General features: G+C 70.3%; 51 protein-coding genes and 2 tRNA genes. 19 read left to right on the top strand and 34 right to left on the bottom strand.

What is annotated here, in order from left to right:
* The first annotated feature begins 762 nt into the window (after positions 1-762).
* Positions 763-990: a hypothetical protein gene (locus tag ACFY2A_RS28505; RefSeq protein ID WP_363925443.1), complete on the top strand. Its 228-nt coding sequence runs from the start codon at positions 763-765 to the stop codon at positions 988-990.
* A gap of 5 nt (positions 991-995) precedes the next feature.
* On the opposite strand, the gene ACFY2A_RS28500 is transcribed toward ACFY2A_RS28505, so the two are convergent.
* The 6 genes from ACFY2A_RS28500 to ACFY2A_RS28475 all read right to left on the bottom strand — a co-directional run bounded on the left by ACFY2A_RS28500 (position 996) and on the right by ACFY2A_RS28475 (position 6424).
* On the bottom strand, positions 996-1793 hold the full coding sequence (locus tag ACFY2A_RS28500) for a carbon-nitrogen hydrolase family protein (RefSeq protein ID WP_387176140.1): 798 nt from the start codon (positions 1791-1793) through the stop codon (positions 996-998).
* Between the two features lie 61 nt (positions 1794-1854).
* Positions 1855-3150: an ATP-dependent Clp protease ATP-binding subunit ClpX gene (gene clpX / locus ACFY2A_RS28495; RefSeq protein WP_204015394.1), complete on the bottom strand. Its 1296-nt coding sequence runs from the start codon at positions 3148-3150 to the stop codon at positions 1855-1857.
* Between the two features lie 207 nt (positions 3151-3357).
* A complete protein-coding gene (locus tag ACFY2A_RS28490) occupies positions 3358-4020 on the bottom strand; it encodes an ATP-dependent Clp protease proteolytic subunit (protein WP_093411492.1) in 663 nt (220 codons plus the stop codon).
* A 14-nt stretch (positions 4021-4034) separates the two neighbouring features.
* Positions 4035-4676, bottom strand: coding sequence for a ClpP family protease (locus ACFY2A_RS28485; RefSeq protein WP_169600058.1), 642 nt, complete (start codon positions 4674-4676; stop codon positions 4035-4037).
* A 170-nt stretch (positions 4677-4846) separates the two neighbouring features.
* On the bottom strand, positions 4847-6193 hold the full coding sequence (gene tig, locus ACFY2A_RS28480; protein WP_387176137.1) for a trigger factor: 1347 nt from the start codon (positions 6191-6193) through the stop codon (positions 4847-4849).
* A gap of 157 nt (positions 6194-6350) precedes the next feature.
* Positions 6351-6424 (bottom strand) — tRNA-Pro (locus ACFY2A_RS28475).
* A gap of 282 nt (positions 6425-6706) precedes the next feature.
* Here ACFY2A_RS28475 and ACFY2A_RS28470 point away from each other — a divergent pair.
* The 3 genes from ACFY2A_RS28470 (at position 6707) to ACFY2A_RS28460 (ending at position 7730) form a co-directional block, all read left to right on the top strand.
* Positions 6707-6780: transfer RNA gene (locus ACFY2A_RS28470), tRNA-Gly, on the top strand.
* 64 nt (positions 6781-6844) lie between these two features.
* Positions 6845-7417 carry a hypothetical protein gene (locus tag ACFY2A_RS28465; protein ID WP_387176136.1) on the top strand — a complete coding sequence of 191 codons (573 nt, stop codon included), beginning with the start codon at positions 6845-6847 and terminating at the stop codon, positions 7415-7417.
* A gap of 31 nt (positions 7418-7448) precedes the next feature.
* Complete coding sequence (locus ACFY2A_RS28460; RefSeq protein WP_387176134.1) at positions 7449-7730, top strand: hypothetical protein; 282 nt, start codon at positions 7449-7451, stop codon at positions 7728-7730.
* A 48-nt stretch (positions 7731-7778) separates the two neighbouring features.
* On the opposite strand, the gene ACFY2A_RS28455 is transcribed toward ACFY2A_RS28460, so the two are convergent.
* On the bottom strand, positions 7779-8792 hold the full coding sequence (locus tag ACFY2A_RS28455) for a fatty acid desaturase family protein (protein ID WP_387176132.1): 1014 nt from the start codon (positions 8790-8792) through the stop codon (positions 7779-7781).
* A gap of 169 nt (positions 8793-8961) precedes the next feature.
* On the opposite strand from ACFY2A_RS28455, the gene ACFY2A_RS28450 reads away from it, so the two are divergent.
* A complete protein-coding gene (locus ACFY2A_RS28450) occupies positions 8962-10209 on the top strand; it encodes a sensor histidine kinase (RefSeq protein WP_387176130.1) in 1248 nt (415 codons plus the stop codon).
* Positions 10161-10796: a LuxR C-terminal-related transcriptional regulator gene (locus tag ACFY2A_RS28445; RefSeq protein ID WP_387176128.1), complete on the top strand. Its 636-nt coding sequence runs from the start codon at positions 10161-10163 to the stop codon at positions 10794-10796. The genes ACFY2A_RS28450 and ACFY2A_RS28445 overlap by 49 nt, the downstream gene beginning before the upstream one ends.
* A gap of 23 nt (positions 10797-10819) precedes the next feature.
* Here ACFY2A_RS28445 and ACFY2A_RS28440 read toward each other — a convergent pair whose 3' ends face one another.
* The gene (locus tag ACFY2A_RS28440) at positions 10820-11878 is read right to left on the bottom strand and encodes a hypothetical protein (protein ID WP_387176126.1); all 1059 of its coding nucleotides are present in this window, start codon (positions 11876-11878) and stop codon (positions 10820-10822) included.
* Positions 11875-12204 carry a PadR family transcriptional regulator gene (locus tag ACFY2A_RS28435; protein WP_387176146.1) on the bottom strand — a complete coding sequence of 110 codons (330 nt, stop codon included), beginning with the start codon at positions 12202-12204 and terminating at the stop codon, positions 11875-11877. The genes ACFY2A_RS28440 and ACFY2A_RS28435 overlap by 4 nt, the downstream gene beginning before the upstream one ends.
* Before the next feature lie 119 nt (positions 12205-12323).
* Here ACFY2A_RS28435 and ACFY2A_RS28430 point away from each other — a divergent pair, with 119 nt between their 5' ends.
* Positions 12324-13079: a DUF1028 domain-containing protein gene (locus ACFY2A_RS28430; protein ID WP_387176124.1), complete on the top strand. Its 756-nt coding sequence runs from the start codon at positions 12324-12326 to the stop codon at positions 13077-13079.
* A 143-nt stretch (positions 13080-13222) separates the two neighbouring features.
* On the opposite strand, the gene ACFY2A_RS28425 is transcribed toward ACFY2A_RS28430, so the two are convergent.
* Positions 13223-13762 carry a hypothetical protein gene (locus ACFY2A_RS28425; protein ID WP_387176122.1) on the bottom strand — a complete coding sequence of 180 codons (540 nt, stop codon included), beginning with the start codon at positions 13760-13762 and terminating at the stop codon, positions 13223-13225.
* A 112-nt stretch (positions 13763-13874) separates the two neighbouring features.
* On the opposite strand from ACFY2A_RS28425, the gene ACFY2A_RS28420 reads away from it, so the two are divergent.
* Positions 13875-15107: a GNAT family N-acetyltransferase gene (locus ACFY2A_RS28420; RefSeq protein WP_387176120.1), complete on the top strand. Its 1233-nt coding sequence runs from the start codon at positions 13875-13877 to the stop codon at positions 15105-15107.
* A 126-nt stretch (positions 15108-15233) separates the two neighbouring features.
* Positions 15234-15560: a hypothetical protein gene (locus tag ACFY2A_RS28415; RefSeq protein WP_387176118.1), complete on the top strand. Its 327-nt coding sequence runs from the start codon at positions 15234-15236 to the stop codon at positions 15558-15560.
* Between the two features lie 67 nt (positions 15561-15627).
* On the opposite strand, the gene ACFY2A_RS28410 is transcribed toward ACFY2A_RS28415, so the two are convergent.
* The 3 genes from ACFY2A_RS28410 to ACFY2A_RS28400 all read right to left on the bottom strand — a co-directional run bounded on the left by ACFY2A_RS28410 (position 15628) and on the right by ACFY2A_RS28400 (position 18548).
* Entirely contained in the window at positions 15628-16095 is a 468-nt protein-coding gene (locus ACFY2A_RS28410) for a ribose-5-phosphate isomerase (protein WP_204014770.1), read from the bottom strand.
* Between the two features lie 72 nt (positions 16096-16167).
* Complete coding sequence (locus ACFY2A_RS28405; protein WP_387176116.1) at positions 16168-17373, bottom strand: DUF1015 family protein; 1206 nt, start codon at positions 17371-17373, stop codon at positions 16168-16170.
* Positions 17374-17924: 551 nt separating this feature from the next.
* Entirely contained in the window at positions 17925-18548 is a 624-nt protein-coding gene (locus ACFY2A_RS28400) for a disulfide bond formation protein DsbA (protein WP_387176114.1), read from the bottom strand.
* Positions 18549-18764: 216 nt separating this feature from the next.
* Between ACFY2A_RS28400 and pepN the strand changes: the two genes are divergently transcribed.
* Positions 18765-21314, top strand: a complete 2550-nt coding sequence (gene pepN, locus ACFY2A_RS28395) for an aminopeptidase N (protein ID WP_387176112.1) — start codon at positions 18765-18767, stop codon at positions 21312-21314.
* A gap of 78 nt (positions 21315-21392) precedes the next feature.
* Positions 21393-21566, top strand: a complete 174-nt coding sequence (locus tag ACFY2A_RS28390) for a hypothetical protein (protein ID WP_387176110.1) — start codon at positions 21393-21395, stop codon at positions 21564-21566.
* Between the two features lie 126 nt (positions 21567-21692).
* Here ACFY2A_RS28390 and ACFY2A_RS28385 read toward each other — a convergent pair whose 3' ends face one another.
* The 16 genes from ACFY2A_RS28385 to ACFY2A_RS28310 all read right to left on the bottom strand — a co-directional run bounded on the left by ACFY2A_RS28385 (position 21693) and on the right by ACFY2A_RS28310 (position 35458).
* Complete coding sequence (locus tag ACFY2A_RS28385; RefSeq protein ID WP_387176108.1) at positions 21693-22106, bottom strand: DUF5130 family protein; 414 nt, start codon at positions 22104-22106, stop codon at positions 21693-21695.
* Entirely contained in the window at positions 22093-22377 is a 285-nt protein-coding gene (locus ACFY2A_RS28380; protein ID WP_363925487.1) for a hypothetical protein, read from the bottom strand. Before ACFY2A_RS28380 ends, ACFY2A_RS28385 begins: the two co-directional genes overlap by 14 nt.
* A gap of 70 nt (positions 22378-22447) precedes the next feature.
* The gene (locus ACFY2A_RS28375; protein WP_387176106.1) at positions 22448-23911 is read right to left on the bottom strand and encodes an amidase; all 1464 of its coding nucleotides are present in this window, start codon (positions 23909-23911) and stop codon (positions 22448-22450) included.
* A gap of 127 nt (positions 23912-24038) precedes the next feature.
* Positions 24039-24467 carry a PIN domain-containing protein gene (locus ACFY2A_RS28370; protein ID WP_387176104.1) on the bottom strand — a complete coding sequence of 143 codons (429 nt, stop codon included), beginning with the start codon at positions 24465-24467 and terminating at the stop codon, positions 24039-24041.
* Positions 24464-24682: a type II toxin-antitoxin system VapB family antitoxin gene (locus tag ACFY2A_RS28365; RefSeq protein ID WP_387176102.1), complete on the bottom strand. Its 219-nt coding sequence runs from the start codon at positions 24680-24682 to the stop codon at positions 24464-24466. Before ACFY2A_RS28365 ends, ACFY2A_RS28370 begins: the two co-directional genes overlap by 4 nt.
* A 28-nt stretch (positions 24683-24710) precedes the next feature.
* Positions 24711-25730: an amidohydrolase family protein gene (locus ACFY2A_RS28360; protein ID WP_387176100.1), complete on the bottom strand. Its 1020-nt coding sequence runs from the start codon at positions 25728-25730 to the stop codon at positions 24711-24713.
* Positions 25730-26254, bottom strand: coding sequence for a 3-hydroxyanthranilate 3,4-dioxygenase (locus ACFY2A_RS28355; RefSeq protein ID WP_387176098.1), 525 nt, complete (start codon positions 26252-26254; stop codon positions 25730-25732). Before ACFY2A_RS28355 ends, ACFY2A_RS28360 begins: the two co-directional genes overlap by 1 nt.
* The gene (locus ACFY2A_RS28350) at positions 26251-26715 is read right to left on the bottom strand and encodes a RidA family protein (RefSeq protein ID WP_363925488.1); all 465 of its coding nucleotides are present in this window, start codon (positions 26713-26715) and stop codon (positions 26251-26253) included. The genes ACFY2A_RS28355 and ACFY2A_RS28350 overlap by 4 nt, the downstream gene beginning before the upstream one ends.
* Positions 26716-26812: 97 nt before the next feature.
* Positions 26813-27586, bottom strand: a complete 774-nt coding sequence (locus tag ACFY2A_RS28345; protein ID WP_387176096.1) for a 2-keto-4-pentenoate hydratase — start codon at positions 27584-27586, stop codon at positions 26813-26815.
* Positions 27583-28638: a 4-hydroxy-2-oxovalerate aldolase gene (dmpG, locus tag ACFY2A_RS28340; protein ID WP_387176094.1), complete on the bottom strand. Its 1056-nt coding sequence runs from the start codon at positions 28636-28638 to the stop codon at positions 27583-27585. The genes ACFY2A_RS28345 and dmpG overlap by 4 nt, the downstream gene beginning before the upstream one ends.
* The gene (locus ACFY2A_RS28335) at positions 28635-29564 is read right to left on the bottom strand and encodes an acetaldehyde dehydrogenase (acetylating) (protein WP_387176092.1); all 930 of its coding nucleotides are present in this window, start codon (positions 29562-29564) and stop codon (positions 28635-28637) included. The genes dmpG and ACFY2A_RS28335 overlap by 4 nt, the downstream gene beginning before the upstream one ends.
* Positions 29561-30358 carry a 2-keto-4-pentenoate hydratase gene (locus tag ACFY2A_RS28330; protein ID WP_387176090.1) on the bottom strand — a complete coding sequence of 266 codons (798 nt, stop codon included), beginning with the start codon at positions 30356-30358 and terminating at the stop codon, positions 29561-29563. Before ACFY2A_RS28330 ends, ACFY2A_RS28335 begins: the two co-directional genes overlap by 4 nt.
* A 76-nt stretch (positions 30359-30434) precedes the next feature.
* Entirely contained in the window at positions 30435-31916 is a 1482-nt protein-coding gene (locus ACFY2A_RS28325) for a 2-hydroxymuconic semialdehyde dehydrogenase (protein WP_387176143.1), read from the bottom strand.
* Between the two features lie 20 nt (positions 31917-31936).
* Complete coding sequence (locus ACFY2A_RS28320; protein ID WP_387176088.1) at positions 31937-33268, bottom strand: FAD-dependent oxidoreductase; 1332 nt, start codon at positions 33266-33268, stop codon at positions 31937-31939.
* Positions 33265-34548 carry a kynureninase gene (gene kynU / locus ACFY2A_RS28315; RefSeq protein WP_387176086.1) on the bottom strand — a complete coding sequence of 428 codons (1284 nt, stop codon included), beginning with the start codon at positions 34546-34548 and terminating at the stop codon, positions 33265-33267. The genes ACFY2A_RS28320 and kynU overlap by 4 nt, the downstream gene beginning before the upstream one ends.
* A gap of 16 nt (positions 34549-34564) precedes the next feature.
* On the bottom strand, positions 34565-35458 hold the full coding sequence (locus tag ACFY2A_RS28310; RefSeq protein ID WP_387176084.1) for a tryptophan 2,3-dioxygenase: 894 nt from the start codon (positions 35456-35458) through the stop codon (positions 34565-34567).
* A gap of 148 nt (positions 35459-35606) precedes the next feature.
* Here ACFY2A_RS28310 and ACFY2A_RS28305 point away from each other — a divergent pair, with 148 nt between their 5' ends.
* From ACFY2A_RS28305 to ACFY2A_RS28295, 3 genes are all read left to right on the top strand, one after another.
* Positions 35607-36086 carry an Lrp/AsnC family transcriptional regulator gene (locus tag ACFY2A_RS28305; protein WP_363925474.1) on the top strand — a complete coding sequence of 160 codons (480 nt, stop codon included), beginning with the start codon at positions 35607-35609 and terminating at the stop codon, positions 36084-36086.
* 105 nt (positions 36087-36191) lie between these two features.
* On the top strand, positions 36192-36740 hold the full coding sequence (locus ACFY2A_RS28300; protein WP_387176082.1) for a hypothetical protein: 549 nt from the start codon (positions 36192-36194) through the stop codon (positions 36738-36740).
* Between the two features lie 12 nt (positions 36741-36752).
* A complete protein-coding gene (locus ACFY2A_RS28295) occupies positions 36753-37589 on the top strand; it encodes a class F sortase (protein WP_387176079.1) in 837 nt (278 codons plus the stop codon).
* Positions 37590-37713: 124 nt separating this feature from the next.
* Here ACFY2A_RS28295 and ACFY2A_RS28290 read toward each other — a convergent pair whose 3' ends face one another.
* Complete coding sequence (locus ACFY2A_RS28290) at positions 37714-38247, bottom strand: HNH endonuclease (protein ID WP_387176076.1); 534 nt, start codon at positions 38245-38247, stop codon at positions 37714-37716.
* 251 nt (positions 38248-38498) lie between these two features.
* On the opposite strand from ACFY2A_RS28290, the gene ACFY2A_RS28285 reads away from it, so the two are divergent.
* From ACFY2A_RS28285 to ACFY2A_RS28275, 3 genes are all read left to right on the top strand, one after another.
* Complete coding sequence (locus ACFY2A_RS28285; protein ID WP_387176073.1) at positions 38499-39551, top strand: mechanosensitive ion channel family protein; 1053 nt, start codon at positions 38499-38501, stop codon at positions 39549-39551.
* 223 nt (positions 39552-39774) lie between these two features.
* On the top strand, positions 39775-41154 hold the full coding sequence (locus ACFY2A_RS28280) for an MFS transporter (RefSeq protein ID WP_363925479.1): 1380 nt from the start codon (positions 39775-39777) through the stop codon (positions 41152-41154).
* A 63-nt stretch (positions 41155-41217) separates the two neighbouring features.
* Positions 41218-41646, top strand: coding sequence for a globin (locus ACFY2A_RS28275; RefSeq protein WP_387176071.1), 429 nt, complete (start codon positions 41218-41220; stop codon positions 41644-41646).
* 43 nt (positions 41647-41689) lie between these two features.
* On the opposite strand, the gene ACFY2A_RS28270 is transcribed toward ACFY2A_RS28275, so the two are convergent.
* From ACFY2A_RS28270 to ettA, 4 genes are all read right to left on the bottom strand, one after another.
* Positions 41690-42274, bottom strand: coding sequence for a YbjN domain-containing protein (locus ACFY2A_RS28270; protein WP_164447459.1), 585 nt, complete (start codon positions 42272-42274; stop codon positions 41690-41692).
* Between the two features lie 130 nt (positions 42275-42404).
* Positions 42405-43085 carry a hypothetical protein gene (locus tag ACFY2A_RS28265; protein ID WP_363925482.1) on the bottom strand — a complete coding sequence of 227 codons (681 nt, stop codon included), beginning with the start codon at positions 43083-43085 and terminating at the stop codon, positions 42405-42407.
* Positions 43082-43525: a thioesterase family protein gene (locus ACFY2A_RS28260; protein ID WP_363925483.1), complete on the bottom strand. Its 444-nt coding sequence runs from the start codon at positions 43523-43525 to the stop codon at positions 43082-43084. The genes ACFY2A_RS28265 and ACFY2A_RS28260 overlap by 4 nt, the downstream gene beginning before the upstream one ends.
* A gap of 14 nt (positions 43526-43539) precedes the next feature.
* Positions 43540-45216 carry an energy-dependent translational throttle protein EttA gene (gene ettA / locus ACFY2A_RS28255; RefSeq protein ID WP_363925484.1) on the bottom strand — a complete coding sequence of 559 codons (1677 nt, stop codon included), beginning with the start codon at positions 45214-45216 and terminating at the stop codon, positions 43540-43542.
* Positions 45217-45560: 344 nt separating this feature from the next.
* Between ettA and ACFY2A_RS28250 the strand changes: the two genes are divergently transcribed.
* Together ACFY2A_RS28250 and otsB are read left to right on the top strand one after the other, a co-directional pair.
* On the top strand, positions 45561-46961 hold the full coding sequence (locus ACFY2A_RS28250) for a trehalose-6-phosphate synthase (protein ID WP_119579773.1): 1401 nt from the start codon (positions 45561-45563) through the stop codon (positions 46959-46961).
* Between the two features lie 41 nt (positions 46962-47002).
* On the top strand, positions 47003-49564 hold the full coding sequence (otsB, locus tag ACFY2A_RS28245) for a trehalose-phosphatase (protein ID WP_363925490.1): 2562 nt from the start codon (positions 47003-47005) through the stop codon (positions 49562-49564).
* Positions 49565-50128: the final 564 nt, after the last annotated feature.

Here is a 50128-nt window from a genome sequence, read left to right as displayed (position 1 = left end):
CTCTCCAACAAAAACCTGAAGGAAAATCCATCCCGACAACAAAAATGTTGCCAAAGGAATCCAAACCAACCAGAAAAACTGGCCAGCCCGGGAATAAAACAATTTGGCACTGGCTTATCAAGCACCCTGTTGAGTTCTCAAAGAACAACCACACACCAAACTCGGCTTCACTTGATGAAACCGCGTCCGGGGCAACCGCTCCAAACTATCCGAACCGCGCTTCGAGGTCAACCCGAGAGATCAGGCATCTCGTAACTAGCTCGGGGCCCACGCCATCGCCCGCCTTTCGGCGCTAGCATCTGTCGTGGAGAACCGCAGACCGGCCGATCATCACTCAAGACAACCCGCCCGGCTCCTGCCGGCTCCAGAACCTTACCCGGTCGGCTTCGCGATCGCAACTCCATCTTCAAAGTTGCTCCGCACCGCCCGGCCTCAGCCTCGCGTCGACATGGCCTTCGCGTTGCTGGCGCCCGTTGTCAGCCGTTTGCTCCGGCCTCCCGCGTGCAGAGGGAAAGCTACGCGGACGCCCCGGAGAAGGCAAATCATCCATCATCGATATCCGTCCAAGGTTCGGCGAACGCTGGCCGGGCCGGCGTTCTCCTGACGCGCGAACGGCCCCGGTCCAACGGCTCGGCTGACCGGACCCGGGTCGGGTGCAGCCCGCTGCCTCGCCCCCTACTGGCCAGCGCATCGGCATGGTCGCTGCGGAGTGGTCTTCGCGCCAACGACCACGAGAGGTTCCGACGTGCCAGAGTGTCTGGCATGGATGACGTGTCCCGGCCCCTAAGCCCGGTCCTCGCCGAGGACGCGCTACTCGGCCTCCTGTTACCGATATGGCAACTGCTCATCGGGGCTTTTGTGCTCTTCGCGGTCCTGGTCTCGATCGGCCGCCTGGCCCGGCGCGGCCCGTCCCGGATGAGTACCGCCCTGCTGATCACCGCCGCTGCCATCGCCGGCTTCGCGCTGGTCGGCGTACTGCTTCAGGGGTAAGGGCGTCAGAGACGGCGGTTCGCCAGACTTGGCAGCTCGGCACGGATCCGGTCCAGACAGCTCAGGTCGATGTCGGTCACCGCGAGCCCCGGGCCGTCGGGCACCTGAGAGAGCACCGTCCCCCAAGGATCGATCACCATGCTCCGTCCGAAACAGGTCCGGCCGGGTTCGTGATCACCTGTCTGCCCGGCCGCCGCGACGAAGCACTGGTTCTCGATCGCGCGGGCCCGCAGCAGCACCTCCCAATGGTCTCTCCCGGTATGCATCATGAAGGCCGCCGGCACCACCAGCAGGTTGGCTGCGCCAACGGTGGCAAGCTCTCGGTAGAGCTCGGGGAAGCGCAGGTCATAGCAGATGGACAGGCCCACCCGTAGCCCCTCGACGTCCACCACGACCGGCCGGTCCCCGGGGGCCACTGTCGCGGACTCCCGATAGGAGACGCGGCCGGGAATCTCCACGTCGTACAGGTGGATCTTGCGGTAAGAGGCGGCGAGCGTGCCGGAACGGTCGAAGACCAGCGTGGTGTTCCAGGTGCGGTCCGGGTCGGGGCCCGCCTCGTGGAAGGAGCCGGCGATCAGCCAGACCCCGCGCCGGCGCGCGGCGGCGGCGAAGAACCGGCCCACCCGGCCGTCCACGGACTCCGGCGCCGGCATCCCGGCGCCTGGACCGAGATAGTCGACGTACTCAGGCAGGAGCACCAGGTCCGCGCCGGCCTCGGCGGCGCGATCGATCAGAGTCTCCGCAGCGGCGAGGTTCGCCTCTCGGTCGTCCCGGGAGTTCAGCTGGCAGACGGCGACGCGCATGGCTGCCAGCGTACGGGTGGACGGCGGCCGGCCGCAGCGTGCGGTCGCGGCGCGGCCGGGATCAGGCGGACTTCTCCTCGCGCTCGCGCCGGGCACGGCGACCCGTGAACTCACGCGGAACGATCGTCGGGTTCACGTTCTCCAGTACCGCCTCACGGCTGATCAGCACCCGGGCGGCATCAGGATTGCTGGGTACCTCGTACATCACGGAGAGCAGTACCTCCTCCATGATGGCGCGCAGCCCACGAGCGCCGGTGCCGCGCAGCATGGCCTGGTCGGCGATTGCTTCGAGAGCGGGCCGCTCGAACTCCAGCTCGACGCCGTCCAGCTCGAACAGGCGTTGGTACTGCCGGACCAGGGCGTTACGCGGCTCGGTGAGGATCCGTACCAGCGCGGTGCGGTCCAGGCTCCGGACACTCGTGATCACCGGCAGCCGGCCGATGAACTCGGGGATCAACCCAAACTTGAGCATGTCCTCCGGCATCACCTGGCTGAAGATGTCGTCGGTGGAGCGGTCGGAGACCGCGCGGAGCCGAGCGCCGAAGCCGGTGCCACCGTGCCCCGTACGCGCCTCGATGATCTGATCCAGACCGGCGAAGGCCCCACCGCAGATGAACAGCACGTTCGTCGTGTCGATCTGGATGAATTCCTGGTGGGGGTGCTTGCGACCGCCCTGCGGGGGCACGTTTGCGACAGTGCCCTCAAGCATCTTCAGCAACGCCTGCTGGACGCCCTCACCGGAGACGTCACGAGTGATCGAGGGGTTCTCCGACTTGCGGGCGATCTTGTCGATCTCGTCGATGTAGATGATGCCGGTCTCGGCCCGCTTGATGTCGTAGTCGGCAGCCTGGATCAGCTTCAGGAGGATGTTCTCCACGTCCTCGCCGACGTAGCCAGCCTCGGTCAGGGCGGTGGCGTCGGCGACGGCGAAGGGGACGTTGAGCATCCGGGCGAGGGTCTGCGCCAGGTGGGTCTTGCCACACCCGGTCGGACCGAGCAGCAGGATGTTCGACTTGGCCAACTCCACGCCGTCGTTACCGGCGCCCGGCGCATTGGCCGCCTCGGCCTGGATCCGCTTGTAGTGGTTGTAGACCGCGACGGCGAGCGCCTTCTTGGCCTGCTCCTGGCCCACGACGTAGTTGTCGAGGAACTGGCAGATCTCCATCGGCTTGGGAAGCTCTTCCCACTTCACCTCACCGGACTCGGCCAGCTCCTCTTCGATGATCTCGTTGCAGAGATCGATGCACTCGTCGCAGATGTAGACCCCGGGGCCCGCGATGAGCTTCTTGACCTGCTTCTGCGACTTCCCGCAGAAGGAGCACTTCAGTAGGTCGCCGCCGTCACCGATCCGTGCCACCTACGTTCTCCCTGCACTCATCGGCCGGAGCCCCGGCCACGACCTGCGGACGCTGACGCTCCGCCCGTCTTTCTCTCGCCCGCCGGTCGCCCGGCGAGGTGGTACGGACCCGACGTTACCCGCTGCCGCAGGTTTCTCCGACCCCCAAAACGGGTGTGTCAGAGGTCGGCCGGCAACGAGCCCGACCGACCTCTGACCCGGTAGCGGTCAGCTGGCCGCGTTCGCGGCCAACAGACCCTTCTTACGACTGGTGAGGATCGTGTCGACAAGCCCGTACTCGCGGGCCTCCTCCGCCGTCATGATCTTGTCACGGTCGATGTCCTTACGAACCAGGTCGACCGGGCGGTTGCAGTGCCGGGAGAGCATCTCCTCCAGCTGGGTGCGCATCCGCAGGATCTCCTTGGCCTGGATCTCGATGTCCGAGCCCTGCCCGTAGCCGCCCTCGGTGGCCGGCTGGTGGATGATGATGCGCGAGTTCGGCAGAGCCATCCGCTTGCCCGGGGTGCCCGCCGAGAGCAGCACCGCGGCGGCCGAGGCGGCCTGGCCGAGGCAGACCGTCGAGATGTCCGGCCGGACGTACTGCATCGTGTCGTAGATCGCCGTCATCGCGGTGAAGGAGCCACCCGGCGAGTTGATGTACATGATGATGTCCCGGTCGGGGTCCGTCCCCTCCAGGGTGAGCAGCTGGGCCATCACGTCGTTGGCCGACGCGTCGTCCACCTGCACGCCGAGGAAGATGATGCGGTCCTCGAAGAGCTTGTTGTACGGGTTGGACTCCTTGACCCCGTACGACGTGCGCTCGACGAACGACGGCAGAACATAGCGGTTGTGCACGGCCGCGAACTGGGGCGGCAGGCTCAGGTCGGTCATCGTCTGCTCCTCGATCAGCTCAGGGTCCCGGCGCCTTCGGGAACCTGAGCGGCCCCCGTGATCACCTTGTCGATGAAGCCGTAGTCGACGGCCTCCTGGGCGGTGAACCAGCGGTCCCGGTCCGAGTCCGCCTCGATCTGCGCCGGCTGCTGACCGGTGTGGAAGGCGACGCGCTCCTGGAACATCCGCTTGGTGTACAGCATCTGCTCGGCCTGAATCGCGATGTCGGCGGCGGTGCCGCCCATCCCGCCGGAAGGCTGGTGCATCATGATCCGGGCGTGCGGGAGGGCGTAGCGCTTGCCCTTCGTACCCGCGCAGAGCAGCAGCTGGCCCATGGACGCGGCCATGCCCATCGCCACGGTCGACACATCGTTGTCGATGAACTGCATCGTGTCGTAGATGGCCATGCCGGAGTAGACCGAGCCACCGGGCGAGTTGATCCAGAGGTTGATGTCGCGGTCCGGGTCTTCCGCGGCGAGCAGCAGCAGCTGCGCGCAGATGCGGTTGGCGACCTGGTCGGTCACCTCGCTGCCCAGGAAGACGATCCGCTCCTTGAGCAACCGGTTGTAGACCGAGTCGTCGAGGTTGCCAATGGTGTCACCGCCGCGGGCGTCGATCGCCCGAAGCGGCTTCGCTGGGATGTGCATGTCGGTCATGGCAGCCCTTCGCTCTCCGTACCGTCGTGTCCGACACTAACCGCTGGGCCGGTCGCCAGACTCCCGGTCCGGGCACTGTTCGCTCTCAGCGCAGCAGGCCGAAGGCGTACCCGGAAAAGGGATCGGGCCACCACCCACCGCGACCGGCGGACGGTGGCCCCACCCGGCGATCAGTGCTCGTGCGAGTGCTCCTGCTCGCTCGCCTCACGCAGCGCGTCCATGGTCACCACGTTGCCGGCCGAGTCCTTGATCGTGATGCGCTCCATCACCGAGGCCAGGGCCTTGCCCCGCCGGACGTCGCCGTAGACCGCACCGGCGGTGCCGGAGCGGACAAGCTGGTCGTAGTACTGCTGGGGGGCCATGCCGGCGCGCTGGGCGCGGTGGACGATCTCGTGACCGAACTCGTCGTCGGAGACCTGCACGTCCTCGGCGTCGGCGAGGGTGTCGAGCAGCAGCTGAACCTTGACGCCCTGGGTGGCGGCGTCGGTCAGCTCGGCGTCGATCTGCTCCTCGGTCTTCTCCTCGGCGGCGAGGTAGTCCTCCATCGAGGCGCCGATGCGCTCCAGCTGGTCGGCCATCGCCTCCTTGCGGCTCTCCACCTCGTCACGGATCACGCCCTCCGGCGCCGGTACGTCGGCGGCCTCGACGAGCTGCTCCAGGGCCTTGTCCCGGGCGGCGTAGATCTGCTCGACCCGCTTGCCCCGGGTGACCCGCTCGCGCAGATCCGCCCGCAGCTCCTCGATGGTGTCGAACTCGCTGGCGAGCTGGGCGAACTCGTCGTTCAGCTCCGGCAGTTCCTTCTCCTTGACCGTACGCACGGTCACCAGCACCTCGGCGTCACGACCGGCGAAGTCGCCGCCCACGAGCTGGGTGGTGAAGGTGGTGTCCTCGCCGGCGGACAGACCCACGACCGCCTCGTCCAGGCCCGGCAGGAGCTGCTTGCTGCCCACCTCGTGCGAGATGTTGCTGGCCGAGCCGCCCGGCACCTCCTCGCCGTCGACGGTCGCCCGCAGGTCGATCTGGACGTAGTCGCCCTCGACCGCGGCGCGCTCGACGGTCTTCAGGGTGGCGAAGCGCTCACGCAGGCCGTTCACCTGCTCGTCGATCTCGCTGTCGTCGATCTGCAGCTCGTCGACGGTGACCTCGATCGAGGCCAGGTCGGGCACGGTGATCTCCGGCCGGACGTCCACCTCGGCGGTGAAGTTGAGCGAGTCGCCGTCGTTGAACTCGGTGATCTCGACCTCGGGACGCCCCAGCGTCTTCAGGTCGTGCTCACGTACGGCGGAGAGGATGTTCTGCGGGATCGCCTCCTGCACCGCCTCGTTGAGCACGGTGCCCCGGCCGACCCGCTGGTCGATGATCGCCGGCGGCACCTTCCCCTTACGGAAGCCGGGGATCTGGATCTGCTGGCCGATCTCCCGGTACGCCTTCTTGAGGCTCGGCTCGAGCTCGACGAACGGCACCTCGATGGCGAGCCGCACGCGCGTCGGGCTCAGAGTCTCGACGGTGCTCTTCACAGGCGTACTCCTTGACGGATCTCGGTTGATTCTGGGCGCACTTTCGGCCCATCGAGTGTAGGCGAGCCGACACGGCGGACCAGCAGCACCCGGTACCGACGGCGGGCCTGCCCCGCGTGCCGGTCCTCCGGGTGCCGCCGTCCGGTGCTTGCGGCAGTCGGGGTGGCGGGATTTGAACCCACGGCCCCTCGCTCCCAAAGCGAGTGCGCTACCAAGCTGCGCCACACCCCGTGGCGACGAGCAGTCTATGCCGTCCCTCCGACAACCGGATGCCGGGGCGTCACCCAACGCGCCGAACGAGGACGAACCGGACACCAGCGCTCCGGGTCGGCGGGTCGGCGGGTCGGCGGGTCGGCGGGTCGGCGGGATGTTGTGGTCTCCCGGCGGCGCGAGACGACAACATCCCGCATGTTGCGAGGATCGACGCGGCGCGGGCGCGGCACGGGGATACGGCCGCGCGGCCGCCGTGGGTATTGGGTAGGCTGTCGGGCGCACCCGGTCGTTCGGGTGTACGCGGGCGTAGCTCAATGGCAGAGCTTCAGTCTTCCAAACTGACGGTGCGGGTTCGATTCCCGTCGCCCGCTCCACTTCATCACGTGACCGGAAGAATCTGGTCGCCCCGGTGCGTATGGTGCTGCCACGATTGCCACCGTGACTGGCGACTCCCCGACCGGCGACTCCGGCACCTGGCGTAGCACGCTTCTCGCTCGCGTGGTCGGTGAGATCGAAACGGAGATTCGTCAGGCGTGGGAGCGACTTGCCGTCGACCTCGATGTCGACCCCGATTCGTCCGAGGCGATCGAGTTGGCCTGGCTGGTGGTCAACGACCCGGCGGCGTACGACTGGCGGACCGTCGACGCCGCGATTGACCGGCTGTGCTGTCCGGCGTGTGGGTCACGGCTGACCCGGGGACCGGCCGCGTGCGAGACGTGCGAGTTCCATCATCGGATGCGGTTCGGTGCCCGGGAGGTGGACCGTCGGCAGGTTCCGCCGGGCAACGAACATGCTTTGCGGGTGGCGAGTGCGGTGGCGCGTACCCGTCATCGCTATTCGGCCAGGGCTCGGGTGGGTTACGAGTTGGTGCTGCCGGAACTCGTTGCCGGTGCACTGCCCACCACCCGGCAGGCTCAGGCCGGGAAGGCCCTGATCAACAAGCTGACCGATGATGAGTGTGACCGCGTCGTGAGCTTCGCCCAGGTCGAGGAGTTGGCGCGCGGTCGCTGATCCCCACCGTCCACGACCTTCTGGAGCCGCCATGTCCGGCGAACCGGAGCCGGGTGTACAGCCCGAGTGGCTGCGGCCCGGCCACGAGCAGGGTGATCCGGTGATGCTGACGGTCGACGGGCAGGACTTCCGGGTTCAGGCCCGGGCGGGCGCGGCCGGCACGTACGACTTCGACTGGCTCAGCGGGCCGCACGACTACGGTTTCGGGCTGTCCAGATCCGACGGCTCGGTGATGAGCCTGGCCGAGATGGAGGCGGCGATCCGCGAGTTCCTCGCCGGGATCCACCCCGAGACCGGCTACCTGGCGGAGTGACAGCCTCCGACGACGACACCAACGGCAATATCCAGGCGGTGCCGGGGCTCAGCGTGCCGCGTGTTCGGCGCGGGCGGGGGCGCCGACCTCGTGCAGGTGTCGTAAGGCCTGGCGGTAGGAGTCGATGAGGCCGGTCTGTTCGTAGGGCACGCCGATCTCGGCACAGTACGCCTGCACGATCGGTTGGGCCTTGCGCAGGTTGGGTGTGGGCATGCCGGGGAACAGGTGGTGTTCGATCTGGTAGTTCAGGCCGCCGAGCGCCACGTCGGTGAGCCAGTTGCCACGGACGTTGCGGGAGGTCAGCACCTGCTTGCGCAGGAAGTCCTCGTCGCCGGTCGGGTGCGGCATGCCCTTGTGGTTGGGGGCGAACGTCAGACCCAGGTAGACGCCGAACAGAGCCTGGTGCAGCAGCAGGAAGGCGACGGCCTGGAGCGGCGTGAGGACCACCAGGAGCGCCGCGAGGTAGCCGACGGCATGCAGCACCAGCAGGGCGCTCTCGACACCGCGACGCCGCACCGTGCCGTCGCGCAGGGCCTTGACGCTGGAAACCTTGAGGCTGACGGCGAGCAGCGTCAGGAGCGGGAAGAACAGTGCGGCCTGGTGCCGGGTGATGAAGCCCTTCAGTCCGCGCCGGCCGGTGGCTGCCTCGGCGGCCCAGATGAGCACCTCGGGGGCCACATCCGGGTCGAGGTCGTCGTGGTTGGGGTTGTTGTGGTGGCGGGTGTGCTTGTCCATCCACCAGCCGTAGCTCATCCCGACGCCGAGGTTCCCGGCGAGCAGTCCGGCGACTTCACTGGGTCGTTTGGTGCGGAACACCTGGCGGTGCGCCAGATCGTGCGCCACGAGTGCCACCTGGGCGAACGTGACGGCGAGGAAGACAGCCGTGATCATCTGCCACCAGGAGGAGCCGATGACGAGGAACGCTGTCCAACCGCCGAGATACATGAGCGCGACGGCGCCCAGCCGGAGGGCGTAGTAGGCGGGCCGGCGTTGCATCAGTCCAACTCCGATGATCCGGCGGGAGAGCGCGGCGAAGTCGCTGCCGGTCGTCGTGGTAGTCATGGCTTCAGCAAACCGAATAACGACCTGCGTGTCAGGAGTTCTACCCTCTCTGCGGAGGGGGTGCTGGCACCACCGACGGACGGCTGCCACGGTGGGCAGAATATGACCCGTGGACATGGCCGGAGCTTTTGCACGGATGGGCCCATGGGTCCGTCGAGGGGTGCGTTCCGTGCTGGCCGGTGTGGCCGCGATCGGTCTGGCACTCACGAACTTTCCGCTGCTCGTCCTGTCGATTGTCGCGCTGGCGCTGATACCGGTGCCCTTCCTGGGCATGGCGCTGGTGACCTGGACGACGACGTTGGTCAGAAAGCGCACCGATCTCGAGCGGAGGCTCGCCTCCCGCGCTGGTGTCCCGGTGGCACGTCCGTACCATCCGCCTCCCGAGCGGGCCCTGCCCGGCGGTTGGCGCCGCTTCCGGTGGACCGTCACCGACCCGGCCACCTGGCGCGATCTCGCCTGGCTGGTGCCGGGTGCCATCGTCGGGATCGTCCTCGGCACGATCGCGCTGGCCATACCGCTGTACGGGCTGGCCGGGCTGACGCTGACGCCGTTGTGGATCTGGCTGGGTACCGGCTGGTACGGCTACGGCACCGTCTGGTCCATCGACACGTTCGGTGAGGGCCTGCTCTGCCTGCCGCAAGGCGCCGCCATCCTGGCCGGCGGCCTATGGGTGGCGCCGTGGCTACGTCGCGTCGACGCCTCCTTCACCCGACTTCTGCTCAGACCGACCCGGGCCGCCGAACTCCGGCTGCGCGTCACCCAGCTGACCGTGACCCGCGCCGACACGGTGGACGCCCAGGCCGCCGAGTTGCGTCGCATCGAGCGCGACCTGCACGACGGCATCCAGGCGCGGCTCGTCTCGCTGGGCATGATGATCGGGCTCGCCGACGAACTGATCGACCGGAATCCGGCCGCGGCTCACGAGATGCTCGCCGAGGCACGTGAGTCGAGCGGTACGGCGCTGGTCGAGCTGCGGCACCTCGTACGCGGAATCCATCCGCCCGTACTGGCGGAACGTGGTCTGGAGGGCGCGGTGCGGGCACTGGCGCTCAGCCTTCCCGTGCCGATCATGGTCGACGCCGACCTTCCCGGCCGGCTCGACACGCCGGTCGAGTCGGCGGCGTACTTCGCCGTGGCCGAGACCCTGACCAACGTGGTCCGGCACAGTCGCGCGCACCACGGGTGGGTGTCACTGCGCCACGTCGAGGGACGGTTGACGATGGTGGTGACCGACGACGGTGCCGGCGGTGCCGACTCCGCCGCCGGCACCGGTCTGCGCGGTATCGAGCGTCGCCTCGCCGCCTTCGATGGCACGATGGCGCTGTCGAGCCCGCCCGGCGGGCCCACCGTCGTCACCATGGAGCTGCCGTGCGCGTTGTCATCGCCGAGGACCATGCACTCCTTCGTGACGGACTGACCCGCATCCTGCAAGCCTTCGACTTCGACGTCGTCGCGGCCGTCGACAACGGCCCGGCTTTGCTACCCGCCTTGGTCACCGAGAAGCCCGAGGTGGCGGTGGTCGACGTCCGCCTCCCACCGACCTTCACCGACGAGGGCCTACAGGCCGCCATCGCGGCCCGGAACCGGATACCCGGACTGCCGATCCTCGTGCTCTCCCAGCACGTCGAGCCCTTGTACGCCAGGGAGCTGCTCAGCACTCCGCAGGGTGGCGTCGGTTACCTGCTCAAGGATCGGGTCTCCAACGTCGGCGAGTTCATCGACGCCGTCCGCCGCGTCGCCGCGGGCGGCAGCGCCATGGATCCCGAGGTGATCACACAGCTCCTCGCCCGCCGGGAGCCGCTGGCCGCCCTCACCGTCCGGGAACGGGAGGTGCTCGGCGAGATGGCCGAGGGCCGCTCCAACGCCGCGATCGCCACCAAGCTCCGCATCACCGAGAAGGCGGTGAGCAAGCACATCAACAACATCCTCACCAAGCTGGACATGCCGCCCTCCGACGACCACAACCGCCGGGTGCTGGCCGTGCTGGCCTATCTGAACGCCTGAGGCGGAACGCGTACCGGCTCCGATCAGTCGGCGGCGCGGTGTGGCTCCGCGGCAGCCGACTCCGGCGGCAGGTGGCGCAGCGCCCGGAAGGCCCGTACGGCCAGGGGCACGCCGACCGCCAGGACGGCGGCGGCCTGCACCGAGGCGATCGTCAGCAGTGCCGTGCGCTGCGTCTGGCCGACGATGTCGGGCAGGGTCGCGGTGCGCAGGACAAGTGCGGTCGCGGCGAGCATGACCAGCGCCAGCGACCAGGGCAGTGTGCGAGCCGGTGGACGGAATGCACATACGCCCAGGTGGAGCACCATGGCAACGACGACCAGCGCACAGCACAGGCCCGGCCAGTCCAGCAGCCGTAGCGCCGGCGTGGTCGCCTGGGCGACGTACAGCGGTACGGGAACCGCGAGGATGCCCACCGGTAGGGCCAGGAGCCAGCGTCGGCGTGCCACCGGCGCACCGTCGCGGTGGACGGCCGACATCGCGACCAGCAGGAGAAGCTCGATGAGCAGCATCGCCCACGCCGCCACGGTCACCGGTGCGGGGCCGCTGCCCTGCTCGACGGCGATGGCGATGGCCTGCGGCACGATGGCGATCACGGCGACGGCCTGGGCTACGCGCCGGTGCCCGAGGACAAGGGCGAGGAAGGCCGGCAGCCAGGCGTACCCGGCGACGTGCAAGGTGGCCTGCCAGGTGCTGCTGGGCGGGACGGGAGCCCATTCGGACGTGGGCACGGGCAGCCAGCTCAGCGCACCGGTGAGCCACAGCGTGACGGCGAGGCCGACGGCGGCCATGGCCGCCTGGGTCAGCACTCCGGCCAGGACCGCCAGGCGGACCGCCTGCCCCCAGGCGTACGGGCGCGGTGGCGCGTCAGGCCCGCCGATCCGTAACCCGACGGCGAGGGACAGGATGCTGGTCACCTCCGCCAGGCTCGGGCGTCCGTGGTCCGCGAGGTATTCGTCGGTCTCGGCGTCGCCGGTCTGCATGGTCTCCAGGAAGGCGGCGACCATGTCGTCCTCCCACTGCCGCCGGTATCCGGCGGGCAGCAGCCGCAGCACCCGACGGTAGCGCTCCTCCAGCCGGCTCATGCGGACGTCCCTTCGATCGGGCTCTGTCGGCGCAACCGGGTCGAGACGAGCCGGGCGTTGGCGGCCAGCCGTCGAGCCTCCGCGTCGAGGGCGTGGCGTCCCCGTTCGGTCAGCCGGTAGTACCGGCGCAGCCGGCCCTGCCAGGTCTCCTCGCGGTCCAGCTCGATCAGGCCGCCACCGACGAGCCGGTCCAGCGCTCCGTACAGTGACCCGATCTTCAGCCGCACCCGGCCCTGCGACAGGTCCGTCACCTCGGCCACGATGCCGTAGCCGTGACGCGGGCCGTCGAGCAGCGCGGTGAGGACGAAGAAGGTCGGTTCGGTCATCGCCCCGGGACTCATCAGGCCAATATAGTGGCCGGCAAGATATCTTGGCCAGCATCACTTCTGGGAGCGCCCCGAGACTCGGATGCCTCGCGGCATCACACGCCGGCAGGTAGGGCGGCATGTCCGGTGCACTGCCCGGGTATGCCGCGGCGGTGACCTTCTCGATCGTCGCCCGCTGCGGGCGTACCGGACAGTTGGGTGTGGCGGCGCTGACCGCGAAGCCCGGTGTCGGCAAGCTGGTGGCTCACGTCCACCCCCACGGCGCCGTGGCGACCCAGGCACTGCCCAACCCGTTCCTCGCCTACGACGGCCTGCCGCTGCTCGACGACGAGCGCACACCCGAGGACGTGGTGACCGAGCTGCTCGACCGCGACCCGGGTCGGGACGTACGGCAGGTCGGCATGGTCGACCGGGAAGGACGCTCGTACGCCTTCACCGGTGCCCGCACCCTGGACTGGTCGGGCCATCACATCGGCATGGGCTACGCGGTGCAGGGTAACCGGCTGGTGGGCGCGGAACCTCTCGACGAGATCGTGCGGGCGTACGAAGACAGCGAAGATCTCGACCTGACCGAGCGGCTGCTGCTCGCGATCGAGCTGGGTGAGGACGCCGGCGGCGACCGGCACGGGGCACGCTCGGCGACCGTCACGGTGATCGGCGAACAGCCGTATCCGCTGTGGGATCTTCGGGTCGACGACCACGATCAGCCGGCAAAGGAGCTACGCCGGCTGTACGACGTCTTCCACGAGGAAGTGGCCACCGCCGTACGGCAGCTGCCGACCCGGGACGACCCGATGGGCGAGGCCGCCCGGCGGGCGCTCGGTCCATGCGGTGGCCCGGACGATGCTCGCGGAGAACCGCACCGGCGGGGATGAATCGCGCCGGTCTGGGTAAGCAGGCCGCCGTCCTGGTGGAGTGACGACCTCGGTCGCGGTGCCGCGGCCACCTCCCGGGCGGGCCGGCCGACGGGCTGGCCCGCCCGGCGGCCGGGAACCTCGCGCGGGCATCCCGCAGCGGCCTAGTTGGTCAGCCAGTTCCAGGCGTCCATGATCCACTGCGTCTGTTGCAGGAACGCGACACCGAGGCCGGTCAAAAACACCGCCGTGACCAGGTGCGCGCCACGGGCGGTGCGCCGGACCCGGCCCAACTGCCGTTCCAGCACCACTCGGCCGAGTAGCCGGGCCAGGGTGAACAACCCGGCCGCGACCAGCAGGCTCAGCACGAAGATCACGACCGGTCCGACGAGGTCGCCGCCCCCGGAGATCGCCCAGATCCCCCAGCAGACGAACGCGAACAGCGCCCCCGCGAAGCTCCACTCGCCGCCGCGCTTCAGGCGTGCCACATGCCAGCTCAACGGTTGACGCGGCTCCGGTTCGCCCGGCCAGCCGGTGCCGGTCGGCGCGTGCTCCACCGTCGGGAACGGCTCGGTACGCGGCGCCCGGGCACCGACCTGGGCAACACCCCGGCGGTACGGGTCGCGCTGCGGCGGCACCCCGCCATCGGGCTGCGGCGGCACCTCGACGGTCCGCTCCGCCCACGGCTGCGTCTGCTCGGCCATGTCGTTCCCTCCCCTTTCACCGGCAGCGCCCCCCGGACGCTGCTGGAGACTTCGAGGGTAGCCAGCCCGCAAATCGGTCGCCGTACCCACACCGATCGGCTAGACACGAGCGGTGACCACCTCCACCCTGGCGATCGAGATCGCCAACGCCGACGACTTCGACGAGATGAACGGCTTCCTCGGTTCCCTGTTCCACCATCCGGTCGACAGCGAAGCCCAGGATGCCGAACGTCCGATCTTCGAGCCGGAACGCGCCCTGCTGATACGCGACGGATCCGACCTGGTGGCCACCGCCGCCGCATTCACCCGCAAGCTCGGCGTACCCGGCGGGGACCTGGCCGCCGCCCACGTGAGCATGGTCGGGGTCGCGCCCACCCATCGTCGGCGGGGCCTGCTCACCGCGATGATGCACCGCCAGCTACGTCAGATCTACGACAATCGCCGGGAGCCGGTCGCGGTGCTCTGGGCCAGCGAGGGCCGGATCTATCCGCGCTTCGGCTACGGCCTCGCCTCCCAGCGGTTCCACGTCTCCGGGGAAACCGCCGAGCTGCGGCTGCCGCCACCGTTGCCGGACGAGGGCCGGCTGCGCCTGGACCGACCGGCCGACCGGCAGGCCGACCTGGCTCGGGTGTACGACCGGGTCCGCCTCGAACGTCCCGGCTGGTCGGCACGCGACGACCGGTGGTGGCGGTACGTGCTGGTCGACCCGGAGGCCCACCGTGGCGGGGCCACCGAGCGACGGGTGGTACTGCACGAGGGCTCCGACGGTGTGGACGGCTACGGACTGTTCCGCACCAAGGCCGAGTGGGACGACGCCGGCCCGAACAGCCTCACCACCGTCGACGAGGTGGTGGCGAGCACCTCGGCCGGGTACCGGGCGATCTGGCGGATGCTGCTCTCGCTCGACCTGACCCGGCGGCTGAACTGGATGCGGGCCGCGGTGGACGAGCCGCTGCTGCGGTTGCTGAACGAACCGCGCCGGCTCGACTTCCGGCTGGTCGACGCGTTGTGGGTACGGGTGGTGGACGTGCCGGCCGCGCTCGCCGCCCGGCGCTACGCCGCCGACGTCAACGTGGTCATCGAGGTGACCGACCACCTGCTGCCGGAGAACACCGGCCGGTGGCGGCTGCGGGGCGGACCGGCCGGGGCCACCTGCACACCGGCGAGCGGACCGGCCGACCTGGCCTGCGACGTACGCTGCCTCGGCGAACTCTTCCTCGGCGGGGTGACCCCGGCCGCGCTGGCCGACGCCGGCCGGCTGCGCGAGCTGCACCCCGGCGCACTCGCCGCCTCCGGCCCCGCCTTCACCTGGCACCGGGCCCCCTCCGCCATGGAGATCTTCTGACCCGTCCCGCCCGCCGATGGTGCGGAAATGGTCGTTGATTCGGGGCCTCCAGCGCCGTCTGTCACTGCCCCAACTGCACGATCGGCGAAGCGGGCAGGCGGCTGGCCGTGGGGGTACGGTCGGGGGGTGGCGGATGGCGGGGAACGGCGGCGACGACGGCATCGGCACCCCGGTGCCCAGGGTGGCGGGGTCGACGGTGGTGCCGCGGCCACCACGGCCGGGGTGCACGACGGCGGTGAAGTCCCGCGTGGGCGACGCAACGGCGCTCCCGAGGACGGTGAGCGAGGGCTGCGTGGGCTGGTCGGGTCCGGTTCTTCGCAGGTGAGCGTGACCGCCGCGATGCGGGCCCGGGACGCCGCCCGGCCCACCGACGAGGATCTCGCCGCGGCGGCGGACCGGGTCGTCATCGTCCGCCGCAACTGGACCCCCCGCGACGAACTGCCCCGCCGCTGACCCGTCCCGATCCGGGGTCGAGCGGTCTCCCCCACCCCGGATCAGGCGTGATCGTCCCCGCCTCGGATCAGGGTAGGTCGGGCAACTGCCGGGTGCGCTCGTACTCGGCGACCTGGGCGATGCGGCGAGCGTGCCGGTCACTGCCCGAGAACGAGGTGGTCAGGAACGCCTCGACGATGGCGGTGGCCTCGTCGAGGGTGTGCTGGCGGGCGCCGACGGCGACCACGTTGGCGTCGTTGTGCTGCCGGCCCAGTTGGGCGGTCTCGACGTTCCACGCCAACGCCGCCCGCACCCCCGCCACCTTGTTCGAGGCGATCTGCTCGCCGTTGCCAGAGCCGCCGATGACCACGCCCAGGCTGCCCGGGTCGGCCACCACCCGGGTGCCGGCGTGCAGACAAAAGGCCGGGTAGTCGTCCTCCGGATCGAAGGCGTGCGGGCCGATGTCGACCACCTCGTACCCCTGCTTGGCGAGGTGGTTGGCCAGGTGCACCTTCAACTCGAAACCGGCGTGATCGGATCCCAGGTAGACGCGCATACCGCGCAGTCTGTCAGGCCCGTCCCACCGGGCACCGCCGGGGCGGGTGGCAGACAGGACGGGCCGGACGGGTCAGGACCGTTCGGGCAGTTCGGCGACCACCAGACCGCCGCGCGCCTTCGGGGTGAACCAGGTGCTCTTGCGGGGCATCTTCTCCCGGGCCAGGTTCACCGCGACGAAGTCGTCGACGGTCACCGGCGCGATGAGGATGGCCAACTCGGCCCGACCGGCCTGGACCTCACCGGTGAGCCAGCTGGCCGGGTAGTCACCACCGACGTAGGTGATCCGCTTGTCACCCGGATCCAAGCCGAGGGCGTCGCGCAGCAGCAGCCGCTCGACCAGGGCGTGGTCGAGATTCTCCAGGCGACCGGCGCCGGTGTGCGGCAGCGTCACCGCGTACGCCTGGTGCGGAAGCTGGAGCACGACGCTGCCGCCGGTCGCCGGGACCTCGGCCGGGCCGTCCAACGCGGTGAGCCCCGCCCCGGCGGCGGCCAGCCGCTCCAGCAACTCCTCGGGGGTGGTGGTCAGCTCGCTGACCAGGCGGTTGTACGGCTGGATGGCCACCGAAGCCGGGGTGGTGACGACCGCCAGGAACCGCGACATCCCACCGGTCTGCGCGGCCAGGCTGCGGTGGTTGCCGTCGGCGACGACCAGCTCGCCCCCACCGGCCAGCGCGGTCAACTCGTCCTGCTGCCGGCCGGGACCGACCAGCCAGATGGCGTGGGTGCGGCCGGCCTGGTCGGTGTCGGTGGCGGCGGGCGCCCCGGCCGTGTCGGTGACGGCCGCGAGGGCGGCGTGCAACTCGTCGCCGCGCCCGGTCTGCAGCAGCAGTACGGGTGAGAGCAGATGCCCCAACGCCTCGGCCAGCGCGACCCGTTCGCGCACCTTCGCGATGAAGACGTCCTCGTTGCGGATGACCAGGCCGGGTTCGTCGGCCCGGGTGGAGATCTGATCGGTGTCGACCATGGCGAACAGCCCGTAGGCCGGCTCCTCGCCCGGGGCGCTGATCCGGTACAGCACCACCACCTGTTCGGCCGGGGTGTAGCTGCCGTCGGCCTTCGCCTCCGCGAGCCGGCTCACCGCGTCCGGCAGGGCGTCGACGAACGACTTGCCGAGGCTCTCCGGGGCCTTGTGCGGCATCTCGATGCCGAGGGCGCTGTGCGGATTCGCCTCGATGATCGCGGTGATCTCCGCGTCGTCGGCAAACTCGTCGTAGTTCTGGGCGCCGGTACCACCGGTGGTGATCCAGGCGCGGGTGATCGGGTGCACGACCGTCATGACCGTTGACGCTACCGGCGGCGCATCGGGTGCCGCCGCCGGACCCGCCCCGAGCCCACCAGATGAAAGCAGGGTCGCCTGCTCAACGTTCGGCCTCGGCCGCCCGTCGATGCCGGCCGGTGAGCGCTGGTACCACGGTGGGGCGACGCGCCATTGCCGGCCGAGGCCCCTGGTTGCGGACCTCGCGACCGGGAGGGGTCAACCGCGAGGTGGCGGGGACTGAGGCGACGCCCACCGCGCCATTGCGCCCGAACCGGCTGGCTGCGTTCGGGCTGCGATCCTGCCGGGGAGCGGACCAGCCGCCGGCCCGACCGTTCCCGGGGGTCGGCGCCGGCCGTGGCACTTCCCCGCCGGCGCCCTCCTCCCGACTCCAGCGATCGTCGACCGGGGCACGATGCTTGGCCACCAGGCACCTCCACGAGCGGTGGGCTGCGGACATCGGGACAAACGAGTCCGTAACCGCACCGGTGACGCCGGACCCGGCAGCAGCGGCGCTGCCGGGCGTCGGAGCGGCCGTGTCACAAGCGTCGCCAAGGTGCCCTTCCCGCACCTCAGTCGAAGATGGGGTCGAGGTCGCGACTGCGCTTGAGTTCGAAGAAGCCCGGGGTGCCGGCGACCAGCAGGACACCGTCCCAGAGACGACCCGCAGCCGCACCCTTCGGCGCCGGGGTGACCACCGGCCCGAAGAAGGCGACCTGCCGGCCGTCGGGGCCGGGAGCGTGGATGACCGGGGTGCCGACGTCGGTGCCGACCGGCCGCATCCCGGCCTCGTGACTGGCTCGCAGCGGCGTGTCGAGCTCGCTGTCGCCGGCCGCTTCGGCCAGTGCCGGGTCCAGTCCGGCCTCGGTCAGGGCGGCGACGTACAGCTCCGGTCCGAGCGGCTCCTTGCCGAGATGGATCCGCGTACCCAGGGCCGTGTAGAGCGCCCGCACGGCGTCGGCGCCGTACCGCTGCTGCACGGCGACGCAGACCCGCACCGGCCCCCACCCGTTGCGCATCAGCTCCCGGTAGTCGTCGGACAGTTCCCGACCCTCGTTGAGCACCGACAGGCTCATCACGTGGAAGCGGACGTCGACCGGGCGGACCCGCTCCACCTCCAGCAGCCATCTGGACGTCAGCCACGCCCACGGGCAGATCGGGTCGAACCACATGTCTACGGTGACGCGCTCGTTCACGACGGGATCCCTTCGCAATGGTCATGCCGGCTCGCCGGCGTACCTCCGATCTTTGCTCTGCCCCCTGCCACCTGCCCGGGGATCGAGCCGTGACCTCGCCCACCACCGCCTACCCGTACATGGAAGACTCAGGCCCGGACCGGCCGTCACAAGCGGTCGACGGAACGTGCGACCGTGACGACGGCGAGAGTGGGATGGAGACGAACAGTGCCGGGAGTGCGCAACCTGACACAGGTCGAGGCGACCGAGCGGGCCCGCCTGCTCGACGTGACCGGGTACGACATCAGTCTGGACCTGTCCAGTGCTGTTCACGCCGCTGACGGTCGTACCTTCCGGTCGACCACGGAGGTGCGGTTCCGCTGTGCCGAACCGGGGGCCAGCACGTTCATCGAGGTGGCGGCCGACTCGGTACGCTCGGCGACGCTCAACGGCGCCCCGGTGGACCTGGCCGACTTCACCGCCGAGAAGGGGCTCACGCTGACCGGGCTGGCCAGCGAGAACACGCTTGTCGTCGACGCGGACTTCGCGTTCTCCAACTCCGGGCAGGGGCTGCACCGCACCGTCGACCCGGTCGACGGTGAGACCTACCTCTACAGCCAGTTCGAGACGGCCGACGCGCAGCGGGTCTTCGCCTGCTTCGACCAGCCGGACCTGAAGAGCGTCTACACCTGGCACGCCACCGTTCCGGAACACTGGAAGGTGGTCTCCAACATGCCGGTGGAGCGGGAGGAGGCCTCCGGTGAGGGCCACAAGACCGTGCACTTCGCCACCTCCGCCCGGATGAGCACCTACATCACCGCGCTGTGTGCCGGGCCGTACCACGAGGTCAGGTACACCCACGACGGCATCGACCTGGGCTACTTCTGCCGGGCGAGCATGGCGCAGTACCTCGACTCCGACGACCTGAACCTGGTCACCACGCAGGGCTTCGACTTCTTCCACGAGCAGTTCGGCGTGCGGTACCCGCTGCCCAAGTACGACCAGCTCTGGGTGCCGGACTTCAACGCCGGGGCGATGGAGAACTTCGGCTGCGTGACCCACGCCGAGTCGCACTACCTGTTCCGCTCACAGGTCACCGACTTCGAGTACGAGCAGCGGGCCAACACCGTCCTGCACGAGCTGGCGCACATGTGGTTCGGCAACCTGGTCACCATGCGCTGGTGGAACGACCTGTGGCTGAACGAGTCGTTCGCCGAGTGGGCCAGCCACTGGTGCAACACGCACGCCACCCGGTTCACCGAGGCGTGGACGACCTTCCTGTCCATCCGGAAGAACTGGGGCTACCGGCAGGACCAGCTCTCCTCCACCCACCCGGTCTACTGCGAGATGCCCGACCTGGAGGCCGTCGAGGTCAACTTCGACGGCATCACGTACGCCAAGGGCGCCAGCGTGCTCAAGCAGTTGGTCGCCTACGTCGGCGAGGAGCCGTTCCTGGCCGGCCTGCGCGCCTACTTCGCCCGGCACGCCTGGGGCAACGCCACCTTCGACGACCTGCTGTCCGAGTTGGAGACCGCCTCCGGCCGCAAGTTGACCACCTTCGCCTCACAGTGGCTGGAGACCGCCCAGGTCAACACGCTGCGCCCGGAGCTGACCATCGCCGCGGACGGCACCTACCAGCGGGTGGCGGTCCGTCAGGAGGCGCCGGAGGGTCACCCGACCCTGCGTACCCACCGGATCGGGGTGGGGCTCTACGACCTCACCGACGGTCGGTTGATCCGCCGCGAGCGGTACGAGGTCGACGTCGACGGCGAACTGACCGAACTCACCCAACTCACCGGCGTGCCCGCGGCCGACGTGCTGCTGCTCAACGACGACGACCTCAGCTACACCAAGCTGCGGTTGGACGAGCGATCCATGGCGACGGTGGTGCAGCACATCGCCGGCCTCGAGTCGTCGCTGGCGCGGGCGCTGTGCTGGACCGCCGCCTGGGACATGACCCGCGACGCCGAGCTGGCCACCCGCGACTACGTCGCCCTGGTGCTGGCCGGGCTGCCGGCGGAGACGGACATCAACCTGGTCACCGCGACGCTGCGTCAGGTCAGCAGCGCGCTCACCTTCTACGCCGACCCGGCCTGGGCGCCGACCGGCTGGGCCGACCTGGCCCGTACCGCGAAGATCGCGCTCGCCGCGGCCGAGCCGGGCAGCGGCTTCCAACTGGCCTGGGCCCGGGCGTACGTCTCCGCGGCCCGGTCCGGCGAGGACCTGGCCGTGCTGCGCGGCTGGTTGGAGGGCACCCAGGTGACCCCGGGGTTGACCATCGACACCGAGCTGCGGTGGAGCGTGTTGCAGGCGCTGGTGGCCAACGGCGTGGCCAAGGCGTCGGAGATCGAGACGGAGCTGGCCCGGGACAAGACCTCCAGCGGTGAGCGGGAGGCCGCCTACGCGCACGCGCTGGTACCGACCGAGGCGAACAAGGCCGCCGTCTGGGCGCAGTTGACCGGCCCCGAGGCGCTGCCGAACTGGCGGCACCGGGCGCTGTTGCAGGGCTTCAGCCACCCCACGCAGGTGGAACTGGTGACGCCCTACCGGGACCGCTACTTCGCCACGGTCGGGCAGGTCTGGGCGACCCGGGACAGCGAGCCGGCGCAGGAGTTCGCCATGCTCATGTACCCGGCGTACCTGGTGGCGGACGACACCGTCGAGGCCACCGACGCCTGGTTGGCGCAGGAGGGCCACCCCGGGCCGTTGCGGCGGCTGGTCGCCGAGGGTCGCGACGGCGTGGTCCGCGCGCTCGCCGCGCAGGCCCGAGACGCCCGGACAGCCTGACAGCGTTCCACCGGCCCGGGAGCGTCGTGAGAACACGATGCTCCCGGGCCGTTATCGTGGCCAAGGGAGGTGGACGTGATGGCACAACCGACATACGAGTGGCGCCCACCGGAACGCGGCTGGCGGGAGCAGGACCTCGCCGACCTGCCGGACGACGGAAATCGCTACGAGATCATCGACGGAAGCCTGCACGTGACGCCACCGGCCGGCTACGGACACCACTGGCTGGCGGACGAGATCCGGTCGAGGTGACCGAGCCGTGGCCGATGCGGCTCGATCCGTCCACCTGGCCACGGTGAGAATGGGCGCATGATCCCGGTCACGCAAAAGCCCGGCCGCGTACGACGCGGGCCGGGCTTTTGTCGTAGGAGGTTGGGTTCAGCCCTTGCCGGCGTAGCGGGAGAGCTGGTCGAGGCCCTGGATGATGCCGCCGGCCAGGTCGCCGCCACCGAACGCGGCCACCATCGACAGGGCGGCGATCTTGGCGTAAGTGTCCGGGACGCGCTTGCGGGCGTACCGGCCGGTGACGATCTCCAACTGACGCTGGTTGGGTGAGATGGCGATCAGCACCGACCGGTCGGGCTCGGCGAGCTGCCGGTGCAGCCGCTCTACGTGCTCCCGGATCGGCTCGTCGAGGCCGCCGACGAAGACGGAGAAGACCAGGCCGGTCGTCCGGTCGGCCAGACGCAGCGCCTCGTCGATGCGCAGCAGCTGGCGGGTCGAGAACGGCCCGTCGAGCACGTCCGGCGGGGTTTCCGTCCCGGCCGCGTGCTGCTTCTCACCAACGGTCACTTGCGCCTCCGGTTCCACCGGTCGGCGCCTCGACGCCGGCCTGTTCCTGCGTGCGGCTGGTCAGCGCGGGCGCCTGTGCCCCCACCGACAGCGCGGTACCCGCGGAGTCGGCCAGTTCCTCAGGGCGGCCGAGGAACCACACCGGCGTGAAGTTGAACGGTCGGCCCGGCCGGTAACGCTTGGCACCGCCACCACCGCCCTGGCTACCCGCGTAGACGAGGCCGGCGATCACCAGCACGATGGCTGCCGGGATGCCGACGAAGACCAGCAACGTGTCGGTTACAGACAATCCCAACGCCCCCAGGCGGAAAGAGAGATCTTCGATCGGGTCGGGTGGCGGATCACCGCGGTGACCTCCCGACTCCGCTGTCATTCACGTTAGCGGAGCCGACGCTCCGCCAGACTGCGGGGTGCCGATCCCATCCGCCACTGGAGGCCTCCAGTTGCGCAGCGGTCGCGATCAGTCTCGCGTCGTCGCCGTAGCGGCCGGTGAGCAGCACGCCGACCGGCAGCCCTTCGGCGGTCACGCCGACCGGCAGCGAAACCGACGGTTGACCGGTGACGTTGAAGACCGCGCAGTACGGGGAGAAGCGGCGCTGCCGGTCGAAATCCTCCGCCGGGGTACGTCCCTGGGTGAACCAGCCGACCGGCGCCTGTGGGGCCGCCAGGGTGGGACAGAGCAGCAGGTCGCAGCCAGCGGTACGGCGGACACCGAGGCGTACCTGCGCCTGAATCTCACCGAGGGTCGCGGTGAGCGTGCCGGCGGAGATCCCGGCGGCCTGGGTCCGCAGGAAACGGGTCAGCGGCAGCAGCTCGGACTCCCGCTGCGGCGGCACCGGGGCGAGCGCGAGGACGTACCAGATGATCTCGAACAGCGGCCAGACCTGCGGACCGAGCGGCGCCGGCACCTCGACGACCTCGTGCCCGGCGGCGGCGAGCAACGCGGCGGCCCGGTCGACCGCGGCGACGCAGTCCGGATGGACCGGCTCGTCGGCGAGCATCGGGGCGGTGAACCGGCCGACCCGTAACGGGCCGGGCTCGGCGGCTCGGGCGGCGGCAAGATAGCCGCCCGGCGGCGGTGACGGTGGCAGGTACGGCTCGCCGGGCACCGGCTCGGCCAGCACGTCCAGCAACGCGGCCACGTCGGTGACGGTCCGGCCGAGCGGACCGCTGGTCGGCAGGCCGAAGGCACCGAAACCGAGCGGACCGCCGGAGACCAGGCCGCGACTGGGCTTGTAGCCGATCAGCCCGCACAGCGACGCGGGGATCCGCAGGGAGCCGCCGCCGTCGGAGCCCTGCGCCACCGGCACCAGGCCCGCCGCCACGGCCGCCGCCGCGCCGCCACTGGATCCGCCGGCGGTGTACGCCAACGCCCACGGATTGCGAGCCGGCGGCGCCACCAGGGTCTCGGAGTACAGCGAACAGCCCAGCTCGGAGGTGGTGGTCTTACCGAGACTGACCAGGCCCGCAGCCCGGATGAAGCGCACCACGTCGGCGTCGACGGGCGGTACGAAGTCAGCGAAGGCGGCCGAACCAAAGGTGGTGCGGACACCGGCTGTCAGGGTCAGATCCTTTATCGCGGTCGGCACCCCGTGCAGTGGCCCACGCCGGTCGGCCGGCGTCGCGTCGGCGGCGCGGGCGGCTTCACGCGCCAGTTCGGCGGTGACGGTGACGAAGGCACCTACCGTGTCGCCGAGCGCGTCGACCCGCCGCAGGTGATGTTCGACGAGGTCCAGGCTGGACAGTTCGCCACGGGCTAGCGCGGCGGCCTGTTCCAGCGCGGTCAGGTCGTGCGGCTCGGCCATGCCGCCATCCTGCCCGCTCAGGCCACTCGTTGCCGCCTCGACACGAGTGTCGCGGCCGCAGCAGGCGTTCGACGTCGCCTGTGGGACGCGACCCGCTACGGGCGAGCCACCCCAAACCCGCTCTCACTCAGGAGAGGGTTCCCGGTGGCGACACCCACTCGGACCGTGGTCCACCGACCTCCGCCAACAGGTCGAAATCCCGGTCGTAGTGGAGAACGGTGGCGCCGTACTCAGCGGCAGAGGCCGCCACCATGAGATCCACCGGGCTCGCTGCCCGATGGTGTCCCCGGGCGGTCAACGCGAGTTGCAGGTCTCGCGCTCTCGTGGCCACGGCCTGGGTGATCGGAAGGTCGATCATCAGCTCGGCGCGCCGGGCGCGTACCGTCATCGCGTTCCTGAAGTCGCGGGCGCTACGCCCGTCCTCCAGGTCCAACGGTAGGCAGGTCGCGGCCAGCCTCTCCTCGAGCAGCGCCAGGATCCGCTTTCCCACGATCGGCTGGCGGAGGCGACCCCAGGCCGAGGTGTCAATCAGGTACAGGCCGGGTGGAGGGGTCACGCTGGGTCTCGCTCGCCGCCGGGTGTCTTGTCATCCTCCAGCAAGCCGGTCCAGTCCCGATCGATGGAGAGCAACTCCCGGATCGCCTCCATCCGCTCGCTGCGCTCGGCGACCATCCGGAGCGCAGCGTGAATGGTGTCCTTCTTGCTCGTGGTGCCCAGTTCACGGCGGGCTCGTTCGAGCAGATCATCATCGAGATCAATAACCGTCTTCACCAGCCGAGTATATACGATCCACCCGTCTTTATATACCGCCACGACCGAGGAAGCGCAGGGCGTTGGTGGAGAGCAGGTTGGTGCGCTGGGCATCGGTGAGGAAGTCGGCCTGGCGGACCACCGCACCGGCCGGGCGTTCGCCCAGCGGGTACGGGTAGTCGCTGCCCACCAGCACCCGCTCCGCGCCCATGGTGTCCACGAGCAGCCGCAGCGCCGGAGCCGAGAAGACCACCGAGTCGACGTAGAACCGGTCGACGTAGGAGCTGGGCGGGGCGGCGGAGGCACCGCGTACCAGATCGCCGCGGCGGTGCCAGGCGTTGTCGGCGCGCCCGAGCCAGAACGGGAAGCTGCCGCCGCCGTGGGCGAAGCAGATCCGCAAGGTGTCCGGCACCCGGTCGAACACCCCGCCGAGGATCATCGCCAGCACCGACAGGTGCGTCTCGGCAGGCATGCCGGTGAGCCACCGGGCCATCCAGCGGTTCAGCCGGGGACTGCCGGCCATGTCCCAGGGGTGGACGAAGACCGGCGCACCGACCTCGGCGCAGTGGGTCAGGAACGTCACGATGCCGGCGTCGTCCAGGTCCCGCTCGCCGACGTGATTGCCGATCTCCACGCCGACGTGGCCGGCCGCGAGGCAGCGGTCCACCTCGGCGCAGGCCGCGTCCGGGTCCTGCAACGGCACCTGGCAGAACGGCAGCAGCCGGCCCCCGCCCGCGGCGGTGACTTCCAGGGCCAGGTCGTTGAAGATCCGGGCCACCTTCACCGCCTGGTCGGCCGGGCGGTCGTAGCAGAAGAAGATCGGGGTGGGCGAGACCACCTGCACGTCGACCCCGTCGGCCGTCATGTCGGCCAGCCGGGTGTCGGCGTCCCAACACTCCGCGCCGACCGGGCGGAACGGCGTCTCACCGACCATGATCATGGCGTCGCGCTCCGAGTCGATTCGGAGCCAGGGCCAGCCGGATCCGCCGCAGGCGGCGGCCAGGTCCGGCCATCCCTTCGGTACGACGTGCGTGTGCACGTCCACCACCGGCGACACCGACGGCACCATCAGCCCTTGCCCGGGTGCAGGGCGCCGCAGTTGTCGCAGGTACGCGCCGACTCGTCGGCGTAGAACGCCGCGAAGACCGGTGGCAGGTCGGCGGCGATGTCCCGCACCTGCAACTCGACCTCGTGCACCTGGTGCGAGCACTCGGGGCAGTACCACTGGAACTTCTCCAGCGTCCCCTCCTCGCGTACCCGCTCGATCACCATCCCGATCGAGCCGGCCTCGGGTCGCTGCGGCGAGTGCGGCGTGTTCCGCGGCAGCATCCACATCTGACCCTCGCGCACGTGCACCGTACGCGGGCCCTCGGGCAGCATCAGGTTGATATGCATGTTGCCCTTGACCTGGTAGAAGAACTCCTCGTACGGGTCGACGTGGAAGTCGGTGCGCTGATTGGGGCCACCAACCACCATCACGATGAAGTCCTCGGAGCCGGGCAGCATCTCCTTGTTGCCCACCGGTGGCTTCAGCAGGTGCTGGTTCTCCGCGATCCACCCGGGGAAGCTGAACGGCTCGGCGATCTCACTCATGACTGGCCTCCTTCTGGGAGCAGGGCGACGGCCTGCATCTCGATCAGCAGGTGCGGATGCGGCAACTGGTGCACGGCGACCGTCGTCCGGGTCGGCCCGGTCGCGTCGAAGAACTCCGCCCACACCTCGTTGTATCCCCCGAAGTCATTCATGTTGACCAGATAGCTGGTCACCTGGACCAGGTCGGTCAGTTCGGCACCGACCGACCGCAGCAGGTCCGCGATGTTCTCGATCACCGCCCGCGTCTGCGCCCGGATGTCCAGATCGGTAGTGCCGAACTCGTCGACCGACACACCCGCGAACGTATTGTCCGCCCGCCGCGACGACGTCCCCGACACGAACACGAACCCGCCCGCCACCTTCACATGCGGAAAAGCCCCCCGAGGCACCGCCTTCCCGGCAACAACCCGAGCCCCGTCACCCCCACTCACGACAGACCTCCCCGAGAACCGGACGGACAGCACCCACCCCAGACCCCCACCCAGCCGACACCGACACCGTCCACCCCAGACCCAACCCACCTGGCACCGGCGCACGGACCCCCCACACCGTCTCCACTCACGAGGAACTCCGTAACGAGGCCGTGCCGAGCTTCTCGACCACCGCCCGGACATGAGCACCAGCACGCAACGGAACGGCAGCCGTCGCCGCGCCGGCCAGGAACACCCACCCTTCTCGCAGCCGCACCCCGTGCCGCCCCGCCAGCCGGATGCCCTCGTCGAGCGCCCGTCGCGGGTCACCGAGGATGGCCGCCGTGGAGCCGACCTGTGCCACCCGCCCGTCGATCTCCAAAAGCACACCCAGGTTTTCCAGCCCGTCCGGCACCGGTGACCACGGTCCGATCACGAACGCACCGGCTGAGGTGTTGTCGGCGATGACGTCGGGCAGGGCGAAGGTGAAGTTCGCGTACCGAGAGTCGATCAGTTCGATCGCCGGAGCGACCGCCCGCACCGCGTCGGTGAAGTCACCGACCGGTTCGCCGGCCTCGGGAAGCCGGTCCAGCAGGAACGCCACCTCCGGCTCGACCCGGGGATGGATGAACTCGGCCACGTCGACCGTGCCGCCGTCGGGAACCCGCATCACGTCGGTAAGCCGGCCCCAGATCACCTCGTCCACACCGACCTGGGCCATCTTCGCCTTGCTGGTCAGCCCCATCTTCAACCCGACCAGCCGCTCCCCCCGGGCCAGCCGACGCTGCACCAGGGCGGTCTGCACCGCGTACGCGGCGTCGACGTCCAGCCCGGTCTCGGCGGCGAGTTGAGCGGTCGCGGTGGCCGTGTCGGCAGCCGTGCCGAGGGTCTCGGCGATCCCGGCGATGTCCGGCCCGATCATGAGGTCTCCTTGCCAGCGAGGTCCAGCGCCACGTCGACGATCATGTCTTCCTGCCCGCCGACCATCCGGCGTCGGCCGAGTTCCACCAGGATCGAACGGACGTCCACGCCGTAGCGCGCCGAGGCCCGTTCGGCGTGGCGCAGGAAGCTGGAGTAGACCCCCGCGTACCCGAGGGAGAGGGTTTCCCGGTCGACCTGGACGGGTCGGTCCTGCAACGGGCGGACGATGTCGTCGGCGGCGTCCATCAACGCGAAGACGTCGCAGCCGTGCTGCCAGCCGTGCAGCCCGGCGACCGCGACGAAGACCTCCAGCGGCGCGTTGCCGGCGCCGGCACCCATGCCGGCGAGGGAGGCGTCCACCCGGACGGTCCGGCCGGCCGGCGACCCGGCCGGGCCGTCGCCGGCGATACGGCCGTGTTCGACGGCGATCACGCTGTTGGCCACCCCGAGGGAGAGGTTGTGGTGCGCGTGGATGCCGATCTGCGTGGTCGGCGCGAGCACCTGCCGGTACGCATCGACACGCTGCGCCACGTCGGACATCAGCAGCCGGCCACCGGAGTCGGTGACGTAGACGCAGTGCGCCCCGTACGACTCCATCAGTTTGGCCTGGGCGGCCAGCCCAGCCGGGTCGTTCATGTGGGACATCATCAGGAAGCCGGCCACGTCCATGCCGTTCTCCCGGGCCCAGGAGATGTGCTGCGCGGAGATGTCCGCCTCGGTGCAGTGGGTGGCGATCCGTACGCTTGTCACCCCAAGCGCCCGGGCGGCCTTCAGGTCGGCGATGGTGCCGATGCCGGGCAGCAGCAGGGTGGTCAGCTTCGCGTTCGTCATCACCTCGGCCGCCGCCGCGATCCAGTCGGCGTCGCTGGCCGCGCCGTGGCCGTAGTTGACGCTGGACCCGGCCAGACCGTCACCGTGGGCGACCTCGATCGCGGCGACTCCGGCGGCGTCGAGTGCGGCGGCGATGGTGCGGACCTGGTCGACGGTGTAGCGGTGGGCGATGGCGTGCATGCCGTCGCGCAACGTCACGTCCTGGATGTACAGCTCCGTCACTGGGCCAGCACCTCCGCCCGCAGGGCGACCAGCCGCTGCGCGGTGCGCAGCGCGGCCGAGGTCATGATGTCCAGGTTCCCGGCGTACGCGGGCAGATAGTGCCCGGCACCGGAAACCTCCAGGAAGACCGAGACCTGCAACCCGGTGAGCTGCCGCCCCAGCGACGGCACGTAGGTGTCGACGCGGTCGAACTGCACATCCTGCTTCAGTCGGTAGCCGGGCACGTACTCCTGCACGGTGGTCACCATGTCGCCGACGGAGGCGGCGATGGCCTCGCGGTCGGCGTCGGGGTCCGGGCAGAGGCAGTAGACGGTGTCGCGCATCAGCAGCGGCGGGTCGGCCGGATTGAGCACGATGATCGCCTTGCCTCGATCGGCGCCACCGACCACCTCGATCGCCCGCGCCGTGGTCTCGGTGAACTCGTCGATGTTGGCCCGGGTGCCCGGGCCGGCCGACCGCGAGGCGATCGACGCGACGATCTCCCCGTACGCGACCGGGGTCACCCGCCGTACCGCGGCGACGATCGGCACCGTCGCCTGCCCACCGCAGGTGACCATGTTGAGGTTGGTCTCGCCCAGGTGCTCCTCCAGGTTGACCGGCGGTACGACGTACGGGCCGATCGCCGCCGGGGTCAGGTCGATCACGGTCCGCCCGTGCGCGCGCAGCACGGCGTCGTTGTGCCGGTGGGCACCCGCCGAGGTGGCGTCGAAGACCAGGTCCACGTCGGCGAACTCGGGCATCGCGACCAGACCCTCGACACCCTGCGCGGTGGCGGCCACGCCGAGCCGGCGGGCCCGGGCCAGCCCGTCGGAGGTCGGGTCGATACCCGCCATCGCCACCATCCGCAGCGAATCCGACAGCCGCAGAACTTTGATCATCAGGTCGGTGCCGATGTTGCCCGACCCGATCACTGCCACACCCGTCATCCGTCAACCTCCCTGGAGGAGAAGCACGCCCGTACCGAGCCGAGACCGGAGATCCGCGCCTCGTACGACGCGCCCGGCGTCACCGGCACCATCGGGCCGAGTGCGCCGGACAGCACCACGTCACCGGCGCGCAGCGGATCACCGGCGCGGGCCATCGTGCCGGCCAGCCAGGCCAGCGCGTGCAACGGATTGCCCAGGCAGGCCGCTCCGGCCCCCACCGACACCGGCTCACCGGCATGTTCCAGAACCATCCCGCACAGCCGCAGGTCGACCTCGGCCGGCCGGCGGGGCGTAGTGCCCAGCACGAACAGGCCGCTGGAGGCGTTGTCCGCCACCGTGTCCACGATGGAGATGTCCCAGCCGGCGACCCGCGAGTCGACGATCTCGATGGCCGGCAGCAGATGGTCCACGGCGCGCAGCAGGTCAGCGGTGGTGACCCGTTCGTCGGGCAGGTCGGCGCCGAGCACGAAGGCGACCTCCGCCTCCACCCGGGGTTGCAGCAGGCGGCCGATCGTCACCTCGGCGCCGTCGGGCACCGCCATCGCGTCGGTGAGCACCCCGAAGTCCGGCTCGTACACCCCGAGGCTCTCCTGGACCGCCCGAGAGGTCAGCCCGATCTTCGCGCCCACCCGGCGCTGCCCGGCCGCCAGCCACTCGCCCACCTGGCGCTGCTGCACCCGGTACGCGGCACCGACGTCGCCCTCCGGAAGAAGTCGCCCGCGCAGCGGCGGGCAGGGCTTGCCGGTGTCGCGCGCCTCGGCCAGTTCCTGGGCCGCCGACTCAAGATCGCTCATGACGCCACTCCGCTTCGCTGCGTACCGCCATGAGACACGGCCGCACTGAGCCTGATGATTCGCTCGCTACGCTCGCTCATGACAGGTCCACGCAGACGTTCGTCAGTTCGGAGTAGAAGTCCAGCGAGTGCACGCCACCCTCGCGACCGATGCCGGAGGCCTTCACCCCGCCGAACGGGGTCCGCAGGTCGCGCAGGAACCAGGTGTTGACCCAGACGATGCCGGCGTCCAACCGGGCACCGGCCCGGTGCGCCCGGCCCACGTCACGGGTCCAGACCGTCGCCGCCAGGCCGTATTCGGTGCCGTTGGCCAGGGCGTACGCCTCGTCCTCGTCGTCGAACGGCGCCACGTGCACCACCGGACCGAAGATCTCCTCGCGGTTGGTCCGCGCGTCCGGGCCGAGCCCGGTCAGCACCGTCGGCTGCACGTACGCGCCGCCGTCGCGGGCGTCGTCGAACCGAGGCACCCCGCCGCCGGCGAGCACCCGGGCGCCCTCGGCCCGCGCCAGGTCGTAGTGCCCGAGCACCTTGTCCCGATGGCCGTGCGAGATCAGCGGCATGTTCACCGTCGCCTCGTCGGCCGGCCAGCCGTACGCCAACTCGCCGGCGCGTTCGGCCAGCCGCGCGGTGAACTCCTCGAACACCGGCCGCTGCACGTAGATCCGTTCGGTGCAGAGGCACACCTGCCCGCCGTTTGTGAAGCTCGACCGCACCGACCCGGCCACCGCCGCGTCCAGGTCCGCGTCGGCGAAGACCAGCCCGGCGTTCTTGCCGCCCAACTCGAAGCTGACCGCCTTCACCCCGTCGGCGGCCGCCCGCATGATGGCACCGCCGGTGGCCGACTCACCGGTGAAGGTGATCGCGTCGACGCCCGGATGGCGGGTGAGGAACTCGCCGGCCGAGCCGGGCCCGAAGCCGTGCACCAGGTTGAACACGCCGTCCGGCACCCCGGCCGCCGCCATCACCTCGGCGAGCAGCGTGGCCGACGCGGGCGTCTCCTCGCTCGGCTTGACCACCACCGCGTTACCGCAGGCCAGAGCGGGGGCGACCTTCCAGGTGAGCAGCAGCAGCGGCAGGTTCCACGGCACGATCACCGCGACCACGCCGACCGGCTTGCGCACCGCGTAGTTGAGGGCCCGGCCACCGGTCGGTGTGACCGTGGTGAACGACTCGGTCGGCGCGGTCGCCACGATCTCCGCGAAGGCCCGGAAGTTTGCCGCGCCGCGCGGAATGTCCAGGGTGCGGGCCTGCGAGATGGACTTGCCGGTGTCGGCGACCTCGGCGGCCACCAGGTCGTCGAACCGACGCTCCAGCTCATCGGCGATCCGGCGCAGCACCTCGGCGCGTTCCCGCTCCCCCGCCCGGCCCCACGGGCCCCGCAACGCCGACCGCGCCGCCGCCACCGCGTCGTCCACCGTGGCCGTACCCGCCTCGACCACCTCGAAGACCGGCTCGCCGGTCACCGGGCTGCGCTTGGTGAACCGGTTTCCGGCGTCGACGAACTCGCCGCCGACGAAGTTGCGGAGCAGACCGGGACCGTCCGGTGCCCGTCCGGCCATCAGTCGGGGATCCCAGAGCGTCATCCGCGCCTCCTGAACCCGAGCGCCACCGCCGCGCCGGCCACCGCCGCCAGGCCGGCCGCGGCCAGGCCGACCACCTGGTACTGCCGGCGGACCCGACGCCGCACCTGGGCGTACGGGACGGTGGAGAACGACACCAGCTCGTACTGGGAGACGTACCGGCCGGGCAGGGCACGCTCCAGCGCGTGCTCGACGCGCTTGCGGGCCCGGAAGACCGGGGAGGCGACCTTGTCGCGCATCTCCACGAAGTTGGCAAGCGCCATCCGGGCGATCGCCTCGGCGTTGTCCTGCCGGCGGTGCTGGAACAGCGGCAGCGCCGCCGACCAGTCCCCGGCACACTCGTCGAGGCAGCGGTCCAGCTCCACCACGTCCTCGAAGGCACAGTTCGCGCCCTGGCCGTAGAACGGCACGATGGCGTGCGCCGCGTCGCCAAGCAGGGCGACCCGCCCGTCGACCTGCCACGGATCGCACCGCACCGTACCGAGCACCCCGACCGGGTTGTGCTGGTAGTCGTCGACCAGGTTCGGGGCGATCGGCGGTAGGTCCGGATAGTGCTGCGCGAAATGCCGCTCGATCGCCGCCGCGCTGCCCAGCGAGGCGAAGCTGGCGGTGCCGTGGGTGGGCCAGAACAGGGTGCAGGTGAACGAGCGGTCCGGGTTGGGCAGCGCGATCATCATCGAGGTGCCGCGCGGCCAGATGTGCAGCGCACCCGGGTCCAGGGCGAAGTCACCGCCCAGCGGCGGGATGGTCAGTTCCTTGTAGCCGTAGTCGAGGAAGTCGACGCTCTCGGTGACCAGGTCGTCGGCGAGCAACTGCCCGCGTACGGCCGAACCGGCGCCGTCGGTGCCGAGCACCACCCGCGCGCCCGCGGTCACCGCGCCCCGCGGCGTCTCGAAGGTCATCGTCGCGGTGGCCGGGTCGAGCCCGACCAGCCGGTGCTCGAAGGCGATCCGCACCCCCGGCAGCTTGGCGGCGGCTTCCAGCAGGGCGTTGTTCAACGCGCCCCGGCTGATCGAGTTGATCGCCCGGTCGCCGGAGACGCTGTACGACTGGAATCCCGGTGCCCCGGCCACCGGATGGATCATCCGGCCCCGCATCGGCAACGCGTCCACCATCACCTGCTCGGCCAGGCCGATACGACGCAGCGCGTCGAGCCCCCGCTCGGAGAGCGCCAGGTTGATCGATCGACCCCGCTCGGGGGTGCCGCTGCGCGGGTCCGGGCGCCGCTCGTAGAGCGCCACCTGATGACCCCGGCGCGCCAGGAAGCAGGCCAGCAGACAGCCGGCCAGCCCGGCACCGACGACCGCGATCTCGTCGCGTTCCCGGGTCACCGGGCCACCTCCGAAACCGTCGCGGCCAGCGCGTCGGCGACCCGCCAGCAGTCGTGGTACGTCGAGTAGAGCGGCACCGGGGCGAACCTGACCACATCCGGTTCCCGGGCGTCGGCGACCACCCCGTGCTCGTGGCGCAGTCGCTTGGTCAGCTCGTTGGCGCTGCCCGCGCCGATGCGTACCGACAGCTGGCAACCGCGCCGGCTCGGCTCACGCGGCGTGATCACGCTCAGTGGCCGGTCGGCGGTGACCTCGTCCAGCAGCCGCTCCAGGTAGCCGGTGAGCCGGAGGCTGCGCGCCCGCAGCGTCGGCATGCCGACCGAGTCGAACAGTTCCAGCGAGGTGCGGACCGGACCCATCGCGAAGATCGGTGGGTTGGAGATCTGCCACGCCTCGACGGTGGTCGGTGGCCGACTGACCGGAGCCATCTCGAACCGGGTCTGCGCCGCCGTGCTCCACCAGCCCTCGAAGCGGGGCAGGCTGGCGTCGCCGTGGTGCCGCTCGTGCACGAAGACCCCGGCCAGCGCGCCGGGCCCCGAGTTGAGGTACTTGTACGAGCACCAGGCGGCGAAGTCGACGTCCCAGTCGTGCAGCGACAACGGCACGTTGCCCGCCGCGTGCGCCAGGTCCCACCCGACGACCGCACCGGCGGCGCGGCCGGCCGCGGTGATCGCCGGGATGTCCATCAGCTCGCCGGTGAGGTAGTTGACGCCGCCGAGCAGCACCAGCGCCACGGCGTGGCCCTCGGCCGCCAGGTAGCCGGTGACGTCCTCGGTGCGCAGGGTGTCCTCACCGGGACGTGGCGCGAGCCGGACGATCGTGCTGTCGGGGTCGAGGCCGTGGAATCGTGCCTGGCTGCGCACCGCGTAGCTGTCCGACGGAAAGGCGCTGTCCTCGATGACGATGCGGGTCCGCTCGCCCGTCGGCCGGTAGAAGCTGACCATCAGCAGGTGCAGGTTGACCGTCAGCGAGTTCATCACCACGGTCTCCGTCGGCAGGGCGCCGACCAGCCGGGCGGCCGGCGCCGTCAGCAGTTCGTGGTACGGCAGCCAGGGCCGTTCCGCCGCCAGATGCCCCTCCACGCCGAGCCGGCTCCAGGCGTCCAGATCTGCCAGGAGTTCGTCGCGGGTGGCCCTTGGTTGCAGGCCGAGCGAGTTGCCCGCCAGATAGGCGGCCTCCGGATAGCGACCACCGTCGGCCGGCGGCACGTGGAACAGGTGCCGGTGCCCCGGCTCCGCCGCGTCGAGGCGGAGTGCTTCGGCCTCGGTGTCGTTGCTCATCGTCGTCACGACCGCCTCACATCGCCGTCCGGGCGGACCACAGCTCCGGGAAGACCACCCGGGCCATGCTGCGTTGCAGCCACGCCAGCCCGGCGGAGCCGCCGCTGCCCACCTTGGCACCCATGGTCCGCTGCACCGCCTTGATGTGGTGGTGCCGCCAGTCGCCGAACTGCTCGGCCACCTCGGTCAGCGCCTCGCCGAGCACCCGCAGGTGGTTGTCCGGCCCGGTGTCGGCGTAGATCTCCACCCAGGCCGCCTCGACGGCGGGGTGCGACTCGTGTTCCGTGGCCACGTCCCGCTCCCGCAGGTCCGCCGGCAGGTCGTGACCGTGCCGGCCAAGCAGGGCGACCACCTCGTCCCAGACGCTCGGCGTGGCCAGGGCGTCGGTGAGCTCGGCGTACACCTCGGTCTGCCGACGGAACGGGCGGATCAGTGCCGGGTCCCGCAGCCCGAGCAGGAACTCCAGGTGGCGGTACATCGCCGACTGGAAGCCCGACCCCTCGCCGAGCAGGTTGCGGAAGCGGTTGAAGTCGGCCGGGGTCATCCAGCGCAGACCCCGCCAGGCGGCGTTCAGCCCTTCCAGGTGCAGCGCGGCTCGCCGCAGCGGGGCCAACGCCTCCCACACCCGATCGGCGCGCAGCAGCCGGGACGTCTCCCGCAGTTCGTGACAGGTCAGACCGAAGTACAACTCCATGATCTGGCTGACCATCAGGAAGGACATCTCGCCCGGGTCGGCGCTGAGCGGCTGTTGCAGCCGATGCAGCCTGCTGGCCTGCACGTACGCGTCGTACGGCACCCGCTCGGCGAATTCCAGGGTGGGCTCGCCGCCGTTGCGTGCGGCACGGGCCACGCGCTGCCGTGCAGTGACCGGACGCACCTCCGTCCGGGGGCGCAGATCCGTCTGCTCCATGCGTCCGCTCCTTCCGGGTCGCCCGTCCAGTCATGATCTCCCGCGAGGTTGGCCGGATGGAATGCCTCTTCAACGGCGCTTTCCGTGTCCGACCTGCGGAACGAAAGCCGCTCGCCGGGTTCGACCTGTCGCACGTAAGGTCACGTGCATGGACGAGATGGACTGGGCCCTGCTCCGCGAGTTGCAGGCCGACGCACGGTTGTCCTTCAGCGAGCTGTCCCGGCGGGTGCACCTGTCCCCACCCGCGGTCGCCGAGCGGGTACGCCGGTTGGAGGAGACCGGCGTGATCAGCGGGTACCACGCCCACGTCGACCTGGCCCGGGCCGGTCGCACCGTGGTCGCGCTGATCCGGATGTCCTGTTACGGCGCCCGCTGCATCCTGCACGACCCCGACGTCGCGCGGTGGCCGGAAATCCTGGAGATCCACCGGATCACCGGCGACGCGTGCAGCGTGCTGAAGGTCGCGGCCGGTTCGATCGGAGACTTCGAGGCGGTCATCGACCGCCTCGCCCCCTACGGCCAACCGTCGAGCACGATGGTGCTCTCCACCCCGCTCGCCTGGCAGCCCGTCACCTCGAAGGAAGAACCCCCGGTCAACGCCTCCGGTAGAGGGAAGGCTCCTTCCTGACGTTCGTCCCCGTCGCCGGGAGCCGGGTTAGCCGCCGGTGCAGGGGGAAAGCCAGCCGGGTCGCCCCAACAGGACCGGTACGCCGGTGCCGGGAGGGAGGGGATCATGCGAGGTCTGCAACCGTACGGAGGCGTCCACCACGCCCCGTCGACCATCGCCCGACTGTTCGGGGCGTTCGTCCTGATCGCGGCGTTCGCCCTGATCGGGCTGCTGGTCCTGCCCGGTGCGGCACCCGTCAGAGCGGGTGAGAACACCTTCGTCGAGGTGACGCCGAACAGCGTCCAGGCCGGCTCCCGGGTGAGCATCCGGGCCAGCTGCGACAACGCCAACGACCGCCAGGCCGAGGTGACCTCGGACGCGTTCAACCGGGTCTTCCTCCGGCCGGACAACGGCTTCCTCACCGGTTCGGCCACCGTGCCCAGCAACAAGGCGGCCGGCGACTACCCGGTGCACCTGCGCTGCGACAACGACCGGACCGCCAGCACCACGCTGACCGTGCTGAACATGGAACAGCCCACCAAGGGGCCGGCGACCGGTGGCGGCGGTACCGCCGACCGGGGCACCGGCTCGATGCTGCTGCTGGGCGGCGTCGCCACGGTGACCGCGGCGGTGGTCTTCGGACTGCTGAGCAGCCGGCGCCGGGCCGGTTCCTGACCCACCGTCGCCATGGCCGGCTTCCGCGTACCCACGCCGGAACCGGGCCCCGGTCCACGCCGGACCACCACCCGTCGGAGCCAGCGTGCCTGGCGGCGATTGGTCGCGGCGACCGGCCGGCTGGTCCGGGTCGCCGCGCAGATGGGTTCAGCCAGCGTCGCCACGCCCGATCCCGCGGCGGCGCCGCTGCCGCCCCGGCGGCCTCGCGCCTGGGCGGTGGGGACCAGACGCTCCGGTCACTCCGGCCCGGGGCTGCCGGTACTGGTGATCGGCTCGCTGATGCTGCTGATCGTCGCGATGCTCGGCGTCGAGCGACTGACCGGGCTGAGCCTGCTGCCGGACCGCTTCATCGCCGGACTCGCGCAGCCACCCAAGAAGTTCCCGCTGCTGGCGGCGAGCGAGCCGGTCGGCATCGAGATCAACAAGATCGACCTGGCGGCACCGGTGCACAACGTGGGCATCGCACCCGACGGCAGCATCGCCGCACCGCCGGCCGAGCGGGCCCAGGAGGCCGGCTGGTACGACCAGGGGCCCACCCCCGGCCAGTACGGCCCGGCCGTCATCGTGGGGCACGTCGACACCACCACCGGCCCGGCCGTCTTCCATCAGCTGCCGCAGTTGCGGGCCGGCGACCGGGTCGAGGTCGCCCGCTCGGACGGCTCGGTGGCGGTCTTCGAGGTCGACCGGGTCGACCGGTTCGACAAGGAACAGCTGCCCAGCGACGACGTCTTCGGTGACTTCAGCCGTCCCCAGCTGCGGCTGATCACCTGCGGCGGGCGGTGGGTCGGTGGGGAGACGGGGTACGCGGACAACGTGGTGGTGTTCGCTTCGCTTGTCGAGGCTCGTTAGGGCTCCCCCGAAAACCTGTTCGGCGCACTCCCCGTGCGGAAAGGCACGGGTGTCGTCCGCGCAGGCCGACGGGGATCTGCACGGGCGGGTGGAGATCTGGGAGGGTAGGCGGCCGGGGACTCGGTCAGGCGGCTTCGGGTTCGCGGAGATCCAACCAGTTGGCCCAGCGTGGGTCGGGGGCGCGGTGGCCGAGCACCCGCCAGGCGATCCCCTTCGGGGCGGTCGGCAACGCGTGCAGTCGCCAGCCCAGCTCGGCCGGGGTCTTGTCGCCCTTGGTGTGGTTGCACCTGGCGCAGGCGGCGACCACGTTCTCCCAGGCGTGCCGGCCGCCCCGGCTGCGGGGAAAGACGTGGTCGATGGTCTCCGCCGGGCCCCGGCAGTAGGCGCAGCGCCAGCCGTCCCGGGCGAAGATCGCCCGGCGGGACAGGCCCACGTGGGTGCGGTACGGCACCCGGACGAAACGGGTGAGCCGGACGACCGACGGCACCGGCAGCGCGCTGCGGGCACTGTGCAGAATGCCCTCACCGTCGGCGACACAGATCGCTTTGGCGGAAAGTACGAGAATCGCGGCACGACGTACCGACACGACACACAGCGGCTCGTAGGTGGCGTTGAGAACCAGCGCGCCGGAGCCCACCGTGGGTCGTATGTCAGGCATCGCGTCACCCTCCCGGTCAAGCGGCTTACCACTCGCCACCGCCGACCGGCGTCGGGCACAGCCCCACACCACGTCGACGCCGGCCGGATCACCGACGTCCGCTGCGCCAATCGTCCCTGATCGGACCCGCGAATGCACGTACTAATCCTGGCTACCCCCGGCGCTTTCCCCCGGCCGCGCTCGCCGGACCGGGCGGCACCGACCGGTGGGTCGACGGCGGACCCGCCGGTCGGTTGCGGTACGAAAACAGGGTGACCGTCAGCAGCCTCAGCCCCACCCCCGCCCCATCCAGTCCGGAGCCGGTCGAGACACCCAGCCCGGAGTGCCTGGACGAGGCCCTGTGCAAGATCGTCTGGAACTGGACCGACTCGGTGTGGTTCGCCGAGGGCAGCTTCTGGATCCTCGTCAAGCCGCTACGGATCATCGTGATCCTGCTGCTGGCGTTGGCCGCCCGATGGCTGGTGCACCGCACGATCCGCCGGCTCGTCCGCACCACCAGCGACGCCGGTGTGCCGACCATGCTCCGCCCGCTGCGCGAGCGCATCCCGACCGCCGCCACCGAGTCCGGCGAGTTCGTCCCGGAGCGTCGCCGGCAGCGGGCCGAGGCGATCGGCTCGGTGCTACGGAGCCTGAGCACCGCGTTCATCTTCGGCATCGCCCTGCTGATGCTGCTCAAGGAGTTCAGCTTCGATCTGGCACCGCTGCTGGCCAGCGCGGGCATCGCCGGCGTGGCGCTCGGCTTCGGCGCGCAGAGCCTGGTCAAGGACCTGATCGCGGGGCTGTTCATGCTGATCGAGGATCAGTACGGAGTGGGCGACAACGTCGACCTCGGCGAGGCGACCGGCGTGGTCGAGGCGGTCGGACTCCGGGTCACCACCGTCCGGGACGCACGGGGGGTGCTCTGGTACATCCGCAACGGCGAGATCATCCGGGTGGGCAACAAGAGCCAGGGGTGGGCGTTGGTGGTGGTCGACCTGCCGATCGGTTTCGCCGGCACCGAGGAGGCGACGGCCGTGCTGCGGACCGCCGCCGCCTCGATCGCGGTGGACCCGGAGCTGACCCAGTCGATCGTCGAACCGCCGGAGGTGCTCGGCGTCGAGCAGGTCACAGTGGAGGGCACGGTGATCCGCACGGTGGTGAAGACCACCGCCGACGGTCAGTTCAGCGTGGCGCGGGAGTTGCGTCGCAGGCTGGCCGAGGCGTTGGAGAACTCGGGTATCACGGCGAGGATCGCGGCGGGCCGCCTCTACCCCGGCATACCTACTCGATCTGCCTCCGAGACCGGTCAAGGTGGCGCCACCTGAGCCGACCGGCGGGGGTCGCGGCTGAGCGGCCCCCTCGGGTATCGTCCGTTCGTTCAGTCGGAGATGCGACCAACCAGCCGTTCGCCCTAGCCAGTTGTCAGACGATCGGGCAGAATCCGGTGCACGCGCTTACCGAGCGGTGTCACGTCCTCGCTGATCCGCAGACCTGACGATGGTCCCGGGCCGCCATCACGAGTGGCCAGACACCGGGACGATGGAGGCGATGGTGTCCGACGAGCGACCTTCTCCGGAAGGGCCGGCCACCTTCCGGGAGGTTTTCGCCCAGCGTGAGTACCGCGCCGTTTTCGCGGCCAGCACGCTGACCTGGATCGGTGACTACGTCGCCAGGGCGGCCGTCACCCTCCTGGTCTACCGGGAAACCGAGTCCGTGGCGCTGTCGGCCGCCGCCTTCGCGGTCAGCTATCTGCCCTGGCTGGTCGGCGGCCCACTGCTGGCCACGATCGCCGAGCGGCACCGGTACCGACAGGTGATGGTGGTCTGCGACCTCGTCCGGGTGGCGCTGATGCTGCTCGTCGCCATTCCCGGGATGCCGGTGCCGGTGATCCTGGTGCTCCTGTTCGCCACCACGCTGGCGAATCCACCGAGTCAGGCTGCCCGCTCGGCGCTGCTGCCGCTGATCCTGCCCGGGGACCGACTCGTCGTCGGGCTGTCCGTCAACGCCAGCGTGGGGCAGGCCGCCCAGGTGGTCGGCTACCTGCTCGGCGCCGCCATCGCAACGGTCAACCCCACCGCCGCGCTGCTGATGAACGCGGCTGCCTTCGCGCTGTCGGCGGTGCTCGTCCGACTCGGAGTGCACGACCGGCCACCGGCGATGAGCACCGCCCACCGCAGTCACCTGCTCCGGGAGACCGCCGCGGGCATTCAGATGGTCTTCAGGACGCCGGTGCTGCGGGCAATCGCCGTCCTGGTCTTCAGCGCCATGCTCTTCTCCATCGTGCCCGAGGGGCTGGCCGCCGCCTGGGCCAACGAACACGCGGGCGAGAGCATGGACCCGGGGCTGGCACAGGCGATGATCATGGCAGCCACCCCGGCGGGCTTCATCCTCGGCGGGCTGATCATCGGCCGTACCGTCGCACCGGCCCGCCGGCTGCTCCTGCTCCGGCCGTTGGCCGTGGCCGCACCACTGGCGCTGGTGCCCGCGTTGCTGGACCCGCCGCCGGCGGTGGTGGCGCTGCTCGCCGCCGTCTGTGGATTCGCAGTGGCCGGCATGATTCCGACGGCCAACGGGCTCTTCGTCCAGGCCCTGCCGGATGGCTTCCGGGCTCGGGCGTTCGGTGTCATGGCGACCGGCATGCAGGTCATCCAGGGTGCGGCCGTACTGGTGACCGGGTTGCTCGCCGAGCGGTTCCCGATTCCGCTCGTGGTGGGCGTATGGAGCGTCGCCGGGGTGGTGCTGATGTCGATCGTCGCCCTGCGCTGGCCCGACCAGCAGACCGTGGCCGCCTCCGTCGACGCCGCCCGAGCTGCCTCCGCCGCGAGCGGCGGGACCACCGCCCCCGGCGGATCGTCGGAGGACGCCTCTCCCGAGGATCCCGGTCCCGGGCACGTGGGTCCGGGGCGGCCGCGGCACGCGGTGACCTGAGCCACCCTCGTTCACCCCGTGCCGACCGGGCGAGCGCCCCGGCGGGCCTGGCAGGATGGAACGGTGAATTCCGCAGATGAGTCCGAAGGCCACGGCGAAGCGGTCACGTTCTTCGACGCCGTCGGCGGTGAGCCCACGTTCCGCAGGCTGGTCGAGGAGTTCTACGCCGGCATCGCCGCCGATCCACTGCTGCGCCCGATGTATCCGGAGGAGGACCTGGGCCCGGCCGCCGACCGGATGCGGCTCTTCCTCATGCAGTACTGGGGCGGCCCGAACACCTACTCTTCGCAGCGGGGCCATCCCCGACTACGGATGCGCCACGCCCCGTTCCGGATCGGCGCGGCCGAACGCGACGCCTGGCTGCGTCACATGCGCCGGGCGGTCGACAGCCTCGACCTGCCCCCGGCACTCGCCACGGAACTGTGGAACTACCTCGAACGGGCGGCGTACTTCATGGTGAACGACATGGCGGACCCGGCCGCCCAGGGCTGACCTCCACCGCCCCGCCACTCCCGGCGGGGCGGATGACCGCTGCTCAGAGCAGGGCGCCCTCGTCGTGCAGCCAGTCGACGAAGCTGGTGGCCACGGCGGCGCCGCAGTCGAGCAGCTCGACCAGGAGCGCGTCGTGGGCACCGGCCGCGAGCGGGACCTGCAATTCGGCGTAGATCGGCAGCTGACCGCGCTCGGTGGGGTCACCCACGTACGCCTTGCAGAAGCGTCGGGTGTGGTTCCACTCGTTGACCACCCGGTAGGCCCGGTCCGCCCAGTCCGGCGGCACCGTCGCGTGTGGTCGGGCCCGCAGCACGAGGATCTCGTCCTCCGGCCCCTCCAGGGTCACCAGCACCGCGTGCCGTTCCCACATGGCCAGCAGGTTGCCGTCGCCGTCGGCCAGGTAACGCACGTCGAGCAGGTCGAGCGCGTCGCAGATCCGACGCAGGGTGACCTGTTCGACGGTGGCTGGCATGTCGGCGATCAACGGACGCTCCGCAGCCGGGCAGTCGTCGCCCGGTTGGCGGGGCGCCGGCGGGCCGACCCGGACGGTACCTTCCACCATGATCCTGCTTCGAGTTTCCGGGTCACCGCCACTGGCGGGACCTGGACGCCATGACCACCACGGCATCGCTCGCGCACCTCACTCCCCAGCGGATCCGGTCGCCTACAGTGGGTGGATCCGAGGATGGACGGTACCCGGACAGCCGGAACGAAGCACCCCCCCAACGCCACCACCAAGCCGGAAGGATGAGTAGCGGTCATCCTTTCGCATGAGCCGCGGATGGCCGTACGAAAATATCGGTGGCCTTCTGCGACCAAATGGCTCCGTACGGTCCCACCAATCCGACCCATCGGCCAGCCGCACGTACCTGCACGCCGTCACCACCCGCCGAATCCTCGGACACGCCGAGGAAACCCATGCGAACCAGACCCTGCACCATCCGCTGAGTCACCTCCACCGGACGGTCAGGCTCGTCGTCGGGGGTGACCACCACCGCCACGTGGTCCAGCAGGGCGTCGCGCAGCACCCGCTGCCCCACCGTCCGGCCACCGACCCCGTGCTCGGCCGCCTCGCGCAGGGTGCCCGCCGCCGCCTCAGCCAGCCGGCGCAGTTCCCCGCCCGGCAGCGTCTCGACCCGACGGCTGACCGCCGGAGGCAGGGCCCACCGCCACTCCGCGTCGCGGCGGGCCGGCAGGTCCGCGCGGCCGGCCGCGAGTTCGGCTAGCAGTTGCCCGGCGGCGACGGTCACATCACCGGGACCCGCGCCGGCCACCGTACGCACGGCCAGCACTTCCCACGGCAGCCGCGCCCAGAGGGCGGTACGCGCGCCGACAGCGGCCGGCCTCAGCCGGACCAGGGCGGCGCTCTCCAACCGGACGAGGCGCGCCAGGAACGCCCCCGCATCGGCGACGTCGACGAGGCCGTGTCCGACGCTCACGACGCACCCGCCGGGGCGTAGCCGAGCAGGAACGTCCGCTCCGGCTCGCTGAGCCGCCGGGGCACCTGCCGGGCCAGGTCGAACGGCACCAGCACCGAACGCGCCCGGCTGATGAGCAGTTCGCCGTCGTACATCTCGTATCCGATGGTGAAGGACGCGGCCCGCAGCTGCTCCACCCACAGCTCGATCCGCACGGTGGGCGCGGTCTCGACGGTGGCCCGGTCGAGGGCGTAGTCCACCGGCCGCAGGTAGTCGACCTCGTGCCGGCGGATCACCACGCCCTCGGCGAAGGTGTCCACCCCGTACGCCCGGGCACCGACGAACATCAACGCCACCCGGGCCTCCTCGTAGAGGGTGAGGAAGCGGGCGTTGTTGACGTGGCCGTACGCGTCCAGGTCGGACCAGCGCAGGGTGCAGTGGTAGACGAACCGGTCAGCCACGACAGACCGCCCGGTCAGTCGCGGGTCAGCTTGCGGTACGTCACCCGGTGCGGACGGGCCGCCTCCGCGCCGAGTCGGTCGATCTTGTTCTTCTCGTACGCCTCGAAGTTGCCCTCGAACCAGAACCACTTCGACGGGTCCTCGTCGTCGCCCTCCCAGGCCAGGATGTGCGTGGCGACCCGGTCCAGGAACATCCGGTCGTGGGAGATCACCACGGCGCAGCCAGGGAACTCCAGCAGCGCGTTCTCCAGGCTGGAGAGGGTCTCCACGTCCAGGTCGTTTGTCGGCTCGTCGAGCAGGATGACGTTGCCGCCGATCTTGAGCGTCAACGCCAGGTTGAGCCGGTTACGCTCGCCGCCGGAGAGCACCTTTGTCGGCTTCTGCTGGTCGGGGCCCTTGAACCCGAACGCCGCGATGTACGCCCGCGAGGGCATCTCGACCTTGCCCACCATGAGGTGGTCCAGTCCGTCGGAGACGACCTCCCAGACGGTCTTGTCGCCGTCCAGGCCCTGCCGGTTCTGGTCGACGTAGGACAGCGAGACGGTCTCGCCGACCCGGACCCGGCCGCCGGTCGGCTCCTCCAGCCCCACGATGGTCTTGAACAGGGTGGTCTTGCCGACGCCGTTCGGGCCGATGATGCCGACGATGCCGTTACGCGGCAGCGAGAAGGAGAGGTTCTCGATCAGCAACCGCTCGCCGAAGCCCTTGGTCAGGCTGTTCGCTTCGATGACGGTGTTGCCCAGGCGCGGGCCCGGCGGGATCTGGATCTCCTCGAAGTCCAGCTTGCGGGTCTTCTCCGCCTCGGCGGCCATCTCGTCGTACCGGTCGAGGCGGGCCTTGGACTTGGTCTGCCGGGCCTTGGCGTTGGAGCGCACCCAGTCCAGTTCGTCGGCCAGGCGCTTCTTCATCTTGGCGTCGCGGCGCCCCTCGACCGCCAGCCGGGCCGCCTTCTTCTCCAGGTAGGTGGAGTAGTTGCCCTCGTACGGGTAGGCGCGGCCACGGTCCAGCTCCAGGATCCAGTTGGCCACGTTGTCCAGGAAGTAGCGGTCGTGGGTGATGGCGACGACGGTGCCGGCGTACTTGGCCAGGTGCTGCTCCAGCCACTGCACGCTCTCGGCGTCCAGGTGGTTGGTGGGCTCGTCGAGCAGCAGCAGGTCGGGGGCCTCCAGCAGCAGCTTGCACAGGGCGACCCGGCGGCGCTCACCGCCGGAGAGCTGGGTGACGTCGGCGTCCGGCGGCGGGCACCGCAGCGCGTCCATGGCCAGTTCGAGCTTGGAGTCGATGTCCCACGCGTCGGCGTGGTCCAGCTCCTCCTGGAGCCGGCCCATCTCCTCCATCAGCTCGTCGGAGTAGTCGGTGGCCATCTGCTCGGCGATCTTGTTGAACCGCTCCAGCTTGACCTTCGTCTCCGCGACCGCCTCCTCGACGTTGCCGAGCACGGTCTTGGCGTCGTTGAGCGCCGGCTCCTGCGCGAGCATCCCCACGGTGAAGCCGGGCATCAGACGGGCCTCGCCGTTGCTCGGCTGATCCCAACCCGCCATGATCTTGAGCAGGCTGGACTTACCGGCGCCATTCGGACCGACCACCCCGATCTTGGCGCCCGGCAGGAAGTTCAGCGTCACGTTGTCGAGCACGACCTTGTCGCCGTGCGCCTTACGCGCCTTGTCCAGGACGTAGATGAACTGGGCCACGGTGCGGGCTCCTCCGTCGCTTTCGATCGCCGATTTCGCGTGCCACGGGCGCGGGCCAGGGCCGCCGTCCGTCGCCGTCGGCCGGGAGCCGGCCGCGCGCACGCCGTTGTCAATCCTGACAGGTACGCCGGGCCGCGCCCACATCGCCCCGCCAGACCGGGTCCGCCGGGGGCCGGGTCACCGCCCCGAAGGCCGGTCGGGGCGGCTCACCTGTCAACATGATCACGTCCAGGGTTCGCCGAGTTCGGGGCGGGTAGGTGAGTCCGGCACAGGGGAACAGACGCCGCAGCTACGCTCAGTACGCTCATCGCGGTGGACCCGTCAGCACCCGGAGGTGGCCGATCGTGACCGTCCGTAGCTCCTTTGTCGTAGTGGCAAACCGACTGCCGGTCGACGAGGTGAGCACACCCGAGGGACGGCAGTGGCGACGCAGCCCCGGCGGGCTGGTCACCGCACTGCATCCCGTTCTCGCCGAGCACCAGGGCACCTGGGTCGGCTGGGCAGGCGGCACCGGCGCGGCCCCCGAGCCGTTCGACCTGGAGGGTATCCGGCTACATCCGGTGCCACTGAGCGCGGAGGAGCTGGAGCGCTACTACGAGGGGCAGTCCAACGCGACGATCTGGCCGCTCTACCACGACGCCGTCGAGACGCCCGCCTACAAGCGCCGCTGGCGTGAGGCGTACCGCCTGGTCAACGCCCGGTTCGCGGAGGCCGCGGCGGAGGTCGCCGCCGAGGGGGCGACGGTCTGGGTCCAGGACTACCAGCTCCAACTGGTGCCGGCGATGCTCCGGGAGCTGCGCCCCGACCTGCGGATCGGCTTCTTCCTGCACATCCCGTTCCCGCCGATCGAGCTGTTCATGCAGATGCCGTTCCGCACCGAGATCCTGCGCGGCCTGCTCGGTGCCGACCTGGTCGGCTTCCAGCAGCGGCTCGCCGCGCAGAACTTCGTCCGGCTCGCCCGGCACCTGCTGGGGCTGCGGTACGAGGGCCAGATGATTCAGGTGGACGGCCGTCAGGTCAAGGCCGGCGCCTTCCCCATCTCGATCGACACCAAGGAGATGGAGCGGTTGGCGGCGGACCCGGCCATCCAGGCGCGGGCCAAGGAGATCCGCGAGGAGCTGGGCAACCCCCGGACGATCATCCTCGGCGTCGACCGGCTCGACTACACCAAGGGCATCGAACTGCGCCTCAAGGCGTTCCGCGAGTTGCTAGCTGACGGAAAGTTGACAGTGCCCGACGCGGTTATGGTGCAGGTCGCCACACCGAGCCGCGAGCGCGTGGAGCACTACCAGGCACTTCGCGTCAAGGTCGAGCGCGAAGTTGGTCGGATTAATGGCGAATTCGGCCGGGTTGGCGTGCCGGCGGTGCATTATCTGCATCAGTCGTACAGTCGGACCGAACTGGCTGCGATGTACGCCGCCGCCGACGTGATGATGGTTACTCCGCTGCGAGACGGAATGAACCTGGTGGCCAAGGAGTACGTCGCATCAAGGGCGGACCACGGGGGCGCACTCGTACTCAGTGAGTTCGCCGGCGCCGCCACCGAGCTGCGTCAGGCGTTCCTGTGCAACCCGCACGACCCTGACGCGGTCAAGGACGCTCTGCTACGGGCCGTGCATGTGGAGAAGCCGGAGGCTCGTCGCCGTATGCGGACAATGCAACGCCATCTGCGCACCCACGACGTGGGGCACTGGGCGAAGTCCTTCCTCACCGAACTCGGTGTGCCCGACATGGAGGCAGCGTGAACGCGGCGTCCACCGAGAACGTCACGCCCGTCGCGGGCCCGATGGATCCGGAACTGCGCGCCGCCATCGGGCGGATCGCCCGGGTACCCCAGCTCCTGGTGGCCTGCGACTACGACGGCACGCTCGCACCGATCGTGGAGGACCCCAGCAAAGCCGTACCGCTGCCGGAGTCGGTGGCCGCGGTGCGGGCCCTGGCGGCGCTGCCGCAGACCACCGTGGCGGTCGTCTCCGGCCGCGCGCTGCGCGACCTGGCCGCCCTCTCCCGGCTGCCAAGCGAGGTTCACCTGGTCGGTAGCCACGGCTCCGAATTCGACATCGGCTTCGTCGAGCGGCTCTCCCCCGAGCTGATCGCCGTACGCACCCGGCTGCGCGACGCCCTGCGGGACATCGCCGCGGCCCACCCCGGCGTCCGCCTGGAACGCAAGCCGGCAAGCGTCGCCGTGCACACCCGTGGGGTGGATCCCCAGGTCGCCGCCGCCACCATCGACGCGGTCCGCAGCGGCCCGGCGACCTGGCCGGACGTAACCGTCACCCAGGGCAAGGAAGTCATCGAGCTCTCCGTCGTGGCCACCCACAAGGGCACCGCCGTCGACCAGCTGCGCACCCAGCTCTCGGCCAGTGCGGTGCTCTTCATCGGTGACGACGTGACCGACGAGAACGCCTTCGGCAACCTGCACGGTCCGGACGTCGGCATCAAGATCGGCCCCGGTGAGACCAAGGCCGGTTACCGGGTGGCCGAGCCGATCGAGGCCGCCCGAGCGCTCGGGCTGCTGCTGGAGACCCGACGGCACTGGCTGTTCGGTGAACGGGCGGTACCGATCGAGCGACACTCGATGCTGGCCAACGGTCGAACGGTCGCGCTGCTCACGCCGGACGCCAAGGTGAGCTGGCTGTGCAATCCCAAACCCGACTCGGCGGCGATCTTCGCGGATCTGGTCGGCGGCAGTCCGGCCGGGCACTTCAGCATCGCACCCGAACGGGGCGGCATTCCGCTGGGCCAGCGCTACCGGTCGGGCACGATGACCGTGGAGACCCGCTGGTCCGGTCTCACCGTCACCGACTGGCTGGACAAGCCGGACCCCAGGGCCACGCCGGACGGCCCGGCGATCATCTCTGGCGACTCGACCCTGGTCCGGGTACTCACCGGCACCGGTCGGGTGCGCCTCGAGTTCGCGCCCCGGCCGGAGTTCGCCCAGGTCGCCGTACAGCTCCAGCCGCTCGGTGATGGCCTGCTGGTGCTCGGCTCCAACGAACCGGTCGCGCTCTACTCCCCCGGCGTGCAGTGGGAGGTCGGCAACGACGGCGGGTACGAGACCGCGAAGGCGGTGGTGGACCTCGCCGCGCTCGGTGGTCAGGTGGTGCTGGAGCTGCGTTTCGGTACGCACAGCCTGGAGCATCACCGGCTGCCCATCCACGAACGGCAGGCAGCGGCCGAACGCCCTTGGAAGGACTGGGTGGCCTCGCTGCGACTGCCGACCACCGCCCGGGACCTGGTCGCCCGCAGCGCACTGACGCTGCGCGGCCTCTGCCACGAGGCCAGCGGCTCGATCCTGGCGGCGGCGACCACCTCGCTGCCGGAGGAACTGGGCGGAGTCCGCAACTGGGACTACCGCTACTGCTGGCTGCGTGATGCCGCGATGACCGCCCGAGCCCTGGTCGACCTGGGCTCGATCACCGAGGCCGAGGCATTCCTGCGCTGGGTGGACGGCTGCGTGGAACGCACCGGCGGGCACCCCGAGCGGCTGCACCCCCTCTACACGGTCGACGGCTACGAACTGGGTGCCGAGGCGGTCATCGACACCCTGCCCGGCTACGCCGGATCTCGCCCGGTACGCGTCGGCAACCTCGCCAACCACCAGCTCCAACTCGACGTCTTCGGCCCGATCGCCGACCTGATCGCCGCCACCGCCGACGTACGCGGCTCGGTACGCGCCGAGGAGTGGCGGGTGCTGGAGAACATGGTCGAGGCGGTCCGCCGCCGCTGGCACGAGCCGGATCACGGCATCTGGGAGGCCCGCCTACCACCCCGGCACCACGTCTTCTCCAAGGTGATGTGCTGGATGACCGTCGATCGGGCGCTGCACGTGGTACGCCAGCACGGCGGCGAGGACCGGCCGGAATGGGTGGAACTGCGCGACCGGATCGGTGCCAACGTGCTGGAGTACGGCTGGCACGAGCACGCCGAGGCGTACAGCGTCGCGTACGGCGACGAGGACATGGACGCCTCGTCGCTGTGGATCGGGATCTCCGGACTGCTGGCCGGCGACGACCCCCGCTTCCTCTCCACCGTGTTGAAAATCGAGGCGGACCTGCGCAGCGGCCCGGTCGTCTACCGCTACCACTGGGACGACGGCCTGCCCGGCCGCGAGGGCGGCTTCCACATCTGCACGGCGTGGCTGATCGAGGCGTACCTGCGCACCGGCCGGCGCACCGACGCCGAGGAACTGTTCATGCAGATGATCGACACGGCGGGCCCGACCGGACTGCTCCCCGAGCAGTACGACCCGCTGGCCGAGCGCGGCCTGGGCAACCACCCGCAGGCGTACAGCCATCTCGGGGTGATCCGCTGCGCGCTGCTTCTGGACAACATGCTCAAGCAGTAACGAATGGTCAAATCGGAGCGGCCGGAGACCCCTGACCTCCGGCCGCTCCGCCTTGCGCCCTCCGGCCCCCACTTGCCCCGTTGATCATGAGGTTAGCGGCAGTTTTAGAGATCAAAAGTGCGCCGCTAACCTCATGATCAACGTTCAGGGCTGGGGTTTGGGGGGCCTGCCCGGGTTTGGGATTTCGCCATGTATGGGCGGTTTGGGACCAGGGTCGTACGCTGTCGGGGTGGGGGCGTTGAACACTTGCGAACGGCCGTGGACGACCGCCCCCGAGGTGGGGTGGCCCGGAATGTTGGCGGGTCGGTGGTCGTTACATATCCCTGAACGGCCGAGGTAGACCGCCTGCCGCAGGCTAGGTGGGTGGGTGTGGCCCGGGAATGTTGGTGGGCCGGTGGTCGTTGGACATGGTCCCGGCGGCGTGAAGTGGCGATACGGCCCCGCGTGCCGGAGGACCTTTTTCCCCCTTTTTGTTTGAGCGCCTGTCGGTGCTTGCGTGCGCCTGACCGATCCCCCTTCGGTGTGGGTGTGCGTCGACCCCCGAATTGGAGCTTTGTCATGAAC

The organism is Micromonospora sp. NPDC000442 (assembly GCF_042898635.1).
Classification (GTDB): Bacteria; Actinomycetota; Actinomycetes; order Mycobacteriales; family Micromonosporaceae; genus Micromonospora.
The sequence above is the reverse complement of the archived record's forward strand: the minus strand, read 5'-3'. Positions and strand labels throughout refer to the sequence as shown.

What these genes read in the sequence shown, in the direction of transcription:
- ACFY2A_RS28505 (WP_363925443.1), top strand. Translation starts at nt 763, where the DNA reads ATGGATGACGTGTCCCGGCCCCTAAGCCCGGTCCTCGCCGAGGACGCG.
- ACFY2A_RS28500 (WP_387176140.1), bottom strand. Translation starts at nt 1,793, where the DNA reads ATGCGCGTCGCCGTCTGCCAGCTGAACTCCCGGGACGACCGAGAGGCG.
- ACFY2A_RS28490 (WP_093411492.1), bottom strand. Translation starts at nt 4,020, where the DNA reads ATGACCGACCTGAGCCTGCCGCCCCAGTTCGCGGCCGTGCACAACCGC.
- ACFY2A_RS28485 (WP_169600058.1), bottom strand. Translation starts at nt 4,676, where the DNA reads ATGACCGACATGCACATCCCAGCGAAGCCGCTTCGGGCGATCGACGCC.
- ACFY2A_RS28460 (WP_387176134.1), top strand. Translation starts at nt 7,449, where the DNA reads ATGTCCGGCGAACCGGAGCCGGGTGTACAGCCCGAGTGGCTGCGGCCC.
- ACFY2A_RS28455 (WP_387176132.1), bottom strand. Translation starts at nt 8,792, where the DNA reads ATGACTACCACGACGACCGGCAGCGACTTCGCCGCGCTCTCCCGCCGG.
- ACFY2A_RS28440 (WP_387176126.1), bottom strand. Translation starts at nt 11,878, where the DNA reads ATGAGCCGGCTGGAGGAGCGCTACCGTCGGGTGCTGCGGCTGCTGCCC.
- ACFY2A_RS28435 (WP_387176146.1), bottom strand. Translation starts at nt 12,204, where the DNA reads ATGACCGAACCGACCTTCTTCGTCCTCACCGCGCTGCTCGACGGCCCG.
- ACFY2A_RS28430 (WP_387176124.1), top strand. Translation starts at nt 12,324, where the DNA reads ATGTCCGGTGCACTGCCCGGGTATGCCGCGGCGGTGACCTTCTCGATC.
- ACFY2A_RS28425 (WP_387176122.1), bottom strand. Translation starts at nt 13,762, where the DNA reads ATGGCCGAGCAGACGCAGCCGTGGGCGGAGCGGACCGTCGAGGTGCCG.
- ACFY2A_RS28410 (WP_204014770.1), bottom strand. Translation starts at nt 16,095, where the DNA reads ATGCGCGTCTACCTGGGATCCGATCACGCCGGTTTCGAGTTGAAGGTG.
- ACFY2A_RS28405 (WP_387176116.1), bottom strand. Translation starts at nt 17,373, where the DNA reads ATGACGGTCGTGCACCCGATCACCCGCGCCTGGATCACCACCGGTGGT.
- ACFY2A_RS28390 (WP_387176110.1), top strand. Translation starts at nt 21,393, where the DNA reads ATGGCACAACCGACATACGAGTGGCGCCCACCGGAACGCGGCTGGCGG.
- ACFY2A_RS28375 (WP_387176106.1), bottom strand. Translation starts at nt 23,911, where the DNA reads ATGGCCGAGCCGCACGACCTGACCGCGCTGGAACAGGCCGCCGCGCTA.
- ACFY2A_RS28360 (WP_387176100.1), bottom strand. Translation starts at nt 25,730, where the DNA reads ATGGTGCCGTCGGTGTCGCCGGTGGTGGACGTGCACACGCACGTCGTA.
- ACFY2A_RS28355 (WP_387176098.1), bottom strand. Translation starts at nt 26,254, where the DNA reads ATGAGTGAGATCGCCGAGCCGTTCAGCTTCCCCGGGTGGATCGCGGAG.
- ACFY2A_RS28345 (WP_387176096.1), bottom strand. Translation starts at nt 27,586, where the DNA reads ATGATCGGGCCGGACATCGCCGGGATCGCCGAGACCCTCGGCACGGCT.
- ACFY2A_RS28335 (WP_387176092.1), bottom strand. Translation starts at nt 29,564, where the DNA reads ATGACGGGTGTGGCAGTGATCGGGTCGGGCAACATCGGCACCGACCTG.
- ACFY2A_RS28330 (WP_387176090.1), bottom strand. Translation starts at nt 30,358, where the DNA reads ATGAGCGATCTTGAGTCGGCGGCCCAGGAACTGGCCGAGGCGCGCGAC.
- ACFY2A_RS28325 (WP_387176143.1), bottom strand. Translation starts at nt 31,916, where the DNA reads ATGGCCGGACGGGCACCGGACGGTCCCGGTCTGCTCCGCAACTTCGTC.
- kynU (WP_387176086.1), bottom strand. Translation starts at nt 34,548, where the DNA reads ATGAGCAACGACACCGAGGCCGAAGCACTCCGCCTCGACGCGGCGGAG.
- ACFY2A_RS28310 (WP_387176084.1), bottom strand. Translation starts at nt 35,458, where the DNA reads ATGGAGCAGACGGATCTGCGCCCCCGGACGGAGGTGCGTCCGGTCACT.
- ACFY2A_RS28305 (WP_363925474.1), top strand. Translation starts at nt 35,607, where the DNA reads ATGGACGAGATGGACTGGGCCCTGCTCCGCGAGTTGCAGGCCGACGCA.
- ACFY2A_RS28300 (WP_387176082.1), top strand. Translation starts at nt 36,192, where the DNA reads ATGCGAGGTCTGCAACCGTACGGAGGCGTCCACCACGCCCCGTCGACC.
- ACFY2A_RS28295 (WP_387176079.1), top strand. Translation starts at nt 36,753, where the DNA reads ATGGCCGGCTTCCGCGTACCCACGCCGGAACCGGGCCCCGGTCCACGC.
- ACFY2A_RS28290 (WP_387176076.1), bottom strand. Translation starts at nt 38,247, where the DNA reads ATGCCTGACATACGACCCACGGTGGGCTCCGGCGCGCTGGTTCTCAAC.
- ACFY2A_RS28280 (WP_363925479.1), top strand. Translation starts at nt 39,775, where the DNA reads ATGGTGTCCGACGAGCGACCTTCTCCGGAAGGGCCGGCCACCTTCCGG.
- ACFY2A_RS28270 (WP_164447459.1), bottom strand. Translation starts at nt 42,274, where the DNA reads ATGCCGTGGTGGTCATGGCGTCCAGGTCCCGCCAGTGGCGGTGACCCG.
- otsB (WP_363925490.1), top strand. Translation starts at nt 47,003, where the DNA reads ATGGATCCGGAACTGCGCGCCGCCATCGGGCGGATCGCCCGGGTACCC.